49 protein-coding genes (2 of these 49 only partly in view) are annotated in these 57,671 nt (G+C 44.5%); 21 read left to right on the top strand and 28 right to left on the bottom strand.

Annotated features, from left to right (window positions below; all coding sequences use genetic code 11):
• The 7 genes from LU361_RS09230 to LU361_RS09200 all read right to left on the bottom strand — a co-directional run.
• Positions 1-354: the 5' end (the start) of a glycosyltransferase family 25 protein gene (locus LU361_RS09230; protein ID WP_233088561.1), read on the bottom strand. 438 nt of this gene lie to the left of the window's left edge; 354 of the gene's 792 nt are visible here — the first part of the coding sequence; the start codon lies at positions 352-354; its stop codon lies beyond the left edge, outside the window.
• Positions 355-502: 148 nt separating this feature from the next.
• Positions 503-1,597 (bottom strand): glycosyltransferase, encoded by a 1,095-nt coding sequence (locus LU361_RS09225; RefSeq protein WP_233088560.1) that lies wholly within the window; start codon positions 1,595-1,597, stop codon positions 503-505.
• A gap of 10 nt (positions 1,598-1,607) precedes the next feature.
• The gene (locus LU361_RS09220; RefSeq protein ID WP_233088559.1) at positions 1,608-2,831 is read right to left on the bottom strand and encodes an O-antigen ligase family protein; all 1,224 of its coding nucleotides are present in this window, start codon (positions 2,829-2,831) and stop codon (positions 1,608-1,610) included.
• A gap of 2 nt (positions 2,832-2,833) precedes the next feature.
• Entirely contained in the window at positions 2,834-3,871 is a 1,038-nt protein-coding gene (locus LU361_RS09215) for a glycosyltransferase (protein ID WP_233088558.1), read from the bottom strand.
• Positions 3,872-4,057: 186 nt separating this feature from the next.
• Positions 4,058-4,753, bottom strand: a complete 696-nt coding sequence (locus LU361_RS09210) for a YrbL family protein (protein WP_233088557.1) — start codon at positions 4,751-4,753, stop codon at positions 4,058-4,060.
• Positions 4,753-5,772 carry a glycosyltransferase family protein gene (locus LU361_RS09205; protein ID WP_233088556.1) on the bottom strand — a complete coding sequence of 340 codons (1,020 nt, stop codon included), beginning with the start codon at positions 5,770-5,772 and terminating at the stop codon, positions 4,753-4,755. Before LU361_RS09205 ends, LU361_RS09210 begins: the two co-directional genes overlap by 1 nt.
• A 150-nt stretch (positions 5,773-5,922) precedes the next feature.
• Positions 5,923-7,038: a glycosyltransferase family 4 protein gene (locus LU361_RS09200; protein ID WP_233088555.1), complete on the bottom strand. Its 1,116-nt coding sequence runs from the start codon at positions 7,036-7,038 to the stop codon at positions 5,923-5,925.
• Between the two features lie 308 nt (positions 7,039-7,346).
• Here LU361_RS09200 and LU361_RS09195 point away from each other — a divergent pair, with 308 nt between their 5' ends.
• The 6 genes from LU361_RS09195 (at position 7,347) to LU361_RS09170 (ending at position 13,543) form a co-directional block, all read left to right on the top strand.
• The gene (locus LU361_RS09195) at positions 7,347-7,742 is read left to right on the top strand and encodes an RNA-binding S4 domain-containing protein (protein ID WP_233088554.1); all 396 of its coding nucleotides are present in this window, start codon (positions 7,347-7,349) and stop codon (positions 7,740-7,742) included.
• Between the two features lie 228 nt (positions 7,743-7,970).
• Entirely contained in the window at positions 7,971-9,488 is a 1,518-nt protein-coding gene (locus tag LU361_RS09190; protein ID WP_233088553.1) for a S1C family serine protease, read from the top strand.
• A gap of 108 nt (positions 9,489-9,596) precedes the next feature.
• Positions 9,597-10,037 carry a DUF4124 domain-containing protein gene (locus LU361_RS09185; protein ID WP_233088552.1) on the top strand — a complete coding sequence of 147 codons (441 nt, stop codon included), beginning with the start codon at positions 9,597-9,599 and terminating at the stop codon, positions 10,035-10,037.
• Positions 10,038-10,194: 157 nt separating this feature from the next.
• Positions 10,195-11,076, top strand: a complete 882-nt coding sequence (gene hslO, locus LU361_RS09180) for an Hsp33 family molecular chaperone HslO (protein WP_233088551.1) — start codon at positions 10,195-10,197, stop codon at positions 11,074-11,076.
• Positions 11,077-11,281: 205 nt separating this feature from the next.
• On the top strand, positions 11,282-12,844 hold the full coding sequence (locus LU361_RS09175; RefSeq protein ID WP_233088550.1) for a phosphoenolpyruvate carboxykinase: 1,563 nt from the start codon (positions 11,282-11,284) through the stop codon (positions 12,842-12,844).
• 216 nt (positions 12,845-13,060) lie between these two features.
• On the top strand, positions 13,061-13,543 hold the full coding sequence (locus tag LU361_RS09170; protein WP_233088549.1) for a GNAT family N-acetyltransferase: 483 nt from the start codon (positions 13,061-13,063) through the stop codon (positions 13,541-13,543).
• 10 nt (positions 13,544-13,553) lie between these two features.
• On the opposite strand, the gene LU361_RS09165 is transcribed toward LU361_RS09170, so the two are convergent.
• Positions 13,554-14,402 carry an NAD-dependent protein deacetylase gene (locus tag LU361_RS09165; RefSeq protein WP_233088548.1) on the bottom strand — a complete coding sequence of 283 codons (849 nt, stop codon included), beginning with the start codon at positions 14,400-14,402 and terminating at the stop codon, positions 13,554-13,556.
• A gap of 143 nt (positions 14,403-14,545) precedes the next feature.
• Here LU361_RS09165 and LU361_RS09160 point away from each other — a divergent pair, with 143 nt between their 5' ends.
• Entirely contained in the window at positions 14,546-14,914 is a 369-nt protein-coding gene (locus LU361_RS09160; protein WP_233088547.1) for a hypothetical protein, read from the top strand.
• A gap of 632 nt (positions 14,915-15,546) precedes the next feature.
• Here LU361_RS09160 and LU361_RS09155 read toward each other — a convergent pair.
• Positions 15,547-16,509, bottom strand: a complete 963-nt coding sequence (locus LU361_RS09155; RefSeq protein WP_233088546.1) for a hypothetical protein — start codon at positions 16,507-16,509, stop codon at positions 15,547-15,549.
• A gap of 711 nt (positions 16,510-17,220) precedes the next feature.
• On the opposite strand from LU361_RS09155, the gene LU361_RS09150 reads away from it, so the two are divergent.
• Complete coding sequence (locus LU361_RS09150) at positions 17,221-19,536, top strand: Tex family protein (RefSeq protein ID WP_233088545.1); 2,316 nt, start codon at positions 17,221-17,223, stop codon at positions 19,534-19,536.
• Positions 19,537-19,599: 63 nt separating this feature from the next.
• Here the strand turns inward: LU361_RS09150 and LU361_RS09145 are convergent, their stop codons facing one another.
• On the bottom strand, positions 19,600-21,543 hold the full coding sequence (locus LU361_RS09145) for a hypothetical protein (RefSeq protein ID WP_233088544.1): 1,944 nt from the start codon (positions 21,541-21,543) through the stop codon (positions 19,600-19,602).
• Positions 21,544-21,970: 427 nt separating this feature from the next.
• Here LU361_RS09145 and LU361_RS09140 point away from each other — a divergent pair, with 427 nt between their 5' ends.
• Positions 21,971-23,044: a polysaccharide deacetylase family protein gene (locus LU361_RS09140; protein WP_233088543.1), complete on the top strand. Its 1,074-nt coding sequence runs from the start codon at positions 21,971-21,973 to the stop codon at positions 23,042-23,044.
• Positions 23,045-23,101: 57 nt separating this feature from the next.
• Here the strand turns inward: LU361_RS09140 and LU361_RS09135 are convergent, their stop codons facing one another.
• From LU361_RS09135 to LU361_RS09125, 3 genes are all read right to left on the bottom strand, one after another.
• Complete coding sequence (locus LU361_RS09135) at positions 23,102-24,703, bottom strand: general secretion pathway protein GspF (protein WP_233088542.1); 1,602 nt, start codon at positions 24,701-24,703, stop codon at positions 23,102-23,104.
• Positions 24,704-24,841: 138 nt separating this feature from the next.
• Positions 24,842-27,274: a LamG domain-containing protein gene (locus tag LU361_RS09130; protein WP_233088541.1), complete on the bottom strand. Its 2,433-nt coding sequence runs from the start codon at positions 27,272-27,274 to the stop codon at positions 24,842-24,844.
• An 11-nt stretch (positions 27,275-27,285) separates the two neighbouring features.
• Positions 27,286-28,506: a hypothetical protein gene (locus LU361_RS09125; RefSeq protein WP_434064663.1), complete on the bottom strand. Its 1,221-nt coding sequence runs from the start codon at positions 28,504-28,506 to the stop codon at positions 27,286-27,288.
• Positions 28,507-29,258: 752 nt separating this feature from the next.
• Between LU361_RS09125 and LU361_RS09120 the strand changes: the two genes are divergently transcribed.
• Genes LU361_RS09120 through LU361_RS09095 form a run of 6 tightly spaced genes read left to right on the top strand, consistent with a single transcriptional unit; the run spans position 29,259 to position 35,438 of the window.
• Positions 29,259-31,949 carry a hypothetical protein gene (locus LU361_RS09120; RefSeq protein ID WP_233088539.1) on the top strand — a complete coding sequence of 897 codons (2,691 nt, stop codon included), beginning with the start codon at positions 29,259-29,261 and terminating at the stop codon, positions 31,947-31,949.
• A 29-nt stretch (positions 31,950-31,978) separates the two neighbouring features.
• Positions 31,979-32,839: an SH3 domain-containing protein gene (locus LU361_RS09115; protein WP_233088538.1), complete on the top strand. Its 861-nt coding sequence runs from the start codon at positions 31,979-31,981 to the stop codon at positions 32,837-32,839.
• Positions 32,809-33,474, top strand: a complete 666-nt coding sequence (locus tag LU361_RS09110) for an outer membrane beta-barrel domain-containing protein (RefSeq protein WP_233088537.1) — start codon at positions 32,809-32,811, stop codon at positions 33,472-33,474. The genes LU361_RS09115 and LU361_RS09110 overlap by 31 nt, the downstream gene beginning before the upstream one ends.
• A 56-nt stretch (positions 33,475-33,530) precedes the next feature.
• Positions 33,531-34,034 (top strand): TlpA family protein disulfide reductase, encoded by a 504-nt coding sequence (locus tag LU361_RS09105; RefSeq protein ID WP_233088536.1) that lies wholly within the window; start codon positions 33,531-33,533, stop codon positions 34,032-34,034.
• Positions 34,031-34,255, top strand: coding sequence for a DUF4266 domain-containing protein (locus tag LU361_RS09100; protein WP_233088535.1), 225 nt, complete (start codon positions 34,031-34,033; stop codon positions 34,253-34,255). Before LU361_RS09105 ends, LU361_RS09100 begins: the two co-directional genes overlap by 4 nt.
• On the top strand, positions 34,242-35,438 hold the full coding sequence (locus tag LU361_RS09095) for a DUF3570 domain-containing protein (protein ID WP_350338011.1): 1,197 nt from the start codon (positions 34,242-34,244) through the stop codon (positions 35,436-35,438). The genes LU361_RS09100 and LU361_RS09095 overlap by 14 nt, the downstream gene beginning before the upstream one ends.
• Positions 35,439-35,508: 70 nt before the next feature.
• Here LU361_RS09095 and LU361_RS09090 read toward each other — a convergent pair whose 3' ends face one another.
• The 4 genes from LU361_RS09090 to LU361_RS09075 form a co-directional block, all read right to left on the bottom strand.
• Positions 35,509-36,186: a hypothetical protein gene (locus LU361_RS09090; RefSeq protein ID WP_233088534.1), complete on the bottom strand. Its 678-nt coding sequence runs from the start codon at positions 36,184-36,186 to the stop codon at positions 35,509-35,511.
• 218 nt (positions 36,187-36,404) lie between these two features.
• Positions 36,405-37,718: an OprD family outer membrane porin gene (locus LU361_RS09085; protein ID WP_233089518.1), complete on the bottom strand. Its 1,314-nt coding sequence runs from the start codon at positions 37,716-37,718 to the stop codon at positions 36,405-36,407.
• Positions 37,719-38,089: 371 nt separating this feature from the next.
• Positions 38,090-39,685, bottom strand: coding sequence for an isocitrate lyase (locus LU361_RS09080; protein ID WP_233088533.1), 1,596 nt, complete (start codon positions 39,683-39,685; stop codon positions 38,090-38,092).
• A gap of 47 nt (positions 39,686-39,732) precedes the next feature.
• Complete coding sequence (locus tag LU361_RS09075; protein ID WP_233088532.1) at positions 39,733-41,922, bottom strand: malate synthase G; 2,190 nt, start codon at positions 41,920-41,922, stop codon at positions 39,733-39,735.
• Between the two features lie 111 nt (positions 41,923-42,033).
• On the opposite strand from LU361_RS09075, the gene LU361_RS09070 reads away from it, so the two are divergent.
• Positions 42,034-43,557 carry a DUF3612 domain-containing protein gene (locus LU361_RS09070; RefSeq protein WP_286206466.1) on the top strand — a complete coding sequence of 508 codons (1,524 nt, stop codon included), beginning with the start codon at positions 42,034-42,036 and terminating at the stop codon, positions 43,555-43,557.
• Positions 43,558-43,819: 262 nt separating this feature from the next.
• On the opposite strand, the gene LU361_RS09065 is transcribed toward LU361_RS09070, so the two are convergent.
• Entirely contained in the window at positions 43,820-44,017 is a 198-nt protein-coding gene (locus tag LU361_RS09065; RefSeq protein WP_233088531.1) for a hypothetical protein, read from the bottom strand.
• Positions 44,018-44,473: 456 nt separating this feature from the next.
• Between LU361_RS09065 and LU361_RS09060 the strand changes: the two genes are divergently transcribed.
• The 3 genes from LU361_RS09060 (at position 44,474) to LU361_RS09050 (ending at position 46,906) form a co-directional block, all read left to right on the top strand.
• On the top strand, positions 44,474-44,785 hold the full coding sequence (locus LU361_RS09060; RefSeq protein ID WP_233088530.1) for a BolA family protein: 312 nt from the start codon (positions 44,474-44,476) through the stop codon (positions 44,783-44,785).
• A 186-nt stretch (positions 44,786-44,971) separates the two neighbouring features.
• Positions 44,972-45,925: an oxygen-dependent tRNA uridine(34) hydroxylase TrhO gene (trhO, locus tag LU361_RS09055; protein WP_233088529.1), complete on the top strand. Its 954-nt coding sequence runs from the start codon at positions 44,972-44,974 to the stop codon at positions 45,923-45,925.
• Between the two features lie 612 nt (positions 45,926-46,537).
• Positions 46,538-46,906: a hypothetical protein gene (locus LU361_RS09050; protein ID WP_233088528.1), complete on the top strand. Its 369-nt coding sequence runs from the start codon at positions 46,538-46,540 to the stop codon at positions 46,904-46,906.
• A 34-nt stretch (positions 46,907-46,940) separates the two neighbouring features.
• Here the strand turns inward: LU361_RS09050 and LU361_RS09045 are convergent, their stop codons facing one another.
• Both LU361_RS09045 and cobB read right to left on the bottom strand, forming a co-directional pair.
• Entirely contained in the window at positions 46,941-47,540 is a 600-nt protein-coding gene (locus LU361_RS09045; RefSeq protein WP_233088527.1) for a DUF4202 domain-containing protein, read from the bottom strand.
• 154 nt (positions 47,541-47,694) lie between these two features.
• Positions 47,695-48,426, bottom strand: a complete 732-nt coding sequence (gene cobB, locus LU361_RS09040) for a Sir2 family NAD+-dependent deacetylase (protein WP_233088526.1) — start codon at positions 48,424-48,426, stop codon at positions 47,695-47,697.
• A gap of 150 nt (positions 48,427-48,576) precedes the next feature.
• On the opposite strand from cobB, the gene LU361_RS20310 reads away from it, so the two are divergent.
• Complete coding sequence (locus LU361_RS20310) at positions 48,577-49,602, top strand: DUF484 family protein (protein WP_233088525.1); 1,026 nt, start codon at positions 48,577-48,579, stop codon at positions 49,600-49,602.
• Positions 49,603-49,607: 5 nt separating this feature from the next.
• Here the strand turns inward: LU361_RS20310 and LU361_RS09030 are convergent, their stop codons facing one another.
• The 7 genes from LU361_RS09030 to LU361_RS09000 form a co-directional block, all read right to left on the bottom strand.
• A complete protein-coding gene (locus LU361_RS09030) occupies positions 49,608-50,450 on the bottom strand; it encodes a glutaminyl-peptide cyclotransferase (RefSeq protein WP_233088524.1) in 843 nt (280 codons plus the stop codon).
• Positions 50,451-50,581: 131 nt separating this feature from the next.
• Entirely contained in the window at positions 50,582-50,986 is a 405-nt protein-coding gene (locus LU361_RS09025) for a late competence development ComFB family protein (protein WP_233088523.1), read from the bottom strand.
• Between the two features lie 92 nt (positions 50,987-51,078).
• Positions 51,079-53,199: an FAD-dependent 5-carboxymethylaminomethyl-2-thiouridine(34) oxidoreductase MnmC1 gene (gene mnmC1, locus LU361_RS20305; protein WP_233088522.1), complete on the bottom strand. Its 2,121-nt coding sequence runs from the start codon at positions 53,197-53,199 to the stop codon at positions 51,079-51,081.
• A 24-nt stretch (positions 53,200-53,223) separates the two neighbouring features.
• Entirely contained in the window at positions 53,224-53,751 is a 528-nt protein-coding gene (gene fldB / locus LU361_RS09015) for a flavodoxin FldB (RefSeq protein WP_350338010.1), read from the bottom strand.
• Positions 53,748-54,191 carry a flavodoxin domain-containing protein gene (locus LU361_RS09010; protein ID WP_233088521.1) on the bottom strand — a complete coding sequence of 148 codons (444 nt, stop codon included), beginning with the start codon at positions 54,189-54,191 and terminating at the stop codon, positions 53,748-53,750. Before LU361_RS09010 ends, fldB begins: the two co-directional genes overlap by 4 nt.
• A 40-nt stretch (positions 54,192-54,231) precedes the next feature.
• On the bottom strand, positions 54,232-54,696 hold the full coding sequence (trmL, locus tag LU361_RS09005) for a tRNA (uridine(34)/cytosine(34)/5-carboxymethylaminomethyluridine(34)-2'-O)-methyltransferase TrmL (RefSeq protein ID WP_233088520.1): 465 nt from the start codon (positions 54,694-54,696) through the stop codon (positions 54,232-54,234).
• A gap of 95 nt (positions 54,697-54,791) precedes the next feature.
• Positions 54,792-55,193 (bottom strand): DUF3224 domain-containing protein, encoded by a 402-nt coding sequence (locus LU361_RS09000; protein ID WP_233088519.1) that lies wholly within the window; start codon positions 55,191-55,193, stop codon positions 54,792-54,794.
• A gap of 628 nt (positions 55,194-55,821) precedes the next feature.
• Between LU361_RS09000 and LU361_RS08995 the strand changes: the two genes are divergently transcribed.
• Positions 55,822-56,670, top strand: coding sequence for an alpha/beta hydrolase (locus LU361_RS08995; protein ID WP_233088518.1), 849 nt, complete (start codon positions 55,822-55,824; stop codon positions 56,668-56,670).
• A gap of 405 nt (positions 56,671-57,075) precedes the next feature.
• Here LU361_RS08995 and LU361_RS08990 read toward each other — a convergent pair whose 3' ends face one another.
• Positions 57,076-57,671 carry the final stretch of a TonB-dependent receptor gene (locus LU361_RS08990; RefSeq protein ID WP_233088517.1) on the bottom strand. 1,435 nt of this gene lie beyond the right edge of the window, so only the last 596 of its 2,031 coding nucleotides appear in the window; its start codon lies off the right edge, out of view — the gene reads right to left on this strand; it ends in the stop codon at positions 57,076-57,078.

The raw sequence follows: 57,671 nt of genomic DNA, 5'->3' as shown, positions 1-57,671 counted from the left end.
GAATTCCGCTTTGACACCCAATGAGACCACTTCTTTTAACACATCACCGAAATTGGATTCCAAAACAACATCGTCTTCTAATATACAGACGTGATCATGGCCTTCATCGTAGGCTTTTTTAATGACTCGATAATGAGATAGATAACAGCCGATTTCGGTATTGGTCAGTGGGAAGCGACGATTTAACAAGGAACGTGTTTGAGACAGCCTTTCGCCTTTAACCAATGCAGGTGTACCGGCTCGGCCATCAACGGCATAGAATTCGTCAACGGAAAGAGTGTGTGATTTTATCGATTGGACTAAACGCTGAACAACTGAAGATTCTGGATTTAGAGTAATTACGACAAGTTTCACGATGTTAGTCCGATCTAGTATCTGCTTTTCGTTATAAAATCTAACACTAAAAACTAGGATATAAAATAACTTTCTGTCGAAACCATGCGCTGGAGCGCGTTAACACACAAATAGATAGTAAAATAGCGATATACAGGAGTTTAGGGGGTTAGCCAAGTAGCTCTTGGTAAAAAGACAATGTCTGATTGGCAACCAATTCAGGGGCTAATTCAGACAGATCGGGTTCAGAGACTGTCCGCCCCTTTAACCAAGTTAGGGCCTGATCAAGAGTTTCTGATGACAGAGGGCGCTCGTAAAGGAATACCCATTCATCACCAAACAATTTGTTGAGACTCACCAATGATCCCAATGCCGGTGCAATGATGGGGACACCAAAAGACAATGCCAAAATAGCCGTGCCTGAATTTAGGATATCTGTGTAGGGTAATATGACGGCATCAGCAGCAGCAAAATAGGCAGCAACGTCTTCATCGGCAATATGTTCAAAAACGGTGTGACATTGGGGGTCATGCTTTAGGGAATCAAAGGTTGAATTATCAACATGATATCCCCCCGTACTGCCAGCAATCATCAAATGCAGATTCGGATTACTGAGTGTATTTTTTGCCGCAAGTAAATCACTTAAGCCTTTGTGTGCACGAATCTTACCGAACATTAGTAGCAGGCAATCACTGTCTTGCAAACCTAGCTTCTGCCGATCAGTAGCGACCGCTTTAGCTTTATCGCAGTCACCATCATTCACCAACGGGTAGTAAGACTGATAGTGTGCGTGGGGAATGATACGAAAAGCGATATCTTCGAATTCAGGGTATAAGATGAGAAACTCGTTACGACTACTCTCAGTAAGAAAGATTAAACCGTCAATATTATCAATAAATCGACGCATCAACAGGTCGCTTAGTGACGGAAAATAAGCCTGATGCGGCTTAAGGTTATGAACCGTCCAAACAACTTTTCCACCTGATTTCTGTACTTTTTTGATGGCTTTTTGGAGACGTAAAAATCGCCATATAATTCGCCACCAACGCTTATTGCGCAGAATCATATCCGGCCAATGGATATGGAAAATAGCTTCGTCGCCAACCAGCATTTTGCGTGGATGGAATTCATTAACCGTTACGCCATCAGGCATCGCTCCGTATAAAATTTGGTTATACGGATTATTCTTGCAGTTTTTCTCTTTAGGCCAAGCTAGCACCTTAACGGTGTTTTTTGTGTTCAAGTGCTCTTCTTCTATACCCATCGTTTAACTGCTAATCAGTGGTCGTACGCACTGATTGTTTTGTGTCGCATACCTGAATGATCATTATCAACGGAATCCAATACAAAAACCACACATAACTTGGACGAATCAACGGTTGTTGTGCTTCAACAAGCGCAGTCCCCATACCACTCAACCACCATACGAGTAAGAACATCACAATAGGGTTAGCTATGTGCCGATATGCGTTAAGTAAACCTGTAATTATTTGCGATATTAAAAGACAGACAACAACGATCCCGCCAAAACGCATGGCATCGATAATAAAACTGTGTGCTTGACCGAAAGTGGTGCCATCAGCAACCAAACTGACTCGATAGTTTAACCCAGCACCGAAAAACCATTGGGAACCCAGTTCCTCTAAAGCCACGCTCCAGATCTCACCGCGAATAAAAAAGGAATATTGTCTTGAAAAGGTGTTTGTGCCAAACGCCAACCACAGCCCAATGGCAAGTAAAAGAGCAAATGCAATTAGCACCCACAACTTATTGCCTCTTTTTAGTGCAGAAAAAATAACAACAAAAACTGAGCACAGAATAACCGCTAAAGGGACTTTACTCTGCGCCAGTAACACACAAGCAACCAAGGGAACAACACTAACCGCCGCAAGCCATTTGTACATTTTGCTAGCGTTAAAAAATACAAATAAATTCGCTAAAAAGGCGGCGGTATAAAACGCAGCAACCCGATTGGTATCGCCGCCCCAAATTAACCCCTTAAAACGAGGAAACTTATTGGGTAATACTGAGTGATGCGTTATTAAATAATCAGCCAAGCTGGCAACGGCACTTACACCGCCAACAAAAGCCATCACATAAACCCAAGTGATAGGAAATTCAGGGTTCCTATCCAGTAACATTCGAACGGCCAAAAAAAGTAAAAGCAATAAAAGCACAAGCTTGAAAAAGAACACTGGTTCTCGATAAGCAGTTGCGATATTGGGATCAGCCCAAAAGCTTGATATCGCCAAATAAACAGGTGCCGATAAAAAAATAAATAACAGCTTTAAATTGACTTTGCTCGGCCGTATAACCGGCAGCAGTGCAAACATGGGTATGACAACTAAACTGTAATAGCTTGATTGGATACCGGAATTGCTTGGAAAGACCAAAAAACCAACGGTAATGCAGTAAAACCCAAGCAGTAACGCACCGAACCAAAAATCAATCCAGTGATTTTTAAAACTTTTACTCTGATAAAAACTAGCGACAGACACCTTTACGCAATCTCATTAAAAAATTCTAAGTAACGATCAATGACGATTTTCTCACTGTATTTCGTCTGATATTCTTTGGTGCCGTTGGCAATTAATGATTCAGCGAGTTGATTATCTTCCAATACTGTTTTCATATGCTGACTCATCACATCCACATCATCGATTTCGCACAACAAACCAGTTTCTCCGTGCGAAATCAATTCACTTGGTCCTTCAGACTTTGCCGACACCATCGGGCAACCGTTGTACCAAGCTTCCAATAAAATACTGCCAAGACCTTCGCTGCGCGATGAGCACACAAATAAATCCGCCGCTTTTAACAGTGAATTAACGTCCGTGCGCCAACCTAAAAAACGAACTCGGTCTAATATTCCAAGGCTTTCAGCTTGGGTAGTTAAATTCTCGCGTTCAGGCCCCTCTCCGGCAATCCACAAGGTGCCAGTAGCCAATTTTGCAAATGCAGGTAACAAGGTATCGAACGCTTTATTCACGTGAAGACGACCCAACCCGAGGATAATGGGTTGATCTGGTGGTGTTGAAAAACTGCTTCGGTCGATAGCCTCACAGTCAGATTCATCCACAAAATTAGGAATGTGAACAATATTTTTAGCAGGCATTCCGCCGCGAATTAAATGATCGCAAATACCCTTGGTAATGCCCACCCAATGATCACAATGGCGATAGTATTTATAGTCGTAGTAGTGCCCCAAACGACCAACAAGTTTGTAACGCTGGCTCGCCGGAGTCAGCTGTGTTGCCCGGTTCATAAATGTAATAACAACACTGGGGTCAAACTTTTTGAGTGCTTTTTGATAACGCAAATGATCTAAGAAATGCAATTTGCCACCGAATCGAAAAAACTCGGTATTCACATTGTACTTACTAAATTCAGCTTCTCTGAGTTCGTTTTTTCGAGTGAACACTCTGACATCGGCAGCATCACGCTGATGCAATCGGCAAGAAAATCGTGTGTAGAAAGTTTCAGCACCGCCCACATTGGCTCCGGCTAAAACTGACGCAATTTTTAAGTCATTCGGCATATCTATTCTCTAACTCTGTACACTCACTAATCACGATGACAGCAACCGGCTTTTTGATTTTTTAAAAGCGTTCATAAAAAGCGGCAATTTAATTTGCTCAGTCTTATTCTTCGAATCAAAAAACAAACTGACTATTTTTCACGATCGAATCTTATATTGACTCACAATAGTTATCTGAGCATCGATCTAATTAGGGGGAACCTCTCGCTTACTGTCGTCGAGCCAACCGTGATACCCCCAATCTTTCCCCAGCGTTTTCTTCTCGATAAGCTCATTGATCGATTCCGGCAAACGCCCTACTTTGCGTTTGGCTTTTTTACGAGCAATAGACGGTATCCAGTAAGCCAACGGAAATAAATCTGACCAACCCAAGCCATCAATAACCACCAGACGTTTAATGACGCCGCCGTCTTGTTGAACAACAATATTGTGAAGCAGTAAATTACGTGACGGCATGCCTAATTCGGACCAACGGCGTTTAAACCGATCAAGGGCAGAATTAAGCTCATCGGTTATGCCTTGAGTCCAAACGTATTGTTTTAGAGAAATCGATATCTTGTCGTCACTGTCAGTAATAATTTCACTGACTAGCCCACGACCGTAGTTGGTATCGACAAAACCAAAGCCGCGCGGAATAAGTTCAAACGCACTCTCACCAACGGACTTTTCAATCTGTTGATAGACCAAAAACTCTTCTCGATTATCGTCAAAATAACGCAAAGGTTTTAAATTTCTGGGAAAGCCTCGCTGTGCCCTTTTCGTTAATGGATCACGATCAGGTCGCAAAACTTTGATACAACGTTTTGAATCGCTAGGATCAAAAAAGCACAAACGATTACCTCCACGGGCAAACGCTTGCGATTCAGTGCCTAAATTAATCATTAAGGATTCTCAGCCCAAACGTAGGCATGGCTGAACGGTAAGCCCATCGCCGCCTCAACAATGTATTGGGCGTACAAAGTTGAATTGATTTCTCGGTGAAAAAACTCTCTGCCTCGTGACGCCCAGTAGCGCCGTTTAGCGTCGTCTTGGTGAAACTCCACAACTTTATTTTTAAGATCGTCGTAATCAGAAAAATACACCAATGATTCCGGCGGCAATAATTCATCAAATTGACCACCTTCGTGAGTAAAGGTCAACAAACCATTGCCCACCAGTTGTGCCATTCGAGCCGATGAATACCAGTGCAAACCTTCCTGACGGTTCAGATTTAATCCCATCTTACTTTGGGACAGTGCACGATCGTAATCGCGCCCCCAAACACCCGGCTGACCAAAACTGCCTGGTGTTTTAAAGTTAATTGCTTTCGGTAATTGCGTTTGTAAATCTTCCACCCAACGGCCTCGTTCGGTGTAGGAGGTTTCTTTGCTGCAAAAAATTAGATCGGTGGGCAAAGACGTACTTGCTGAGGCATCAAAGGTTTCGATCGACGTATCCACCGGATTGGGCATGTGCCAAAGTTTCGCTCTAGCGCCTTTAAACAGGCCGAGCTCCTTCACACCGGTCGAAACAAACATTGAATCCACAACTTGAACGCGAGTTTTTATTTTATCGACGTTCTCAGGAACAAATAGTGGATCATTATTGCAACCTGCAATAATTAAATTTGGATTAATGGCGCGAGCTGCTTCAAGGGTTTCATTAGCGATAATATCGCAGTGACCCACAATCATAAGATCGGGCTCAAAGGCTTCAACGGTTTGCAATAACCGCGCATTTGCCTTCTTTTTACCCAAATCTCGAATACCTAAGGGAGCCTCAAAAGCCGCGACATCTCGATCACTGAAACTTTGCACACAGTGGTTATTGCGGATCAAGCCAAAATAAAGTTTCTGCCCCCAGCTGACTCGATTATGTCCGTATTTGCGTAGCTGTTGATGAGCAACGTGAAGAATGCGCATAAATCTGAATTTCTTAAAAAATAATCTAAAGCAGTTTACGAATTTGCAATTGCATGAATCCGTCAATGAGTACTGCCATTAAAATCTGTTCAATATATAAGGTTCAAATCACCCAAGCAAACTGACTGATAAATGCCTATTCTCGGGCATTCAACTACGGCCATTGAGCACTTGACGATAAACATCAACCGTCGCTTCTGCTTGTGCTAGCAGGGTAAATTCATGAGGCAGCTGTATTGAATGAGAATGATCGGACGCTAACAATTTGGCAACGGTATTCGCCAGCCCAATATCATCCCCTTTCACCACCAAACCTTCGGGAAAACACGCTGACAAAGATTCGCCAGGTCCAGCCTCATCGTATGCGACTACTGGCACATTCATCGCCAAAGCTTCGGTGACGGTTCGACCAAAAGGTTCAGGCCTTTGCGAAAGATTGCAAACCACATCACTGATGGAATACAGCTGTTGAATATCACCGCGATGACCTAAAAAGGTAACATCAGCAGCTAAGCCTTTATCGACAACCAGCTGTTTGATTTCGGCTTCGTAATCTTCTTTTCCGGGAGTCGGCCCACCCACAACGACGCCGTGAGCTTGGACTCCCTGATGCTGTAGTCGACCCATTAAATCAATAAATTGATGATGTCCCTTCCAACGACTCAGGCGACCGGGCATCAAAATGAGCGGTTTATCTTTCAATTGTGGGTACTGAGAAAACAGCGTGTTACGCCAGTTATCGTCAGCGACAAATTCGGGGTTGAATCGATCTGTATCGACACCGCGGTGAATCACAGTGACTTTATCGAGATCGATACGCGGGTAATTGTTACCGATATAGTCTTTCACATAATGGGAAACAGCAATAACCCCGGCACCAGCGCCCATAATTTCACTGTAACGACTCACAGAATACAAACCATGAAACGTCGATACCAAACCTGGTTTGGGTGAATTCTTCCACGATTTTAAAGCAAACCAGGTTAACCAAGCGGGAATCCTGGAGCGTACATGAATGATATCGGGCTGAATCAATTCCAACTGACGTTGGAGAGGACGAATCTGGAAGAAGCTGGAAAGGCGCTTCTTGTGCACGGGCATCGTGTGATGAACACTGCCTTCGCTGGTGAGTTGAGACACCAATCGGCCACCGGCAGAAATCACGTGAGAATCGTGACCATTTTCAGTCAAATAGTGCGCAAACTCTACCGTTCCGCGCTCCACACCTCCGGAGTTTAACTCCGGTAAAATTTGTACTATTCGCAAAGCTTTCGCCGTCTCAATAACCATTTCAAAACGGCGAGCATTGTATAGACTTCACGATAGTTTCAGTAGCCTTATTGTTGAAACAAACCATTCACTGTCTATTTTTGAGCACTACCGTCAACTTTACGGACTCCGAAAAACGCGCCAATGCGGCACCGTTAGAATGCAACGGAACGTGAACAAAATTGAATTTCGTGACACTATTTCCAATCATACAGTTATCCCGCTACTAATCACTCAAGAAGAAGTACGCAATAAGTACGGATCACTCAAAAGAGACCAATCGCATTAATGGACAACCGACGTTGATGGAAAAAGTTCGAATAGATAAATGGCTGTGGGCTGCACGTTTCTTCAAGACCCGAAATCTGGCGAAACAAGCCATTGAGGGAGGCAAAGTGCATTGCGACGGCCACCGCGTAAAAGCCAGCAAAGAACTCACCGTAGGATTACACCTAACAATTCAGCAAGGTTGGGACAAAATGGAAATTGTCGTTCAAGCTCTGTCAGACAAGCGGCGAGGGGCACCAGAGGCACGGCTTTTGTATCAAGAGACAGAACACAGCATTAGCCAACGAGAAAACGCTCAGGCTCAACGCAAGGCTGGCGGAATCATGCAGATTCTTCACGAAAACCGGCCCAATAAAAAGCAGCGCCGACAGATCCATCGATTTAAGCGCAGAGAGCCGGATGCGCCTGAATAGAAAACCAGAACACCACCCTTATGAGGAATAATTCTTCTCGACGTCGATGAACAGAAGCCAGATGAATAAATGTTACAGTTTTGAAATAACTTGAGTTGCCACTTCCCAGGATTCTAGGGTCTAAAATGTCGTTATAGGAGACCCTGATTAATCTCAAGATCAATCAGTGGCTTCTTGATACCTTCAATAGACAGTCAAACAATAGACAATCAAACTAGAAATGGTCTTATGCAAATACTGAATCGATTGCTCATATGCCTACTCGCCTTGTATTGGATATCTTTCACCGTACAGGCTGATGAAGTTTCCAAAGATGTAAAAGCACTTCAACGTTTAAAACAAGCAGTCATCAAAATTCACACAACCCGTGCTGCACCGGACTATTTCACTCCGTGGCGATTATTAAACCTTGAGCAAACCAGTGGCTCTGGCGCGGTCATCAAAGGTAAGCGAATACTTACAAACGCCCATGTAGTAGCCGATGCCCGCTATCTGCAAGTGCAGAAGCACAACGACCCGAAAAAGTACCTAGCCAACGTTGAATTCGTTTCCCACGAAGCCGACCTCGCCATTTTGAGTGTTGAGGACGCCACATTTTTCGACGGTTTGAACCCTCTTAGAATCGGCAAGATGCCTGAGCCGCTCACAGAAGTCTCGGTTTTCGGATTCCCTTTTGGCGGACAAACCCTGAGCATCACACGAGGAATTCTATCGCGCGTGGAGCACCAACGTTACGCCCACGCAGGCAGCTTTCTGTTAGCAGGCCAAATTGATGCCGCGATAAACCCAGGCAACAGCGGCGGACCAGTTATCGTAGACAACCGCATTGTCGGTGTCGTCATGCAAGCAAATGCCGGTGGCCGTGCTGAGAACCTCGGTTATTTTGTGCCACCACCAGTGATCAATCACGTATTAAAAGACGCTGAGGACGGTCAATACCACGGTGTTCCAGCCCTCGGATTCAGAACCCAAGGCTTAGAAGGGCCTGCGAGTAAGCGTGCTCATGGTTTGTCGGAAGACGACAATGGTATTTTGGTCACCAAAGTGTTCGAAGACAGCGTGCTGTCCGGCGAGTTACTGGAGCAAGACATACTGTTGTCGATCAATGGTTACCAAATAGCAGACGATCAAACCATCAAACTGGATGAAGACCTCCGCTCCAACTTCAAATTCATTGTCGATAATATGCACCCCGGCGACGAACTGAATCTGGTGGTTTCACGCAACGGAGAGACCGTAAAGATACAATCAGCCGCAGAACTTAACAGTGCGAATCGAAGCTTGGTATTGGGTCCGCAATACGATCAGCGCCCACGCTATCTCGTCTATGGCGGCGTGGTATTTGTGCCTTTGAACATGAACCTAATCAAACGCTGGGGGCGTGATTGGCACAATCAAGCGCCAGTGGAATTCCTGTACTCTCGCGGTGTCTGGTCGACCCCACAGCGCCAGGAACTGATCGTAGCACTCAAAGTTTTGGCAGCTGATGTAAATTTGGGCTATCACAACTGGAGCAACTGGATTATTCATTCCATCAATGGTGAACCGGTTAAAAACTTCAATGATTTTGCGCAAACCCTACGCAATTTCTCAGGCGACTTTGTCCACATTGCTGACGATCAAGGCTATCAAATGATCATCGACCACGATGAAGCCTTGAAAACTGAAAGTGAAATTGAAGAGTTGTACGGACTGCCAGCGTCTTTTTCAGAAGGATTATTTGAGAACGTAGCGGTACAAGACTGAAGCCTAAGAAGATACACTTAGTGGACTGGACAAACGCCCTGGATCTGCTGAAATGATTGACGACGGTTGATTAATTCGTCGTCAATCAGGTAACCAAGTATATTGACTATGAAAACTTTCGCTCTGCTTATTGCCACTTTCTTCTTTGTTAATCCACTCATGCTTGCTCATGCGGAAATCTATCGCTGGGTCGATGAAAACGGCAACGTACGCTTCAGTGATCGCAAACCAGCGGAACGAGAGTCAGAAGACTTGACCGAACAACTCGGCACCGTCAATGTGACAGAAAGCCAAGGCACTGGCGATTACGGCGCATTCCTTCCCGAAACTCCACAAGAAAAAGCCGCAGACGCGCAAAAGAAACAAGAAAAGCAGCGCGAATTTGCTCGCCGTCAGAAAGACTGCGCACTTGCACGGGCCAATCTGAAGAAAATCCAAGGCCCAGTATACTTTGAACGCGCCGATGGAACGCAATACGACATCACCGAAGAAGAGCGCGTCCGCCGCGAAGAAAAGTTGAGGCAAGCGATCAAAAAATTCTGCAAATAAGCGTTACCTAAAACGCAATACCTTTTCCGCATTCCTCAATTGAAATCGCCATCTTTGCCTCCATATTGACCGACAAACCACTCGGTGAGTGATTCACTCATCGGGTTTACTCATTTTCTTATTAGATCGGCACACACAGATCAGTGCCAAGATTGCCATGACTGACCAACAAAAACGTTTTATTTTCGAACAAGCTGATATTAGAGGTGAAGTTGTTCAACTCGAGCAAGCCTACGAATTAGCGATTACAAATAGAAACTTTCCCGAGCCAATTGAACAATTATTGGGACAGTTTCTCGCAGCAGCAAGCTTGATGTCGTCGACCCTAAAGTTTGACGGTACGCTGTCACTGCAAGCGAAAGGCAGCGGCCCACTCAATTTAATTATGGCTGAAAGTTCTAATCAAAAATCTCTTCGCGCCGTTGCCCGGATGGATGAGTCTGTGGATTTTAATGCTATCGATACCTCGGACATTAGAACATTAATTGGTTCTGACGGTTATTTAGCAATAATTATTGAGCCTGATCAGGGCGAACGTTACCAAGGCATAGTACCGTTAGACAGCGATAATTTAGCCGGATGTTTAGAGCATTATTTTCATCAGTCTGAGCAAATAGAAACCCGATTCTGGTTTGCCCAATCAAAGCAGCGCTGCGCCGGTTTGCTTTTACAAGCACTCCCTAAACAAGTTATTGCCAATGCGCACGATAATGCCGAGTACTGGCAAACCGTAAATCATCTCGCTGAAACCGTTAAGCCAGAAGAATTATTGGACTTAGACCAAGATGTTTTAATTTATCGGTTATTTAATGAGTTTGAGGTTCGCGCCTTTGACAGTCGCCCGGTTAAATTCGAGTGCGGTTGCTCCAGAGAACGCTCAGCAAAAGCGCTTTTATCGCTGGGAGAAAATGAAGTAAATCAAATGATAAAAGAACTCGGCGTTATTACTATTGACTGTCAATTCTGTTTAAAACAATACAATTTTAATGACAGCGATATCACCGAATTATTTTTACAACAAAAGCCGACACTCCATTAAAAATTAATTATGTAAATTGAAGTATCAACTGACAAAATCGACTGCACAGAACTTCGCCTATGCTTCGCTTTTCTGTCATAATTATTCACCCCTCAAATTTAATTGATGGATGCTCGTAGTTGGCTATGTGGCCAGCTTTCTACGACGCTTATAAATCTAACAATCAAAAACAATGGCCACTCGATGCTCATAGGACGATTAAATAATGACACAGAATGAAGGGGCCTCGGCCACCGTGCACACTGATTTAGGTGCAGCGTTGCTCATTGAACAAGCACTGCTGCGCAAAGAAGGTTATCTATCTGCAACAGGTGCGTTTGTATCAGAAACTGGCGCGCGCACTGGGCGCTCACCTGCAGATCGTTTCATTGTTGAAGAACCTTCAACTTCTGAAGCAATTGATTGGGGTAAGGTTAACCGTCCTTTTCCTGCCGACAAATTCGACCTTCTTTGGGATCGTGTCCAAGAGTACATGCTAACAAAAGACAACTACGTGTCTAACTTGCATGTCGGTCAAGACAACGACTACTACATCCCTGTTGTTGCGACGACTGAAACCGCCTGGCACAACCTCTTCGCTCACAACATGTTCATCCGCACAGATAACTACAATCCCAAAGGTAAAGAAGAATGGAAAATTCTTCACGCAGCCAATTTTGAATGTGTACCTGAACGCGACGGTACCAATTCAGAAGGGATTGTTTGTATTAACTTTGCTCAACGCAAAGTATTGATTGCTGGTATGCGCTATGCCGGTGAAATGAAAAAATCCATGTTCTCAGTACAAAACTTTTTACTCCCTGAAAAAGATGTACTGCCAATGCATTGTTCAGCGAACGTTGGCAAAGATGGTGACACCTGTCTGTTCTTCGGTTTGTCTGGCACCGGTAAAACCACCCTTTCCGCCGATCCAGAACGCTACCTAATTGGCGATGACGAACACGGTTGGGCAAAAGGAACTGTTTTCAATATGGAAGGCGGTTGCTACGCAAAAACCATCGACCTAAGCCAAAAAAATGAACCTGTTATCTGGGATGCCATTCGCTTTGGTGCCATTGTCGAAAACGTAGTGCACACGTCGGATACTCGTGTTGCGGATTACTGCGATACCAGTCTGACCGAAAATGGTCGCTGCTCGTACCCGCTTGAGCACGTAGAATTACGCGTTGAAGAAAACCGTGCCGGTGAACCTAAAAACGTTATATTCCTGACCTGTGATGTATCCGGTGTACTACCGCCTGTTGCCATCTTAAGTAAAGAAGCTGCGGCCTATCACTTCTTGTCTGGCTATACAGCTCGTGTTGGCTCTACCGAACTTGGCGCAGAAGCGGGTATTCACCCGACATTCTCTGCCTGTTTTGGTGCTCCTTTTATGCCTCGTCCAGCTCGTGAATACGCCGAGTTACTGATGAAGCGCATTCAAGATTTCGGCGCAAACGTTTACCTTGTTAATACCGGCTGGACCGGCGGCGCAGGCGGTGCAAACGGTGAAGGCACTCGCTTCCCAATTCCTGTGACTCGTGCAGTTGTGGCAGCCATTCAGAGCGGTGCTCTTGAAGGCGCAGAAACTGAGCGTTTGGAATCTATGAATTTAGAGATCCCAACATCAATTCCAGGGGTTGAAGACAAATTCTTAAACCCACGCAACGCTTGGTCAGACGCTTCTGCGTATGACGAATCCGCTGCGAAGCTAGCAGGATTGTTCTCTGAAAACATTCAGAAATTCAATGTTAGCCCTGAAATTGAAGCGGCAGGTCCTAAAGCCTAAAATCCCGCGTCAAGAAATTGACACCCAAACCTCACTTGGCCCTCAAGTGAGGTTTATTTATCATTCCTAATCACTAGCCCGTCTCAGCTCACAGCCCAAATTTCACCTAAACTGATTACACAGTTTTAACATGACTGACTATAGTTACTGTTAAATCTATAGTTACTCTTAAACCTATAGTTACTGTTAAGTCGCTTTTGTAAGATGTCTGGTGTTATGCAGCCCAAAGTAAAATTCGATTATAAAATCCGTTTAGCTGACCCAAAAGATTCTAGAGTCCTGATCGACTTATGGCAGAAGCTGGATTATTCCCTGCCTCCCACACCATTTATTGCCAACCACAAATACAGAAAAGAATTTCATCAAGCACTGGCGCAACAGATAGGCAGTAACATTAATTCCGTTACGCTTATATCCTGCTTGGGTGACATGATTATTGGATGCGCCTGCGGATACTTGTATGAAAAACCGGAAGCGTTAAATTCACCGGTAGGATTGATTCACAATGTTTGGATTGAGCCGGAATTCAGGCGCAAAGGTATCGCTAAGCAACTGATTTCAGCGTTAGAACAGGAACTTGCTGAGCGAGGCGCAAAGAGCCATCAAGTCTCTTGGCGCGACGTTCCCACCGCTCAAGCTTTCTGGCGCTCAATGGGTTACGCACCCTATGAAACCGTAGCGGCAAAAAATCGAGCTTAATTAACCTTTGTTAGTTAGATTCTGTTTCGGTTATTTGAATCTTGGACAAGATCTGCTGACAATCTCCGGCTAATTTAAAAGACAAAATATCGTCTGCTCGAGTTCGGCCATCGTTGATAACAACAATCGGTTTATTCAGCTCGGCAGCACGCTTACAAAAGCGATATCCAGAATACACCATTAGAGAGCTGCCAATTACAACCACTGCATCACACTTTTCAACAGCCGCATAACTCGCCTGCACATCTTCGCGCGGAACATTACCACCAAAAAAAACCACATTGGGCTTTAACACGCCGCCACAGCTCATGCAGGAAGGCACTTCCATCAACGAATAATCCACAGCACCAAAAGTTGCGTCACCATCAGGGCCTGGCGTGGGTTCGAAATGATTGAAAGCATCGATAACATGGGGGTTTAGAGACTCCAACTCGCTCTGAATCTTTTCTCGATGATAAACCTCATCACAATTGAGACAAACAACTTGGTCTAAGCGGCCGTGCAACTCCAACAAGGAACGCGATCCCGCGCGCCGATGCAAGCAATCCACATTTTGTGTCACTAATAGCTCAATACGGCCTTTAGCCTCCCATTCAGCTAAGAGTTTGTGGGTAAGGTTAGGTTGCGCATTTCCGATGACCTTCCAACCAAATACGCTGCGGAACCAATAACGTTGGCGCACATGATGATGATCTAAAAATTCCTGATGCTGGATAGGATTTCCGCCCAACCAACTGCCTAGCTTATCTCTGTAAGCGGGTATTCCCGAGTCTGTACTGCATCCAGCACCTGTGAGTATAAAAAGTTTTCGGTTTTGGTCGATAAACCTCTGTAATTGAGCTATTGCCGATGTATCCACTCAGTCTCCTTACATTGTGATAGCACAATTGAACGTTGATTAGGGCATGACTTCATCAATCGAAAAGAGCACGCAAGATTGCGTAAAACACTATGAAAACCCGGAAAACCAGGATTCATACCTGCCAGCAATTACGGCGGCTAATGACAGCCATTCCACCGGAAGTCCAGGTTACCTTTACGGAAGATCAGCTAGAAAAGATCTCGGACAGCTTGCGCCTTCAGAATCGAGAACGTCATTGGTTCGATACCCGCCCGGTTATTCAAATACCGTTCATGCCTTGGAGTTTTTACCTCGTTATTCTGGCAGGGCGAAACCGGCGCTACATGTCCAAAAGAGAACAAAGAATTGCCTCACAGCTCTTAATTGTCTCACTATTATCTGGAATTATTATTCTATCAACAACAGGACTGGTTGTTTTGTACTTATTAAAGTCTGCTCTCGGGATTAATCTTTTTTCAGATTTTTCACTCGGGCTGTGGGACTGGTTTTTGAAAAAATGGCAGGGATAAAAAATAAATATTCAAAACCAATAAAATTCAAATTTACTGACCATTCAAATAAATTTAGTACATCCGTCTAAAGTTAAGATGTGCAAAATTCAAGGTAACAATTCAGAATAAATAAAGCATCAAAATCACAGATACAATTTAAAAACAATAGTTATTAATAATCGTTCCAAAAAAATAAAAACTAAAACCTTACAAATATTTATAGACCAATCCAGATTGCACAAATCAAATTACACAAATTGAAAACTCTTTCAGTTTGCTCACACCTTTGGCACAACGATTATTTGGCATCACTAGTTCCAAAATTAAGTTTTATGACTTTTTACTATCCATCCTCGTAAACAATAAAAACAAACGTATAAAACAAAATTAATGTTTAATTTTGTTTATAAAAATAGAAAACGTGTATGAATTTTAGAATTTTCTATACATCGATAATTAGTTTTCAACAAAAAAAGAATTTAGGGCATCGAGAGAAACTAATATTTAATTAACTAATTTTTTCTCAAAGGCTGTATAAAATATTTAGAAATTTGAGAAAGGAAAATAAGAAGTGAAGGAGATTTGAGGGGAAAAGATTAGCCCACATCCTTGTGGGCTCTATATCTATCCGTGATTGGCTGGAGCGTTTTTTAGCTCGCTGGGAATAAACGTTTTACTTTCATTCCTAAGCCGTCTAGAGAAGCCATGATATTGGCAGGAGCAAGCTCTTTATATTTAGTTTCACCAGTACCGAGTGAGAAAACAACCACGAAAGCAGCAACAATTGGCACGTGACCGATAAGCTCTTCGATGCCTAACAAAGAACCAGTAGTACCAAATACACACAACACCATGAATGCAATCAAGCGCGTGGCTAAGCCAAATATCAACAAAAAGCCCAGTGCAGTTTCTGCCATACCAATGCCGATAATGAAGTTAGCATCATCAAACATAGTCAAACCGATCATTGGGAAGAAGTTCCAAGGGTGCATTTCTAAGAACATCAAACCCATGTTTGGATTCAATAATTTATTGTGAATCGCCAACACAACCAATTGCAAACCAAGCAACACGCGCAAATATTTGGTAGCACGGGCAGGGTTAGAAGCACACGCTAAACCAACACCAAACGCGATCAATTCAGGAACGTAATCAATCCACGCAACGAATGGAGTGCTGATGATAAGTAGCGCGGTCAACAAGAAAATACTGAGCGTATAGCTAGCAATTCGGTGACCGATCAAAAGCAAAATACCCACAATCGCTTGGAAACCAACAAGGAAACCAACATTTCCGGTTGGAGATAAGTTTGGTGCAATAAATTCACCGTGGTAAAAAACAGAAAGTAACCAAACACCCAATACAACACCTAATAAACGGAATTGCATTTCACGTGGCCATGGTTTAAAAAAACCATTGTCTAAAAATGCTGGTCTAATTTTGGAAAGGAAACCGGCAACAACACACGCACCAATGGAAAGGGCCACAAGAATAAAATCTTGGAATCTCCAGGTGTAAGGTGAAATTTGTTCATCGGTTTCTACAAACCATCTAACGTGTGCGTCAGCACCACTGGCCAAAGCCAGTGCAGATAATAAAATTATCAATCTCATAATTTGGAAGCTCCGTTTCGAGATAGAAGTTTTAAATAAAAAATTAAAAAAATGTAATCCCGCAGCCGCATAATCCGCAGCCATTTAAAATAAAAAAGAGTTTCTTGTTTCGAGGCAGGATTCAGCTAGTTTTGAATTTACCTAACAAAATCCATGCTAAAGAAATACCAAGACAAAATTTTTATTAGTTTTTTTATTAGTTTTTTTGTTTCCTTCTAGCACAGCCTTATGATTCAGAACACATACATATTAATGACTGAGTCACAAAACTCGTACCAAAAGCAAAGGAATTAATTTTATAAAAAGTGAACTGAGTCGAACTCTATAAACTTTGACTATATACAGAATATTCAAACACTATAGTTAAGTTTGGTTAAATTCAGGTATTAGATCACGCTTTGTTTTTAGCCATAACCGTTAAATGTATTGAATATTCATCTAGATCAAATTTAGGCTAAAACCCACTCCCCATATGACTATTTGTATCAAACATACCACGCCTGTGGGCAGCTGCCATAATTTACATTCAAAAGTTTCAACAATTTATAACTTTTCTAGTGCGCGTATTTGGTATTTTTCTCACTTCAATTTTTAGATAATACCCCACTCATATGGAAACAATGTTTCAAAACCTTTCCAAATCGCCGATTTTTAATAGCTTAAATTCATTATCGAAATAAAATTTATCAACTAAAGAGCAAAATATTCTTAATGACAAACGCCATTTTCGAAAAAATCTCTCTCGAACTGGGAGTAAAAAACGAACAAATTGCTGCAACTGTAGCCTTGTTAGATGAAGGCGCTACCGTTCCGTTCATTGCAAGATACCGAAAAGAAGTTACGGGGGCATTAGACGACAACCAATTGCGCGCATTGGATGAACGATTGCACTATTTGAGGGAATTAGAGGACAGAAAATCGACGATTCTTAAGAGTATTGAAGAGCAGGGAAAGCTAACCGATGAATTAAAAACCCAGATAAACAGTGCGGAAACCAAGAACCGACTGGAAGATCTGTACCTTCCCTACAAGCCCAAACGCCGAACGAAAGGCCAAATTGCCATCGAGGCAGGATTGGAACCTTTGGCGGATAAATTAATAAATGACAAAAATTTAGACCCTGAGGCGACAGCCAGCGCTTATATTAACCCTGAAAAAAAAATAGTTTCTGCAAAAGATGCCTTAGATGGTGCAAAGTACATTTTGATGGAGCGCTTTGCAGAAAATGCCGATTTGATTGAGAAAGTACGTAACTATCTTCTTGATAATGCCAATATCAGCGCTCGCGTGATTGATGGGAAAGAAAAGGAAGGCGCTAAATTTCTTGATTATTTCGAGCACGATGAGCCACTAAAGTCTGTTCCTTCGCACAGAGCCCTAGCAATGCTCAGAGGTCGAAATGATGGCATCCTCACGCTATCACTGGTTATTGCAGATCAAGACACGTCGATCACAGCAACCCACCCCTGTGAGATTCTGGTTGCAGAACACTGGCAAATCGAAGATCAATCCCGAGCTGCGGATAAATGGCTCAAAGAAGTCGTGCGATGGACTTGGAAAATCAAACTACTCACACACATCGAAACCGACTTAGTCAGCCAAATGCGTGAGCGCTCTGAGCAGCAAGCAATCGATGTTTTCGCACAAAACCTCAAAGACCTGCTACTCGCAGCTCCTGCGGGCGCAAAAGCAACAATTGGTCTCGACCCTGGCCTTAGAACAGGAGTCAAAGTCGCGGTAGTCGATGCAACAGGCAAGGTTCTCGATCACGGCGCAATATTCCCTACCCCACCACAAAATAAAGTTATCGAAGCCGAAGCAACATTGGTGGCCTTGTGTAAAAAACACAATGTAGAGCTGATTGCCATCGGAAATGGCACTGCCAGCCGAGAAACCGATAAATTTGTCGGTGATATGCTTAAGGCAAATCCCGATATCAAAGCAAAAAAAGTGATGGTCAATGAGGCTGGAGCCTCCGTTTATTCCGCGAGCGAATTTGCCGCGAAAGAATTTCCAGATTTAGACGTAACAATCCGGGGAGCCATCTCGATTGCTCGCCGCCTCCAAGATCCCCTAGCTGAGCTGGTTAAAATTGAACCAAAATCCATCGGTGTCGGACAATATCAACACGATGTATCCCAACCGCAATTGGCAAAATCGTTAGATGCCGTCGTGGAAGATTGTGTAAACGCAGTAGGTGTGGAAGTCAACACAGCATCGGCGCCACTGCTTGCTCGCGTATCAGGATTAACGGCAAGCATCGCTAACAATATTGTTGCCTACCGAGATGAAAACGGTAAGTTTAAGAATCGTGATCAACTCAAAAAAGTATCACGATTTGGCGCAAAAACTTTCGAACAAGCTGCCGGCTTTTTAAGAATCATCGACGGTGATAATCCCCTAGATAAATCAGCTGTTCACCCAGAATCCTATACGGTTGTGGAATCTATTGCTGAGCAAAATGGTCGAGAAGTGACCAAAATTATCGGCGATTCGAGCTTTATTCGTTCAGTAAAAGCTGATCAATTTGTGAATGAAAAGGTGGGATTATTAACACTTAAAGATATTCTCTCCGAGCTCGATAAACCTGGCCGAGACCCTCGTCCAGAATTTAAAACCGCGCAATTTCAAGACGGTGTTGAAAAAATCTCCGACCTTGAACCAGGTATGGTGCTCGAAGGAACCATCACGAACGTAACAAACTTTGGTGCCTTTGTAGATATTGGTGTTCACCAAGACGGACTGGTTCATATATCTGCACTTTCAAATACCTTTGTGAAAGACCCTCGCGAAGTCGTCAAAGCTGGCGATATAGTCAAAGTCAAAGTCATGGAAATTGACGAACCTCGTAAGCGAATAGGCTTATCGATGAGAATGTCTGATGAACCTGGAGAGAAAATTACAGCAGGTGGAGCGTCTAAACCGAAAAATAAAGCACCTAGACAAACTAGAAATCAGAAAACTGAGAAGTCTTCAGGAATGGGAAGTATGGGAGCTTTATTGCAGCAGGCGATGAAGAAGAAGTGACCGTAGAGAATAAAAAGGCAGCCTAGGCTGCCTTTTTATTAATTATGAAGCAAAACAACACTACTAAGGTTCAGGAGAATCAAAAATAACCGGGATAATCGTAGTCCCAGATACCTGCCCATTGATAACATAATCAAGTTGGAGATTCAAAGTACCTGGAAGCGGTTCAATTGGATTACCAGAATCATCTAATGCCAGATCATCAAGTTGGTAAAATAAAGTAACAGATGGTGCAACTGAAAGAGGCCCGATACTCCCCTGTGAACTAAAATCCGGTTCAATATTGTAAGGATTAGCGGCGCCTGATAAAGCAGGGCTTATATTAATTGAAGTATTTTCTGATGGAGGATTACCTATAACTTGTGAATTCCCCTCTAAACTAATAACTATGTTCCCAGTTAACTGCCCATTCAAATCCACAACTCCTAATCGCTCACCGACGTCACTTTCAACTGGAGATGCAACAGTTTCTGATTCAGGGTCACTTAGAAGCACATAGCTTACTACGTCACCAGCCGTAGATATTGTGAGATTTGTAAAGATTAAAGCGGTATCATCACCAGTACAATCTGCAGAAGGAACTATACTTTCCAAACAAATTCCGTCCCACAAACCATTACCCATGTCGTACTGGTTAGTAACACCAGTCGTTCTGTCCATAAAACGCTCACCCAGCTGCCACTGACCATCCTCATTATTATCGACAAATGGCTCACCAAGATCATCCGCTACTAATCTGCCACTAGGCGTCATCACCGGATCAACATTAAAGGTATCAGAAGCTTCATATACCGAATTAGCATTCAGATCTACAAAAGACTCAACACCTTCTGTAAAAGCTAGTATTGAGCATCTTTGGTCAGCGATAGATTGACTTTGGGTATTACTCAACCAAGTAACGGTACAATTCCCTTCATCTGTAATCATACAGGATGGTTCAATAGTTCCACATTCAGCAAAGAAGTTGACTTGGGTACCTTCCGCCACAATATTACCAAATTGATCGGCCGCCAAAATGGTCACCATCACGCCTACATTATCCAGAGATGCTGATCTATTCGGATTTAATGAGCTGGCTGATAAAGAAAAAGAACGTTGGATAGGTAAACCTGAAGAGACAACAATGCTATCAGATTGTGCGTTTACTTGGGTCGCATCATGCGTCGCAATGACCCTGATGTTACCAGCATTCGTACCTGATTGTAGCACCGTGCTCACAGTACCGTCGGCGCTGGAAATATCAGTCTCCGTTCCAGGGGCAAGCTGTGCACCACCACTGTTTGGACCAAGGTTTTGCGAATCAACAGCAAAAGACACTGATTCCCCAACAATATTTGCGCCGAGTGCACCTTCTAATCGGAACGTTAAAATAGAAGTTTGATTACCCCCTACTCCCGCTAAGCTTAGGTTAGTACTCGTAGCACTAACGAACTCAATGGATAACACAGTATCTGGCTCAACGGTAATAGTTGCAGTAGCAAATGCAGTGGTACCGTCTGGCAAGATGGACGATGCTGTAATCAAGTCTTCACCATTACAGCCATCGGCAGTATAAGTTACCGTCCCGAAACCATTCATTGTGGTGTCTAAGTTATCAGTACTTAAAACGGAAAGCCCCATTGCTACACACTCAGAGCTAAACGTAACATTCTGGGACATATCAACTGGATCACCATCGCTATCAACGAAGTTAATAGTGAGAGTCGTAGATGCGCCAGCACCGAGAGTAAGATCATCAACACCAATAACGCTTTCCTGGAAGGTATCACCAGTACCGAATCCGAAACGAACGACATCGTCTACAACACCTTCACCGCCGTCACCACCACCAGTGGTTGGTCCACCATTACTGCCTGTAGAACCTTGATCTTCACCAATGGTCCCAGTGGAACCGCCACCGCCGCCGCCACAAGCGGTTAGCACAGAAACCGTTAACACCAACATGATAAATTTAATCATGTTGCGGATGGCTTCCTGTGAGCCAATCTGACCAACAAACAACTTCATTTAGTTTCTCCTGAGAGTCCATTTCTGCAGGCCAGTACCTAGTGGATGAGAACTGCGGGTTTAAATCTAAATAACTGGCTTGATATTTGTTAATTATTAGCTTTAACGATAACCAATAACACGCTGAATTTAAAGTATTAAACAGCTATTCAAAGATTGATTACGGCGACCTAATACCAAAGTTTACCGCGCTTTGATTGGCAATTTTAGTTAAGAATAATGGATGTTTAATTATCAGTGATAAGCGGTTGTCGATAAGTGAGTATCAATTCACATTACACATGAAGATTTAACCTAACTTTAGAAAGTAAATGGGTATTTTGGTAGCTTAGACAATGCGCGGAGTACTCGTTAGTGTTCCATCAAATTAACCCTGATGAACCGTAAAATTTCCGCTTTGATCAAATTTTGGCTCCAATAATTCCCTATGAAGTTTCTTTCTATTGCTTTTCTATTAATGGTATCACCGGTTTGTTTTGGCTTGGTGGTACTTCAATACCATCATGTCAGTGATAAAACCCCCAGCTCAACCAGCGTATCTCCTGACTTGTTCGAACAGCACATCCGCTATTTAGCGGAAAATAATTTTAACGTGTTAACCGCCGATGAGTTTGCAGATTCACTTACATTTGAAAAATCTTTAACGGACGACAAATCCGTATTAATTACTTTCGACGACGGTTATGACTCGGTATTAACTGAAGCGCACGAAGTCTTAAAAAAATACAATTTTCCATACGTTGTGTTCATTAACCCCAGTAAAGTGGGGTCGAAAGGCTACCTTTCACTAAAAGAGCTACAGCAGTTGGAAGGCGACGGAGCCACAATCGCTAACCATACTTGGAGTCATCCTCACCTTATCCGAGAAAAACCCTCAGAAACTAAAGCCGATTGGCGACTGCGAGTTACCGAAGAAATTACTAAAACCCAACAGTTTATCGAGGCCAATTTTGACTCGAAAATTAAACTGTTTGCCTACCCCTACGGCGAATTTAATCAAGCATTAGCACAATTGCTAGAACAACTCGGATTCATCGGGTTTTCTCAGCATTCTGGAGCGATAGGTCATTTCGACAACAGACAAGCCCTACCAAGATTTGCTTTCGGAGGGAATTATGGGGTGATGAGTGATTTCAGAATAAAAGTGAACAGCCTGCCCTTATCGGTTGCCCGTGTAGATATTCGAGACAAAAGCGGAAATTTACTCTATGAACCGCTCTTAACCGAAGGATCTTCAACGCCGAAAGTTACGATTCAGATACAAAATAACGGCAGTCACCCTAAAAACCTACAACTCTCCTGTTTTGCCAGTGGTATAGGCTCAATAGCAGTAAAGAAAATAGATTCTACAACCTTTGAAACACAATCCCCCAAACCATTGCCGGTGGGCAGAAGTCGTTACAACTGCACGGCAACATCAAAACTGGCGGGGCGTTTTTATTGGTTATCACTGCCGTTTTATAAAAAGAATGAGGACGGTAGCTGGTATCCCGAATACTAAAAAAGAGGCTCAAAAGAGCCTCTTTTTGCGATACCAATAACTTGGGCAATCACACAATTAAATAGGTGTAGATAAGCTTCCGTTAAAGATAGGCTCAAATGCGGTAAGCGCATCGCGACTGGCAACATTACCCAAACCATGATTAGGGAAGAGCGTCTCGAAATTACCCTGCAAATTATGAAGTGCTAGGTAATTTAAAATAACCGTTTCAACAAGTAAGTTGACATTATTAGCCGCAGGGCTTGAAGCGGTTTCAACGTCACCACTGGCACGCATAAAACCAAGCTGCTGATGAACGGCTTGCTGATCAGGAGAACCACCCATCAGCACGGCTCTCATACCTGGGTTATAGACTAGGAAGAATGAAGAAGCCGTCTGTTGGTTATCACCAGTCCAAACGCCTTTACCACGGCCTTCCTCAGACTCATCGGTATTACCGTTACTGAATACCGAGCCATCACTGAACACATACATCATCAACGGCCGTCCCAACTTAGCGGCATACTCCAAGCACGCCCCCATAGCACGGCCTGCGCGAATATCTCGCAATTCACCGGTAGCGCGGTCGCCAGTGTGATAATCGTAGCCACCCATCGTCACGGTGCCAGCGGCAGAGAATCCATTAACGACCAATTTAGCGATAGATGCGGTTTTCTCAAACTCGCGATCGCCCTCGAATTCTGCCAAGGTAAATACCCCATTTGGCCCCACTAAATCAGGATCTGCTAAGGGGTTCAAATCGTTCGGGTTGCCAAAGCGATCAGCAAGATCGGCAGCACCAATGTATCCGCAACGTACAAGATCTTTAACAACGTCATCTGCTGTGATGCGAGTATCCACAGAATTCAGCTTTTGATCACTGATACGATAAATCGACTCCATCACGGCAACGGTATCTTGCTGACTTAATAAACCCACCAAGTCGCCGGTATCAACTAACCCGGTGACATCACTGACACGATCAACCTTCGTTGGTCGAACTTCAGGATTAATCATGCTCAATGGCGCTTCTGAATTACCGCCAGAAATACTGGATCGAGAACCAATCAAGGTCACCAATTCGCCCTCGCCACCGGCCATATTAATGCCGTACATCGGATTGTGAGGATTGTTGCTAGTATCGTTTTCAGAGCGTGCAGCGATCACCGCGCCGTTGATACGCGTCGCCGTATCGGCACTAACCTTTTCTAAAATACCTCGTAAAAAACCACTGTCAGAGTGGAATGCTAAACCGAGATCCGTATTGACAAAGTCAGACGTGCCTGCCTGAACATTCGCCGCTTGCGGCACCATGTCACCAGGTAAACCCTGTTTAACGTAACCCGCTGTCGATAAGAAATCTAATTGTCCGCCGCGCTGACCAACCAGCACGTTAGAACCTGCTACATTGGCGCCACCGGCCAAGTCAAAACAGATAAATGGAATGCGATCAGAGGTACTGATACCACCGCAAGCATTATTGAGAACTTGCAACACATCATCAGACAATGTTGCGTGTGCTTTTTGCGGATTCGCAAATAAACCCAGCACACTGCCGCCAACGTAGCTCGATACACCGGTCGCTAGCCCCTGGGCAATAAACGATCGTCGAGTCATAGGTTTGTGATCATCAAACAGTAACGGCTCGTCGGGTTTGTGGAATTTTTTACGTGTGCTCATAAAACCAATCCGGGATTGTTTTGCTTCATTTTATTTCTGGGTACAGACCCAAATGAAAACTCTTTCTTTTTTAAAATGCAGAATCTAAACGTTTCTGTGCGAGTCCGAAGACATTTTCAAAACTCGCACAGACTGTTTTTACTGCACCAACATCAAGGCACTACCAGCGGCCGCAGCACAGGTGGCAATTGCCGCAGCGTCACTGCCTGAACTCGCAGAAATTCTGTCATAGAGAACTTCCAACTCTTCACGTACAGATCGCAGTGCACCTGGGGTCGCAAGGTCTGGGTCAGGTTGTGTTAACAACGCCACACCGCCCGTTACCGTCAACTGATTCGCCAACAAGCCATCGAGCATCTGATTAATCAGCGCATCTCGACCAGGCACTACCGCTAAACCACTGACCATCACGTTGCAGTATTCCACCGCCAACTGAGTGATACCGGTTTGATGTGAGGTCAAGAAACCAGAGATGTTCTCAACAGTAGGTAGCTGTTGTTGCAGTACGTTAAAGGACGCAGCAACATCCGGTTGAGTGATTGGAACACCCGTGACTTGAGATAAAGTGGCATTGATTTCAGCGAATGTTTTTACGCCGATATCAGACACAGGTTCCAAGTCTTGAGGCACAGCGGGAGACGGCGGCACAGGTACAGGGCGGTCGAAACTGCTGTTGCCAATTTCGTCAAAGTTCAAGAAGAACAAGTCACTGTCTGGGCCAAATTGCAGCGGGATTACAGTGCCAAGTGGCGACAACCGCTGACCGCTGACACGATCATAAGTAGCATCGGTTACATCAACACTTAGGTTTGAGAATGCCTGACCAACCGTGGCTTCCTGACCATTAACTCCAAGGTACATGCCTTCAATGTGAATATCACCGATGGACGCATTTGGATCTAAAGTAATAAAGAAAGGCTCGGAGAATAAATAGGCGAAGCTGTCAAACTGAGAAACCTCGAAAGCAATATAGGCTTCAGGAACGCTAACATGCTCTTCCACGTTAAATAAAAGGAAGAAACGCTCACCGACACCAACTTCGAAGTTATTAACAATATCTTCTTCAGACATGGATCGGTTGTGTATCGCTAGCAATCGGATGGTACCTTCCCAAGGATCGTTACCATCCACCTCTGCACCCAGAACCAGAGCAAAGCTGCTATTCCATGCATTGAGATTACCGCCAGGCGCTGCTTCATCCGCAACCAACTCACCGTTTACGTAGAGACGACGGCCATCGATCGGGTCAAAGGTCGCGACTACATGCTGCAAAGTAGCCTGCAAAATTTCATCGGCGTTATTCGTGCTCAGCGCGGGTTCACCATTGCCATCAGAGGTACTGCTTCGAGCTAAGAAGTCGTAGGCAAATTCGGTTTGTCCCAAGGTAAAGTTGCGCGTATCGGCCGAACCAGAATAACTCACAATGCGAGCCGGGCCGTCTTGAGTTACATTCGCCGGAACTACCCAAGCTTCGATGGTGTATTCACCAGTCGCCGTAATTGAATCGTAAAGTTTAACGCTTTGTGAAGTTAAACCCTGGGCACGACCACCTTCACCGATATCAATACCAAAACCACCGACCCACTCTACATCACCAGTAAGATTTAGGTTAATGGAAGGTTCAACACCACTGGTATCAAACGCCGTTCGTCCTTCACCTTCGGCAAATTCCCACAGCGCAATCAAATTGGTTTCAACTCGCCCGCCACTGCTGGCAACGATACCGTCGTCAGTCAAATTCACCGCACGGCTAATCACCAGTGCAGGGTCAATTTCTACCTCAGGAATCATCGCCGAAAGGTCAGCAATCGCTTGAGTCATAGTCGCCGCGTTGGAAGGACAGTCACTCCAACAGTTGTGAGATTCGTTTAATCGCAACACGAAACGAGAGTTAGAAGGCGTCGCCAAATCCAGACGTGACTGAGAAGCGTTGTAAGCGACAAGCACATCGCTACTGGCAATAAACGGCTGCTGTTGCGTCGGCGCATCTTCGGCGTGACATTGAGAGCAGAAATTATCCAACAACGGATACACAGTGTTTTCAAACGCGGTAGGATCCGGTGGGAAAACCTGGGAACCGCCGACATCACGCAATGCCGGAGCAGTCAAGGCAACAGTATTAGATACCGTACCCGATGCCTGAGCCCAAGCCTCAATAAAACCTTCAATTAAGCTCACACACACAGAAGTTACTGCCAACCAACAGTTATGACCTTCACCCACAAAAGTAGCGAGGCGCGAAGCGGATGGATTTTCTAGATCAACAAAAGGATTCACCTCAGCAAACGCCAAGTTGATATCGTCGCTTCGAACAAACGTGGGTGAGATTTCACCCGTGCCATGACACGCAGCACAGCGATCAGTACGCGCCAAATTATCCCAGACATTCAAGCGGAAATTCTGAACGTCATCGTTAATCGGATCTGGGCCGTTATAAACCACAATGATCGGTTCATCATTGCTGGTATCCTGATTAAATTCCGTTGGCGCACCGCTGCCGCCACCGCCGCCACAGGCGACAAGAGCAAGCGCAGAGGCTGTTAAAAACAATTTTGCGAATAGTTTTTTCATCGTCACTCTCCCTATTCGCCTTTACAGTAATCCGCAGTTTCTGCGAACACTTGCTTAATGTTGTAATTGGTATTGCGGAAACTGGTCACCATCGAACTCACCTGGTTACGATCAGCTGAATCAACCGGCGGACGCAGGCAGACGGTGTTAAACACTTTGGTAACCTGGCAACTTGCAAACGCATCGCTGTGAGCCAGCTCCATATTCATGCTTTTAGCACCAGAACCTGTACCAGGAAGGGATTCGTCCCAACCAATCACTTGGTTAACACCTTCACGCCAATAGTTATCCCAGTCGTCGTTTGGCGTTACAAAACCAAACGGGAACGTGTTGCCATTAATCAAATACTTTTCTTGCACACGAGTGCCGGTCACCGGATCAACTTCGCCCGGGCCGTGATAATCAATTTGGCCATCTTCGCCAGTGGGATCTGCGGCAATGTCAAAATCCCAAGAATAATAGGCGTAAGCCTGTGCAAGTGGGTCCATTCCGCTGTGACAGCTAACGCAGTTGTTAAGGAAAACACGGCTGTCGCCACCTGGACTGCGAGACACATCTTGACGGATTCGGTCAGGAGAACGGGCAGGATCTTGCATCTGCTCAAGGTCATTACACAGATGATTTAAGAGTGTGAATCGAAACATCGCTCGATTCGTTCCCGCGAAAAAGAAGGCGCGCGCGCCAGCTCGGCTGGTAATCACTCCGGAGGTTGCATCAGCGGGAAGCCCGGTGACCTCAGACTGACTGCGCAACTCAAGATTGTCGCGCAAGTTAATGCCGCGAGATTCGAGTTGCTCGTAGTGATTATTGTTGCTGTTGGAATAGGCTGTCACGCCAGAGGCAGAGCTGCCAACGTACAAAATGTTATCGTAGAGGATGCGACGAAAATCCAACTCATCACGAGTCACCCCGATAACCGTTGCGGTGTAATCGTTTAGTGGTCGGAATACGTCTTCATCGCGATTGGTCCAGGGCGTAACCCAGTTTTTTACGGTAACACTGTAGAAGCGCTCGTCGTCCATCGCGACGCGAGCTGCCTGCACACCGTTACCGGAGGCAATCAGTGTTGCCATCTGTTCCAAGACCGACTCAGTGGCAGGGGCACCTACCAACCGATCATGCATTCTCTTTGCTTGTTCGAACTCGCCAGCATGTGCATTGGAGAAACCCAGTGATGCAGCAGAGATCAACGCGCCCACTAACGCTCCTCGAGTTTTAGTGGCAAATGACAAGCAACGAACCTTTCGTTGCGTATGAGCGTGACTAATCATGGCGTCCTTAGTTATTTGGCTTTTGGTCGGTCATCAATCTTTTATCGGTTGTAACTTTTATAAGATGCAACAACCACTATAAAACTCGACTTCCACTGAGCAAGTAACGAAAGATAAAACCGAACATCTGAGGAGTTAGCGGCGAAAACGTCCATGTGTAAAATCATAGAAGCTTTCTATTATTTTCGAACTGCATCAATGCAACGACCAAAAAAATCATTTCACGGTGACACTATTATGCTAGTGATCACTTTCGTTCGCAGGACTTGGTAGCCCATCATTATGATAAGTCAGTCGCAATTTTATCCATTTCTACAGAATTCGTTTTAATTCCTTAAAAATATAATTACCTTTGCTGATAATTAATGAAAAAGAATAAAGAAATTGTTCTATTAATCGGCAACAAATCTTTCATCTCTTTGAAATAGTTAATTTTTTTAATAAATATTTAGAACAAACGATCAGCATCTAAACTAGGATACACCTTGAAAAGCTGTGACATTCGGCACGGACGTAAAATCAATATTTACTGACAATCCAACCACTTTAATTAAGCCTGAAAGCAAAAACTTTATAAAAGCGCCGCACTTATTTAGTAAGAAGAAATTTTTATTAATAAACCAGAAGCCAAACTGTGTTTTTCATCAGTTAGCCTTCCGATTAGAAGTTATGTGCAATAGCAGTAATGAAGTTAAACAAGAGATGAGACTGTAATGATCTTCAATCGACACCAACGTTGGATATTACCCGCTTTAGCCAGTGTCGCGTTATATGGTTGTGGTGGTGCCGGTGGCGGCAATAATGATGGTAACGGCGGCGGTGTCAGTTCAGGTGATGAGCCCGATGCCGTTGTCCAGGACATCCCTATTGCCTACGTCAGAAGATCAATACCTCTAGATGATGGTGGCGACATGATCGCCAACGATGTCCTCGATCCCAGCCAGTTTGTTCCAGGTGCAGCCCTATTTTTACGTGAACGCGCCGACGCCGACGCTAACGAAACCAATTTAACGGAAGGTGTTTTCCCCGAAGGCGAACTCTACGATGTTAAAGACTTAAGTGTTTCCAACGACGGCGAACGCATGGTGTTTGCCATGCGCGCCCCAGAAATTGAAGACGCCGATGACGACGAACAACCCACTTGGAATATTTGGGAATACAGTCGAGTAGACGGTATGTTACGTCGAATCATTCCCGATGATATTACCGCCGAAGCCGGACAAGACGTTAATCCACATTATTTACCGGATGGCAGAATTGTCTTCTCAACCACTCGCCAGGTGCGCAGCCGCGCCGTCTTGCTCGATGATGGCAAACCCCAATACGCCGCTCAAACCGAAGCCAACCAAGAAGACGGTTTCGTTTTGCATGTTATGGATGAGTTCGGTTTAAACATCGAACAATTAACCTACAACCAAAGCCACGATCTACAACCCGTGGTTATGCCAGACGGGCAAATTGTTTTTAATCGCTGGAATAACAAAGATCGCGCGAACATTTTTTCGCTCTTTAGCATTCGCCCCGACGGCCAAGACAATCAAGAACTTTACGGGTACGAAAGCCAAAACACCGGTACCGACGGTGCTGACGCTATCTTTTTTGCCCCACAAGCCATGGCTGACGGTCGCATACTCAGCCTACACCGCCCTCGTGAAGCCGAAAATTGGGGAGGCGATCTGATCGCCATTGACGCTGAAAATTTCAGCGATCGCAATCAAGACATCGCTCTACCAATTAACGTCGATGATCCCGGTGGCGAAGTTATGATGGGTGGGCAAGTATCTTTAGCATTTGGTGAAATCCCCGTCGACGACGACCCCAACACAATTTCTCTCAACGGCTATTTTGCGGCAGCGGCGGATCTATTCGATCAAACACCAAGACTCCTAGTCAGCTGGACCGACTGTCGCCTGGAAGATCCTGATGACGGTGCAATTATTCCGTGCTTGGAAGACAACCTCGCCATTGAAGGTATTCAGGAAGCGATTCCTCTATACGGGCTTTGGATTTACAACTTGGACGAGCTAACCCTCCAACCGTTGTTCCCGGCAACCCCCGGAGAAATGTACACCGATATTGTTTCCTTCGGCGCCCGCGCAGAAGATTTATTCTTGGCAGATCGCCAAGCTGGTGTCGATCTGCAACAGACTCTGGTCGATGAGAACCTGGCCGAACTGCATATTCGCAATGTTTACGAAGTTGCCGGTGAAGACGCCAGTGTCGGCATCGCAACCTTGGCCGATCCAGTGTTAACCACCGCCGACGAACGCCCTGCTCGCTTCTTAAAAATCGAAAAAGCCGTGAGTATTCCTGATGACGACGTGTTTGATTTCGAACGCTCTGCGTTTGGCTTCACCAATGTCATGCGTGAAATCATCGGTTACGTGCCCGTCGAACCCGACGGCTCAGTAAAAACAGTCATTCCGACCGACGTAGCACTCACAGTTTCTATTACCAATGCGCTCGGCCAACGAGTTAGCCGCACCAGTCCAAACTGGTTTACTGCGCGTGCAGGTGAAGAAATTGAATCCGCCGATTTAAGCGTTTCATTGCGAAGACTAGACGCTACTCAGCCATCGAGTAACCCCGGCGCCCCGGCTAACGGCTTTAACTTTCCCAATACTGAGCCGTTACTGATCGCCTTTTTAGGCGAAACCATGGCAGAAACCTTTGCCCGAATTAATGGCACCCGTGAACCCAGTGTTGATCTAGTTTTTAACGACGATTGGACCAACCCCGCAATTCGTCCGAAATTCGATAGCTTCGAATATCGGTACGCCGACTTATCCACAGAAGCTCCAGCCACCGAAGGCTGCCAACTGGATTGGGACGGCAGTTGTCGAGTGGAAATTCACTACCCAGACCATATTCAAGTACTGTGGGATTTAGACAGAACCGTTTCTGATGATATGGGAAATGTTATCAGTGATAACACCTGTACGGTGTGTCACAATACCCGCGATGCAATGGGCGAGCTACAGGTACCAGCGGGACAGCTTGAACTCACCCAAATGCCCTTGGATGGTAATCAACAGTTCCGCTCATTCCGAGAACTCGGCGCTAATGACAACGAAGACGCAATTGTTGACGGCGCCTTAGTAGAAAGAACGGAAGAGCAAATCGTCACCGACGGCAACGGCAACGTTGTTTTTCAAATGGATGACGATGGCAATTTAATTCTCGATGACGACGGCAATCCAATTCCGGAAACCATCTTAATCACATTCCCTGTTGCAAGAAGCCTAGCCCCCAACAATGCTCAAGGGAGCCGCTTCTTTGACCTGTTTGAAGCCGGCCAAAGCCATGAAGGCTTCTTAAGTCAGGCAGAACTAAAGTTAATTGGTGAGTGGCTAGACCTTGGCGGACAGTACTACAATGACCCATTTGATGCCCCAGAAGATTGACGCTTAAGCCAAACCACGGAACCCAATTTGTGTACTTGATTCAATTAGTATTATCTCGACACGCCCAAAATCATGAACAAAATTCTTGGCTTTGCGTGCAAGGGAACGCTCGAACAGAAACTCGAACTGCAAACAGTCGCACGCTAAAACATTCACCGGTTTTATCGGCACTGTTGGCATTCGCACTTATATTATTTACCAACGCAGCTGTCGCCAAAGACCCAACCTTGGTGGTCGTAGATACCGGTTACATTGACGTCCACACAGGTCCTGGGCGCGGCTATCCCGTGTTCCACGCTTTAGAAAAAGGCGAAACCATCGAGCTTCTCAAACAGAGAACCGATTGGGTCAAGGTAAAAACCAAACGCGGTAAAAAAGGTTGGGTTCACGTTCGCGACATCAACAAAACCATCGGCGCAAATGGCGAACAAGTTACCTTTTCAACGCCTGGGTTTGAGCAGTTTAAAAATCGTCGTTTCGAGTTAGGTTTTTCCGCAGGAACCTTCGAAGGCTCCGACTCCATTGACGCCTACGTAGGCTGGCGGTGGACCAAAAATATTTCCGTTGAAGCTCACGCCACTCAAATTGTCGGTGATTTCTCGGACAGCCAAATGTTTACCGCGAACATCGTACTGACGCCCTTTCCCGATTGGCGCATCACCCCATTTGTAACTTTAGGTACTGGCACCATTGATATCAGTCCAGACACAACACTGGTAAGTACAGAAGATCGCACCAACGACGTTTTACAATCAGGTATTGGATTCTACGGTTACGTAGGTCGACGCTTTGTCGCACGATTTCAATACAACAACAATAAACTAATTACGGATCGCAACGAGAATGAGGAGATTGATGAATGGCGACTCGGCATAACTGCATTTTTCTAGGCCGCGCCTTTCTGGGCTTGAGCCTCGTTGCTAGTACAGCGTTTAGCACCACGGCATTCGCTCAAGATCAAGACGTACTCGAAGATATTATTACTCCGGATCTCGAACGTCGCGAAATTAAAGAAAGCGATCTCGACACCGAAGATTTCGAAATTGGAATCTACGCCGGCATTATCAACATCGAAGATTTCGGCAGTAATGACGTAGTCGGTATTCGGTTGGCCTACCACGTCAGTGAAGATATTTTCCTCGAAACTTCTTTTGCTGAAACCACGTTGGGAGAAACCAGCTTCGAACGTTTGAGTGGTGACATCCAATTATTAAGTGACGATCAACGCGACGTTACCTACTACAATTTGTCGGTTGGCTATAATTTTCTTCCAGGTGAAGTCTTCCTTGGATCAAAAATCGCCCTGAATACCAACTTCTATATTATTGCCGGTATCGGAACGACAGAATTCGCTGACGAAGAGCAATTCACTTACAACTTTGGCGCAGGAATTAATATTTTTCCAACAGATTGGTTAAGCATACGCCTAGACTTCAGGGATCACGTGTTTGAGCACGATCTTTTTGGAGAAACTGTGACCACAAACAACCTAGAAGCCAATTTAGGATTTAACATTTATTTTTAAATGTTGTCCTATAGTCACTTTGTTAGAACTTGAATGACTAATACGAGGATAAGGACATGACTCCAAAGAGATTATTAACTCAGGCTGCTGCCATCGTTTTCGGATTGATGATTGCCAGCGCACACGCCGCTGTTGAGCTTGATCTAAAAGCACCTGACTTCACCTTAAAATCAAAAGACGGCAGTAACTTCCGCCTGTCCGAACATCGCGGTGAAGTAATTTTCATCAACTTTTGGGCATCGTGGTGTGGTCCGTGCCGTCAAGAAATGCCACTACTCGATAAGCTTCACGCTCGTTACGCCGATGCAGGCTTTAAAGTCGTGGGTATCAGCATCGATGAAGAACAGTCTGAAGCCGATGCCCTGTTGAAAAAAATCCCGGTTTCTTTCCCCGTTTTGTACGATTCCGAAAGCTCAGTCAGCCAATTGTTTGATGTTGACGCCATGCCAACCAGCGTTTTAGTTGACCGTAACGGCAACATGCGTTTTCTGCACCGCGGCTACAAGCCAGGCTACGAAGATGACTACCGCGCGCAAGTGAAGGAGCTTATCCGCGAATGAACCGTCTGATTCAACTCGCTCTTTTGTGGTGTTTGTTGATGCTTATGGGGTGTGCCGTAAAGCCTTGGGTAAAACCCTATGAGCGACAAAATCTTGCCGACCCCATTATGAGCTTTGAGCGCGACCCGGTTTCCGCAGCCTACATCAACCACGTCTACGACGCTCGTGAAGCGGCGCGTGGTGCTGAAGGCGGCTCCGGTGGTGGCTGTGGTTGTAACTAATCGTTTTAAATTACTCATGAAAAAATCTGCTGTACTCAATACCTGCTTCTCGATCACCGCAACGCTGATACTTTCGGTATCGTCCTTACTAGCGAACGCTGCGGTACTACCCGATGACCGTATCGATATTCTTTACCATTCCTACGATGGCGATGGCGTAAAGATTGATGGCCCATCAATTTTGGTGCGTAAAAACATCGCAGAAACCGTTTCTGTGTACGGCAACTACTACGTCGATGAAGTAACCGGTGCGTCTATTGATGTAATGTCATTCGGAAGTGCTTACGTCGAAGAGCGGGAAGAATTCAGCTTTGGTGCAGATTATTTGTACGATAAATCGGTCATGAGTTTCAGCTACACCAACAGCTCTGAAAATGATTTCGACGCCGAAAGCTACAGCCTTGGTATTACTCAAGATTTTTTTGGCGACTTATCCACATTGTCGCTAGGAATCAGCTACGGTGAAAATACCGTCGGCCGATCAGATGATCCAAACTTCGAAGAATTCTCTGATTCACGCCGTTTCCGAGCTGGCTTAACACAAATTCTAACCAAAAATTTGATCGTTAGCCTCAATGCAGAATCCGTAATCGACGAAGGCTTTCTAAATAACCCTTACCGTCAAGTACGATTTTTAACCGGCGAAAATGCAGCGTCAACGCGAAGCGAGCTTTATCCAAGCACTCGTAACAGCGATGCGTTTTCCATCAAAGGCTTGTACTATTTACCGTATCGCGCATCGGTTCGTGCAGATTACCGCACCTACTCAGACAGTTGGGGAATTGAGGCAGAAAACTACGAAGTTCGATACGTTCACCCCGTTAAAAGCGTTGAAGGGTTAACGCTGGAATTACGGTTGCGAACCAACGACCAAACCCAAGCCGATTTCTACTTTGATCTACTTCCGTTTGACGGAGCAACCAACTTCTTCGCCAGAGACAAAGAACTCAGCACCTTTACCAGCACCCAAGTTGGTTTTGGCGCAACTTACGAAGTCAAAGCAAAATGGTTATCCGGGTTTGATAAAACCACCATCAATTTGCAATACGATCGCATTGAATTTGATTACGACAACTTCCGAGATATTACCGCCAACCAAAACGGCGAATTTAATATTGGCGAAGAACCGCTATTCAGTTTTGAAGCCGATGTTATTCGGTTGTACATTTCTTTTTGGTATTGATCAAATACGCCTTGCCTTTATCTAAAAAGTAAGGCGTATAAAACTCTACTCCCGAAGCTAATCCCCGTTCTTAATTAACACTTCGAACAAATGGAGAGGAGTACTCTTTTTCTGATAACCCAGATTGCACAATCGGTTTATCATGCGCCTCAACTGGACATTTTTTAATAGCCAAACTTAACTCTTCTTTGCTAAGTGGCTTTAATTCCAATTGCCCCGGAAGCGTAAGCGCTAAACCAATCAAGTTTTTCCCCTGTCTGGTAGTTAATTTTATATGGTCAACAGTTGTAATCTTTTCTGCTTTTAAAGAAAAAGGAACAGTAAAGTAATCTTCTTTCCTCAAAGAATAACCGCTACCGCCACCAGCATAATTCCAATAGCTAGTCGTATAAAATTTGTATTCACCTTCTGGAAGAATTCGGCAAAAATAAATGCTTTTTTCATCCAACTCAGGCTTTACTTCGTCATAGACAGAATTGCCAGAAAAACCACCTTGAGTAGAAGCTAACCTATCCCAAATTCTATCGTTATCAGTACTCTTAAAAGAAACCGAAATAGAATTAAAGTGCTGAGCGCACTTCGTTTTGTTAGAATTACCTTTACATTGCGTCGAATATTTTCCTACTAAATACGCTCTTTCCGACTCATCCAAACTAGCTTCAATTGCCTGGCGTTTTTGTTCTAAAGTCGCACAGCCAGTTACAACAAATAAACAACCGACAATAGATAACTTAAAGTACCGATACATATAAACTCTCGTTAAAATTAAACCAAGATATTGTGCACAACATACATCCTAACAGTCACAAGAATGATAATTCATAATAATCTTAGCCAATAAAATTAGCCAGCCATTCAAAAGACTTTTAGCTAGAGAAAAGTTCTTCTAAAGCACTCTATTCCAGAGAAATATTAACTGCCCACAAACTCACTAAAAGCATAGCCAGTTAATACCTATAAAATTAATTAAAACCGATAGGTATAATCAACGTACAAACGAAAATCTTCTTGATCTGGTTTTACGCCATCAACTTGGCCAAATTCGTCTGAGGTATATTGGTGCCAAATTCCACGTACTTGAAGGTTTTTTATCTGAGGAACTTTGTAACGTACTTCTATTTCATTCCAATTTTCATCGGCTTGTCCTAACGATGAATCTTCAGAATTTTCCGCATCCCAACCGTAAGCCGCAGAGAATGTTGTGGTTAGTCCTGGAATTGTATTGTGCCAATCGTATTTATATTTTAGCCGAACAACATTTTCTCCAGAATTTGTTAAATCAGGACCAACACGGGCATCGGTAGGAAATGGATTGGGGCCGTGATAACCGGCAAAATTATCTTCCAACCATATTTCTTCAATTTTTGTGTACGCTAAAGACCATTCACTTGGGCCTTTCGACCATACGAAATCGACAAAGCCACCAAGGCCATCGTTACTGCTGGAAGTTTCTCCGACAACGCTGCCAATTGCGTCCTCGTCGTCAAGATCACCATTTTCTGCGCCGGTAACAAATAAATCACCATCGTCGGCGGAAGTAAAAATGCCACCAATAATTTTTAACTTTGAATGCTCAAACGGAATTAAATAAGAAGCACGCAATCCAAATTTAGTGAGGTATTCATCAGCCGTGAAATTTTCAAGCTCCACCGACAATTGGTTTGTTGCGTATTTAAGTCCCAACACACTCACATAATCAATAGATCCTTCTTCGGATTGATCTGTTGAAAACTCTTCGAAGGTACCTCGGGCACGCCGGGAAAATTCATCGTACACAGCACCATAAAACTGTAGATGATTTGTTGCTTGGTAATTAATATTAATTCCACGATAGGTGTTCGGTACAGCTCGACTGCCATTACTAATAAATAATAATGAATGGTGTTGTTGTCTACCGACTTTTATCGATAAATTCTTCAATGGCGTAACATTAATATAGGCTTCGCCAATTTGACTGAATCCCGAAAGATCACCATCGGACTCTCTCGTTAATATATCTTCGTTGTTACTGCCACTGTGATCCAATTCAGCCAAATAATAACCGGATAAATTAACACCAACGAGGTGACTAAACTGCGGACTTTGGTAATTTAGAATATAACCAATTGCCGATTGATCCCGATTCTGAGCACTGTTATCAAATTCGCGATCAAAATGAATAAAGCGCGTTTTAAATTCAAAATTATGTTTATTGTTTATCGCATCTGCCTGCACCATTGACGATGCAACTAACGACAATACACCAACACCCATAGTCATTTTTTGGGTTAACGTAAACATCACAAAGTTTCCTCCACAATTCTTACCAACCCGTCAACAATTACTTTTCCGTAAGACACGCAAAGACTCCTGGCAATCTAATATTCCATAAAATCCATTAAAAAATTTTCACCGAGATTATTGTCCGAAACAACCCAGTTTAAAAACCACTTTAATAAAAGGTTCAAATAACAACGTGGATTTTAAGAACTGCATTTTCAAGATAGGGAGACAAGATATCTAAATAGATGGGTTTAACTGTAGGAGCAAATCAAGGCGAGAAAGGCTGTACAAAAATGTAAGATGTATTTTTAACGTTATTTAAATTCAAACAAAAAAAGCCCGCATAAATGCGGGCTTGAAGCGCTCGGTTTAAATTGACAAAGCGTCAATTAGAACTGGTTCATGGTGTTGTCTTTACCACTTGCTTTCAGTGCAGCGTCACCAGAGAAGTATTCTTTGTGGTCATCACCAATGTTAGATCCAGCCATGTCTTGGTGTTTAACACAGTACAATCCTTCACGGATTTCTTTACGCTGTACGCCAGCAACGTAAGCCAACATACCTTCATCACCGAAGTAACCTTTTGCAAGATTGTCAGTAGACAATGCAGCAGTGTGGTAAGTCGGCAATGTGATCAAGTGGTGGAAGATACCCGCTTCACGAGCAGCGTCCGCTTGGAAAGATTGAATCTTCGAATCAGCTTCTTTCGCAAGGTCAGTCTCGTCGTAATCAACAGACATCAAGTTGCCACGATCGTATGCAGAAACGTCTTTGCCTTCTTCAGTCCAAGCATCAAATACTTGCTGACGGAAGTTTAGAGTCCAGTTGAATGAAGGCGAGTTGTTGTAAACAAGCTTCGCATCTGGCACAACTTCACGAATACGGTTAACCATTTCTGCAATTTGGCCAACGTGTGGTTTTTCAGTTTCGATCCAAAGAAGATCCGCACCATTTTGCAAAGAAGTAATACAGTCAAGAACAACACGGTCGATACCAGAGCCTTGTTTGAACTGGAACAAACCAGAAGCCAAACGCTTAGGCTTAAGCAACTTGCCGTTTGCCTTAACAACAACGTCACCGTTATCAATGTCGTCAGCACTTTCGATGTAATCACCGTCTAAGAATGCGTTGTACTTGTCGCCAAGGTCGCCTGGTTCGTTAGTAACCGCGATTTGCTTGGTCAAGCCAGCACCTAGAGAGTCAGTACGTGCAACGATAACACCGTCTTCAACACCTAGCTCCATGAACGCGTAACGAACGGCGTTGATTTTTGCCAAGAAGTCAGAGTGTGGAACAGTTACTTTACCGTCTTGGTGACCACATTGTTTCTCGTCAGATACTTGGTTTTCGATTTGGATACAGCAAGCACCCGCTTCGATCATTTTCTTCGCTAAAAGGTAAGTTGCTTCTTCGTTACCAAAACCTGCATCGATGTCCGCAATAATAGGTACAACGTGAGTTTGGAAGTTATCAACTTTAGCAATTGCTGCTTCTTCTGCTGCTTTGTCACCCGCTTCACGAGCGTCGTCAATTTCTTTGAAGATATGACGAAGTTCACGCGCATCTGCTTGCTTCAAGAAAGTGTATAGCTCTTCGATCAAGCTAGCTACAGACGTTTTCTCGTGCATAGATTGGTCTGGTAATGGACCAAAGTCAGAACGAAGTGCCGCAACCATCCAACCAGAAAGGTACAAGTAACGGCTTTTGGTTTGACCAAAATGCTTTTTAATTGCGATCAATTTTTGTTGACCGATAAAACCGTGCCAGCAACCCAAAGATTGAGTGTAGTTAGCTGGAGACTGGTCGTAAGCCGCCATGTCTTCACGCATGATTTTGGCAGTGTATCGAGCAATGTCCAAACCGGTTTTAAAACGGTTTTGTAGATCCATGCGCACCGCGTACTCAGCGTTGATTTCACGCCATGCATTACCGTTTTTATCAATAACGCCCGCTGCTGATTGGATTTTATCTGAATAACTGCTCATTTCTATCTCCTCGTGGTAATACTTTTTAAATCAAGCGTTGATATCAATTACTGTGCTTTCGCTTTCTGGCGGAAGGCATGTAATAGAGGTTCTGTGTATCCGTTTGGCTGGGTGGTGCCTTCGAATACCAGAGCTTCAGCGGCTTGGTAAGCAACACTTTGCTCAAAGTTTGGCGCCATATTGGTGTAACTTGGGTCGCCTGCGTTTTGTGAATCTACAACTTCGGCCATACGCTTCATTACTTCACGTACTTGCTCTTGTGTGCAGATTTCATGTTTTAACCAGTTTGCAATGTGCTGGCTGGAAATTCGTAAAGTTGCACGGTCTTCCATTAAGCCAACGCCATTGATGTCAGGTACTTTCGAACAACCAACACCTTGGTCAATCCAACGAACAACGTATCCCAAGATGCCTTGTGCGTTGTTTTCCAATTCGGCGTTAATAATTTTTGCCGTTGGTTGCATACCGTGTGGCAACAGTGGAATCGTTAAAATATCGGTTAACGAAGCACGGCCACGGCCTTTTAATTCTTCTTGCGTCGCAAATACATCTACTTGGTGGTAGTGCATTGCGTGTAACGTTGCAGCAGTTGGCGATGGCACCCAAGCAGTGTTAGCGCCGGATTTTGGATGACCAACTTTTTGTTCCATCATCGCTGCCATTTCGTCTGGCATTGCCCACATGCCTTTACCGATTTGTGCTTTACCGGTGAAGCCACACTCTAGGCCGATGTCTACGTTCCAATTTTCGTAAGCGCCAATCCAAGGTTGCGACTTGATTTGGCCTTTAGGAATAAATGCACCGGCTAACATGCTGGTGTGAATTTCATCGCCGGTACGATCTAAGAAACCGGTATTAATGAAGAACACACGCTCTTTTGCTTCGCGTATACATTCTTTAAGGTTAACCGTGGTACGGCGCTCCTCATCCATGATGCCTACTTTTAAGGTGTTCTTTTCAAGGCCAAGCAATTGCTCAACGCGAGTGAAAAGTTCACACGTGAATTTCACTTCTTCTGGGCCGTGCATTTTTGGCTTAACGATGTAAATGCTACCGGTGCGGCTGTTTTTGAATTTGCCTTTGCCATTCAAATCGATCATGGCAATTAAAGAAGTAACAACGCCATCAACGATACCTTCCGGAGCTTCTTCGCCAGCGGCAGTGGTCATCAACGACGTTGTCATCAAGTGACCAACGTTTCGAACCAACATCAATGAACGACCGTGTAGGTTGTAGTCTTTACCTAATGGCGTTAGGAAATGACGGTCTTCGGCAAGGCGACGAACCATCGTTTTTCCGCCTTTGTCGAAAGACTCTTCCAAGTCCCCTTTATTAAGACCTAACCAGTTTTTGTAAACTTCGATCTTGTCTTCTGGATCAACCGCGGCAACGGAGTCTTCGCAATCCATAATGGTGCTAAGCGCTGACTCAACTAAAATGTCGCTGATGATTGAATCGTGGTTACTGTCTTTTTGGTCGTTGCGAAGCAATTCCAAATCAACGTGTAAACCGTTATTTTTCAAAACAATAGACTCAGGATGGTTAGGATCACCGTCGTAAGCTACGAATTGTTTTGGGTACTCAAGACCAGAAGTCACGCCGCCTTCGAAGTAAGCCAATAAGTGGCTTGAGAAAACGGAGTACTGCAATACGTCTTTGTGCGAGCCTTTTGCTAATGGGAAGCTCTTATCTAAAAATTCTTGTGCGTAACCGATAACCGCTGCACCGCGTGCGTGGTTGTATTCTTTAGTCGGCGCTAATTCACCTTCTTTTGGAAAGATGTCAGAACCGTAAAGGGCATCGTATAAGCTGCCCCAGCGAGCGTTTGCTGCGTTAAGTGCAAAACGCGCGTTCTTAACAGGAACCACAAGTTGAGGGCCTGCTAAGGTTGCTATTTCTTCGTCGACATTGGCGGTTTCAATTTCGAAATCGTCACCTTCGGGTAAAAGGTAGCCAATGCTTTTTAGGAATTCTTGATATTCGGCTTGTTCGAAGCCTTCTTGACGCTCTGAATGCCATTGATCAATCTTCGCTTGCATTTCATCACGGGCAGCCAGCAATTGTTTATTGACCGGTGCCAAGTCTTCGATAAGCTGTTGGAAACCCGCCCAGAATTCTTCAGATTTGACATCGGTGAGCGGCAACACTTCTGATTGGATGAACGCATACAAATCCTGGTTGATCCGGGACATGTCGAGTTCTGTAGCTTGTCTCGGTGGCTGAATGGACTGGTTCATGAGAGTGTTTCCTTCTCTTTTTTTTGGTTAGTTGCTGAAACAGGTTTGTAGTGTAGTAATTTTTTAACTAAAATTTCACAATAAAAATTTCACAGTGTAAATTTCACAAAAATGAAAAGTTCAAATAATCTACTGCGTAAGTCTCATTTTCTTGGCACGAAAATCCGCAACCTCAGGAAGAGCAACCACTTGACGATGGAAGACGTCTCTTCGCGTTGTGTAAAAATCAACGCCGATCTCGCGCCATCCGTGTCTTATCTATCCATGATCGAGCGGGGCAAACGCGTCCCCAGTGAAGAAATGTTGGGCGTCATTGCCGAAGTCTTTCAAAAAGAGATTAGTTGGTTTTTGGACGATGCGTCAGCAGATAACGCGATAAGCCCAGTAAAAACCAATCGCGGAGGAATAAGCGGAATGGCGTTGGAGCCGAGTTTTCTGTTCTCCAACGAAATTTTACAGATCGCCCTGCCGGAAATGCTGGTGCAAACCGGAACCACAGGCCGTCAGTTTGCGCAGCTGTTGATTCGCGCCTATCAGGAATATCACCGCAATCATTTCCCCGATTTAGAACGCGCCGCCGAGGAAGTGGGCCAAAAGCGTATGCCGCTGGACGAGCATGACATGATCGCCATCGCCAGCCGACTGGGCTTGGAAGTTGTGTGGTTCGACAGTATGCCGACAGAAGTGGCCGACGAATTGGGGGTGAAATCAAACAGTTTAGTGCGCTCGTACTTTGAAGCACCGAATAAAATTTATTTGCACAACGTCTTGAAAAAAGAGCCAGCGCGCATGAAGTACGATTTAGCCGTGCACATTGGCCACTGCATTTTGCACAACAAAGACGGCGTAAAAAGTATTTTATTGGCCGGGCGAAGTCAGGGCATCACCTTACAGCAAGGGGAATTTGGCTTAGCGCATTCTTCAGAAGTTGACCCCAAAGACATACTGCAAGCCTGGCGAGATTTCGAATGCAGCTTTTTTGCAGGCGCATTACTGTGCCCGAAAGTGCCGTTTCGACAATTGCTCGACCGAACCGGTTACAGCGTTGAAGTCCACAAAACCATTGGCGTATCACCAGCGGTGGCGATGCGCAGAATGACGGCGGTTTCCCCCTATCCTCACTGGCACTATTTTGATGCCTACGCACCCGGAACGCTAAAAGCGGTGTATCGCGGCAATGGTATCCCACTGCCCTGGGGCAATATGCGTTTGGTAGAAGACCCTTGCCGTCATTGGGCTGTGTTCAGAATGATTTCAACACCCGAGGCCATCGACGGAACCTCTGCGCAAATCTCTGTACTAGACGCCGGAGACGGCCCGCGAATTTACTGTTGTGAATCCTTAAAAGGCCAAGACCTTGCAGGAAACAGTCACGTATTGTGCGCCGGTATCGATTTAAATCCCGCGCTCGATACCCAAATGCAAGACGCAAATGCCATTGCCCAAAGCTTGAAAGAAACCTGTGTGTCACAGGGAGGATCAGCCACGATTCCCGATGACATCAAACAGGAATTATCAAAAGTGGCGAGAATATTAAATATTTCTTGGATTAATCGCGGATTAGAGCGCCAAGCGCGGGTGATTTGTTCACGAGGGGCTGTGTGCCCAAGAAAACCCAGCTGCTACGCAAAATAATAAAAAATTGAAAGCGCTGCTGAGGTAAATAGTGTGCGAAAGAATAAAGAAATATCTAATCATGCCGCAAAATAAAATGAATCAGAAAATTCTAAATTCTTTCGCACAACTCGATCTCTCGAAGATTAGCATTGCCTAAAGAAACACTTAAACAATACGTAACCGAACCCTGAAATTTTAACTCAACCATCACATTCAGATGAGAGGAAAATTAGCTTATTGCTAACAACTACCGATTCCAAAACTATCCAATTTAACGATTTTATAAATCGTAAAAAGCGTTAACGTCGTCAACCAATGTTCGATTAGACGCGCGTCGATCGACCGTTTTACGGCGCTTTCGATGGTATAAGTCTACTGACATATCTCTGCATCGATCCTGCTCTAAACGACGATCTTCACCTTTTCGGCGATTCATAAATACCGCTTGATTATCTTGCAAACAACTTCTCGCTGGCATAATTAAAGCTCCTTCTCCTCTTCACTACGAAAGCGAAAAAATTATAGTCAAGCCTCAAACAAAGCGCCTGTTTTTGCTCATTAAATTTTTTTACTAAAACACGCCAGGCTTTTAATAAAAAGAAATATTCAAAATATAAAACATCAATTTATCATTCAAAAATACAAAAAATAAATTAGCACCAGCTAATTTTCCGCAACTTTTTTTGTATTTTTTCTGAAACGATATTTTCTGAAACAATAAATCCGTTAAAGCAGGCGTCGCTAATATTATCTCGAACTTAAATCGGATTTATTTGCACGGGCAAAATGACGTATTTAAGCATCGATTTTTCATTGCTTGATTTACCGCATTCAATCAGTAATCGTTTGATTCGTAACGGATTTGCAAACGTAGTAGTATTCAGTAGATTGCACGCTAAAGCATGTTTGTCATTTGTTGAACAGAGATAAAATCATGACACAGGTTATTGAAAACAGCATTGTCGAGAAGTTAACAACGGGCTTAACACCCAGCCACCTGAGTGTGGAAAACGAAAGCTACATGCACAATGTACCGCCCGGTTCCGAATCCCATTTCAAAGTCGTGGTTGTTTCAGAGCAATTCGAGAGCAAACGCCTCGTACAGCGCCACCAGCTGGTGTACAAATGCGTTCAAGAAGAACTCGCCAACGGTGTGCACGCCCTGGCAATACACGCGTACACGCCACAAGAATGGCAAAAGCAAGGCATCGCCCCTGACTCCCCCAAATGCATGGGAAAATCTTAGTCTCCCGTCTATTAAACTTGTCTACTCAATCTGTCTACATGCGCCCGTGTAGGCAGGTTTTTAGTAACTGACGCACAAGTTCTCGTCAATTCATTGCATTTACGTATACAATAGCCGCCCTTTTTTACGGCCGTTCCCTGATTACGCCAGGGCGGATGACGATGTTGTAATAAGTTAGGTGAATCTATGAGTTATGTTGTTGCGGCAATGTACCGGTTTGTTCGCCTCGAAGATTTCGAGGAAATTAAACCGAAATTGTTGGCGTTTTGTAATGAACAAGGCATCAAAGGAACCTTGTTGTTGGCCAACGAAGGAATCAACGGAACCGTATCCGGTTCACGAGAGAGCATTGACGCGCTCTTGTCCTACCTGAAAAGTGATCCACGCTTAGAGGCTTTGGAGCACAAAGAATCGTTTTATGACGATCAGCCCTTCTATCGAATGAAGGTTAAACTCAAAAAAGAAATTGTAACCATGGGCGTTGAGGGCATCGACCCGAACAAGGTCGTTGGTACTTACGTCAAGCCGAAAGATTGGAATGCGCTAATTTCCGATCCAGATGTTATCGTGGTCGATACCCGCAACGACTACGAATACGCCATCGGCACCTTCCAAAATGCGGTCAATCCAAATACGACAACGTTCCGAGAATTCCCCGATTACGTTAAAAATAATCTGAATCCCGAAAAACACAAAAAAGTCGCGATGTTTTGCACCGGCGGAATCCGCTGCGAAAAATCCACTGCTTACCTCAAAGAGCAAGGTTTTGATGAGGTCTATCACCTTCAAGGTGGCATTTTAAAATATTTTGAAGACGTTGAAGAAAACGAAAGCCTGTGGGACGGAGAATGCTTTGTTTTCGATAACCGCGTGTCGGTCAATCAAAGTCTTGAGAAAGGTATTTACGATCAGTGCCACGGTTGCAGACACCCAATCACCGAAGACGATAAATTGTCGCCGAAATTCCAAGCCGGTGTTTCCTGCCCTCGCTGTTACGATAAATTAACGGATGAACAAAAACACCGTTTTCAGGAACGACAAAAACAAATTGAAATCGCTGCCAGCCGTCAACAAGTTCACATTGGCGCACCGCCACCTGCACGACAACTGAAAAATAAAAAACCAACAGCCCAGTCATAAGCGATTACGCCACCGATAAAAACAACGTTACGTTCGTGTTACTGTAAACAATGTTGATGTAACCAAAAATTCGGTGGCACTCTCGACAATCCATTTAAAAAAGCGGTTTCCAATTCTCAAGTAAATCGCTTACGGTCCTTCCGTTCCAGCCAAAAAATTCAGTAAGTCTAAAAAATCTAACACGGTGCCACAGGTCGTTATCCCTTCTGGGTTAATTGTTTTTATGCTTAATTAACACAATTTAACGAACCTTTAAAAACCCAGATTTCTTTAAATAAGTCAGAAATAATTTTAGGCACAACTGAATCATTAAGATAAAAACCGATTGCGCCTGGAACGATCTTCAGAAATCCAGTGCTTGTCTCAGTAAATTAATTTGCCTGTGGTAGTCTGCGCCGGGTTCGCGCTGAGTACCTCTACTTTGCAAAATTATTAACCTAAATTTTCTTATTTACACAACGCCAAATACATTACAAGCCTGTACAGAAAAACATAATTTTTGGTTATAAAAATACCAAGGCACCCACGTAAACTTATGTAAAGTGTGTCCTCGTACAACAATTTGGCGTTTAAAATCACATTATAATTCGTTAAATTTTTTGGGGTGTTCAAGTGAGTATCGATTTTGAAGACTGGGATGTCGATTTAAAAAAACTTTCAGCCACTCACTCATGCGGATTTACCCTTACCATCGAAGGCTCGGTTAGAAATCCATCAGTAGTGCATCCAGGCCCTTTTCCAAAGCACCTTTCGGCGTTGGATCAAGTCAGACTCTTACGCCACGGAGTTGAGGCGATATCAAAGGCAGGCAGAGAAGACTCCAGCTTTCGTGACGCGCCATCTAATCGTCGATATGACCGCAGCAACTCGTCACCCAAAGTTGTGAAGAAGCCATCAACGACCATTAAATCCAATCGCGCCAAAAAACCTATCTTGTCTCTGAAAAAGAAATCTTCAGAAAAACAACCAGCCGAAGAATAAACTGGTTGGTTAACGTCTAAAACATATGAATAAATTAAGACAGAGCTTCTGTGACCAGTTCACCCAGCTCTGGTTTTAGAGTAACTTTCAAAGCTTGTTCATGACCTTGCTCTGACATTTTATTCCACGTTTTTTGAATGATGCCAATCAATTTTTCGTGTGTGTGCTTTTCAGCGAAGGGCTCTAAATAATATTCGATAAATACCAAACAAATAACGTCTTCCAACGTTTGAGTTTCGGCGTCGCGCTTAAGGTTTTTCTTTAATAATAAATCTTTAACACGCTGTTGTTGCTGTTCGTCATAACCGTGACTTGCCATGATTTCCGCGGTGGTTTCTCCGTGAAACGCACCTAACTCTAAACGCCAACGTTTGTACCCAGAACGATCCATTGGGTAGTCGCTGCGTGGGATTTTCCAGCGCTGTATGTGTTGTGCGTGAGCAGCGATTTTCAGTAAATCACTCGCCTCGGGCGCAAACGTGTCGATGCATTGGCTCATACGCTGACTGTACAAAACTTCTTTGGCAATCAGTTTTCCTTCGAACTCTTCTTGATTGGGGTCTTGACCATTTAACCGATCAATTTCTGCAAGCGTTGCGGTTAAATCACCTACGTTACTGGTTGAATCTGACATGGGCTAATCTCGGAAAGTCACGGAATTACAGTTAAAATCAGTTGGATACCAAGGCATCAACTGACAATATTATTTTCCATAGTTTACACCCAGTCTTCGATATTTACCGCATTTCCCCTCTTTTCCCATTGGTAACCGCGATAACCACTGGAACCTATCCGTTGGGTAATTCCAATAACTGATCAAAGAAACGGGTAACTACTTCTGTGGCAGGGCCGTGATGATGCTCATCAAATCTATCTGCGCCGTTGGAAGCCTCTAAATTGAGTTCAACGGTGTGCGCCCCTGCTTGTTGTGCCACCTGTTGAAAGCCTGCCGCTGGATAAACGTTGCCGGAAGTGCCGATAGAAACAAACAAATCGCAGTCATCAAGGGCTTGATAAATTTCTTCCATAAATAAGGGAAATTCACCAAACCAAACAATGTGTGGCCGAAGCTTTCCGGGCAAGCCACAGCACGGGCACAACTCTTCATAAAACAACGGCTCATTTCGCTCGTATACTTGATGGGTTTTCGAACACCGAACCTTGCGCAGCTCACCGTGCATATGCAACAGCTTGTCGCTACCGGCACGCTCATGAAGATCATCAACATTTTGTGTGACCAGCAAAAATTCACCCTCAAAACGCGACTCAAATTGCGCCAACGCTTGATGCGCTTTATTAGGCTCAGCTTCTTCAACCAGTTGCGATCGGCGCGCGTTGTAAAACCGTTGCACTAACCCAGGATTCGCACTAAAGGCTTCTGGCGTGGCAACTTCTTCGACGCGGTGATTTTCCCACAGGCCATTATTATCTCGAAAGGTTTTAAGGCCAGACTCGGCTGAAACTCCCGCCCCGGTGAGAACCACAATGCGTTTTGGTTGTTGATTAGAAAATGGCGACATACAAAATCCTTTACTTACATTCGCAAACAGTCAAATACAAAAACGGGTCAGAATAGAAATTTTTTGAATTTCTGGGCCCGGCGGCCGATACCCCATTAGCGAAAATAAATTCGTGTATATAAAATTCACAGTCAAATAGGATGTAGTGTCGTGGAAATCAGTATCGCTAATGAAAACCGGCGCCTTCGAGAAATTGTTCAACAATTGTTGGATCGAATCGATGACAATCAGCGTATCCAAAGACATTTTCACAATTTCGAACTCTCATTACTCAACTCAACTGACCTTCACTCAACCATCAGTCTGCTGCTCGATGAAGCTTGCCGACATTTCCGGCTCGCCTCAAGCAGTTTGATTCTGTTGGATACCGAAGGCAGTTTGGAAGAGCTTTTTGACGCCACGCAGGTGAATTATCACCAAAGCCGATTGCAGCTTCGTCGTGGCAGTGAATTTTACGACAAAATCTACCCAGACACGCCTCGGGTGCTGCTTCAAGAAGTCGATGTGTTAACCGCCACGCGCTTGTTTCCCGGCACCCCCAAAGTCGGCTCGGCGGCGTTTTTACCACTGCAACATCAAACGCAAATCTTTGGCAGTTTGCATTTTGCCTCCAGTGACAGCGCCCGCTTTGTCGCCAGCAAAGGTACAGATCTTCTCGATCACTTGGCGGCGGTCACCAGCCAGAGCTTGCGCCACACAATTGCCATTGAACGAGAAAATTTAAAGTCACTGCTCGATCCGATTCTTGAGATTGGCAACGCGCGCTATTTCAATCGCACGCTGAGTCGCGAGCTGGATCGCGCTCGCCGAGAAGCCTCTCACTTATCGTGCATGTTATTGATAGTAAACGCTCACAATGAACAGCTCACACCAGTACTGAAATCACTGGTAAAAGAACTCAAAGAAAACATTCGTCGCGTCGATGTCTGCTCTGTGATTGACGAAAACTGCATTGCCGTTTTGCTGCCGGGGTCAGACTCCAGACAAAGCCAAACCTTGGCCGACAGAATCCGTCGCTCTACGATGAAGTTGGGTTTTGGCGATCAGGTAGCGATTGGTGTGCACTCGTGGAAAGCGCGCAAAACGAAAAATGGGCTCAGTGAAGACGCGTTAGAAAAGGCCGGTGTCGAGCTGGTTTCTCAAGCCAAAGAAAAAGTCATTCCGCTAAATTCATAGCTTAATCACAAGTTATCCACAGCCTCAGATGCTACCAGGGATGGTATCTGAGGTTTGATCAAATACCGCTTATTCCAGTATTTTCCCGTCACCCAAAACGCCTGTCGCTCTGAACTCCAAGCGATACCATTGGCAACCTTGTCGCTGCTATACCAACCCTGTTGGTGCTTTTTGCTCAACGCGGAAAGATCAATCACACCCAGCACACGGCCCGATTGCGGATCAATCGCCACGATTTCACTGGTTTGCCATCGATTCGCCCAGACAATTCCGTCGGTGTATTCAAGTTCGTTCAGCTGATCCCAAGTACGACCAGCGCCAGTCACACGAATACTTGAGAGCACTTCAAAAGTGTCAGCATCGCGAAATTGCAGTGTGTCAGAGCCGTCGCTCATGATCAGTCGTTCACCGTCGTGCGTTAGACCCCAACCCTCGCCTTGATAACTGAAGGTTTTCTTCACGCTCCAGTACTCATCCAACACAAACGCCTTACCCGCACGCCAGGTCAGTAAGTAAAAATGATTGTTAAAATGCGCCAGACCTTCGGCAAAAATGGTTCTCGATAACGGCTGAGTGACAAGCTGGCTGCTGTCGGATTCTTTGTAGCGAGCTAATTTTGATTGGCCGTAGCGGCCGCTGGATTCATAGATCCAACCGTCGAGCACCAACATTCCCTGGGTGAACAAACCGGCATCGTGGTTTTGCTGTTCGATCAATTGGTAGGGAATGTCAGCAATGGTGGGTTCAATTGGCTTATCGGCGCGAAGTGAGGCCGAAAACATCGACCAGAATCCAACAATAAGCACAGCGGTAATTCGACCAATCACTCGTAAGAATCCAGTATTCATTCTAAAAACACCAGTTTAACGGCGATCCAATATGAACACTAATTCTATTTAATCGTTACGAGCAAAAATCGAATCGATTACCAACAATAGGTTAGACAGCAAATGAACGTCGTAATCGTGAAGCGTGCTTTCTAACCTTCTCCCTGGGAAATGTTCTCCACTTCGCCGTCGGCATTGCGTTCGCGCAAGCTCACATAACTGATGGCCTCGGTCACCGCCAACTTCACTTTATCGATCATCTCTCGCTGTTCCTGGGGCGATAAAAAAAACGTCATGTCAACGTCGTAACGAATGTAACGCGGTGGCAGGTGATTAAGACTCACGCAAGCGACATCGGCCAAATAGTCTTCGTCATTGCGCGAACGACTGCTTTGGTGACGAATCTCTTCCAACACCAAGCGTTCGTAATAATTATGAATGGTATCCAAACCCTGAGGGGCGACAGCACGGCTTTTATGCTGCAAGAGCATGGCGGAATCCTCACTGTGTAGCGTCACTTTATGATGAGAAAATTCAGATTGGCTCTGAATTTTCATTAGCCAGCGCTTGTTTTATCAACACAAACACTAACCATCAGTGTAGCTGCTATCACGACAGCCGATAGCCAACACGCCAATTTCTATTGAGATTAACGTTTATTGCGGGCGATATCTCGAATCAAAAATCGTGCAGGATGCAGAGCCCGAGCTAACTCGAAACCAATGGGATTGGGTTCGTGGTTCATGTGCGCGACCAACAACTGCGTTGCCAACGGCAAATAAGCCAACGCCCGAGAACCGTAACCCACGCTGGTGTACAAACCGGGGTAATAACTGCCCGCACACGGAATGTGCTGACGAGCATTTTTTCTCAGCCGATCAAAGCGTTCGTCAAAGCGCTTTGGAATGGGCAACGGCCCCACGATCGGTAAATAATCCGGGGTTGTGCATCGAATAGCGGCTCGACCTCGGATATCGGAGATTGCCTTGGGCGCTAAATCTTGGCCAAGCTCGTGCGAGAACTGGTCAATATGAGCGAAATTCGCCAGATGGTCGTGCTCAAATACCGTGAGATCTTCGCTTTTTGGATTGAAAGTGGCGCCCAAGCAATGATGGCCGCTGGCATCGGCCGGGGCGAGATAACCTTCGGAACACACCACCATATTTAACTGCGAACTCATTGCAGTCGAAGGCACAAAACTGACCTGACCACGCACAGAGCGCAACGGCAGATGTTGGCTTTGTTTTAACGCTAACGCATCTTTGGCATTGGCGACAACCACGTGACTAAACTGCCCGAGCGGGGTTTTCCTGTCGTCAAAAAGCGTCCATAAACCGTGCTCAAATTTGATTTTGGTGACCGTGCAACTCGCCTGTACAGGAATATCTTTTTGAGCAAGCAATGTGCGGCAAAGATTACGCGGATGAACCCAGCCGCAATCGGGAAAATACAGTCCACCGTGATTGAGCGATACTCCGGCGAGTTCTGAAGCCGCTGTGGAATCTAACGTACTGAATAAATCTTGATGACCAAAGCGCGCGCTGATTTGATCCTGCAACGCTTGTTGCTTGTCATTAAACGCTAATTGCAACACACCGCAGCGCTTACCAATGCTCGGATAATCCGACCAAAAAGGCGCGTAAAAACGCTCTGCGGCTTGCAATGCCTGCAAATTAAAATTCGGTAAAGATCCCGTCTCGGGTGACATCCGTGCGTACACCACACCTTGAGGATTACCAGAGGCCGCTTGAGCAATATCGTCTTGCGACTCAAAAATTTGAACATCAAACCCTCTCTGACTTAACGCGTACGCGGAAATACAACCCGCTAAACCGCCGCCAATCACCGCAACGGTTTTTTCTTGCCAACGATGGGATTGGTATTTTTCGGGCGTCTCCCCCATCACCTGCCAGGGAGTTTCTTGGCAGCGAACCACAATCGGTTTTCGAGGTTCTGCTGTTTGCTCTAGAGGCTCTGGTTTAACCAGTTCGGGCTCACTCGCCTCAATCAACGCGGGATCAAATACGCCGCGAATCATTTCACGCTTATTGCCGTAGCCTTTTTCTTTCACAACCGAAAAACCAACAGCCGCCAAACCGCGCCGAACCAATCCGGCGCTGGTAAACGTAGCAAAGGTGGTTTGTGGTTTGCTCAACCGAGCAATAATTTCGAATAAATCCTGCGACCACATCTGCGGATTTTTTGACGGCGCAAAACCATCTAAAAACCAAGCATCCATTGAACTGCCAGCAAAGCCGCCGGAATAATCTGGATGGAAGCTGGCCTGTAATTCTTTAAAACCCGGCACCGCATCACCGATGATCAACGTCAATGACACGTTGGCAAATTCCAGCCGATGAACACCTTCCACCAAACATTTTGGGTATTGATGAATTAACTGGTCACTGAGTGGTTTTAATTGCGGCCAAAGTTCGAGGGATTTTTCTAGGCTTTCTAACGACAGCGGATAGCGCTCCACCGAAACAAAATGCAATTGCCCAGAAGCCGGTGCGGTTTGCAACCAAGTATTCCAGGCACACAGAAAATTTAAACCAGTGCCAAAACCGGTTTCACCAATAACAAAGGATTCGTTTTCTGATAACGCCTGCCAGCGTTGCGCCAGTTGATTGTGATGGAGGAAAACGTACTCGGTTTCCCCCAGGCCGTCGGTTTTAGAAAAATAAACATCGCCGAATACGGAAGAAATCGGCTGGCCTTGCTCATCCCAATTGAGTTGAGCGTATGAAAAAGTTGGGGGTGAATCTGTCACGAAAGCGTTAGCTCAGAATAAAAATTACGGGTCCAAATGAAAATGCGGTTTTATGCTGTCACACCAAATCGCAATGCGCTGATCGGATTGGTCAAATTCATTTTCTTCATCAAGCGCCAAACCCACAAATTGCTCGCCATCAGTGGTCAGTGCTTTTGATTGTTCAAACTCGTAACCTTCGGCGGGCCAATAACCGACAAGAGTTGCGCCATTGGCTTTTAATTTTGCGTGCAAGTAACCCAGCGCATCCAAAAACCACTCAGGGTAGCCCACTTGGTCGCCCAGGCCGAATAAGGCAACAGTTTTACCTGAGAAATCAATGGTATCGATTTCGTCCCAAATTTCTTCCCAGTCTTCTTGTAATTCGCCGTAATCCCAAGTTGGAATTCCCATGATCACATTGCGATAAAATCCGGCGTTAACGATGGGTTCGTCAGCAATGTTGAATACATCGACTTGATCTTCACCCAAGTATTTTGCGATTTTTTCTGCGGCCATTTCGGTGTAGCAGGTAGAACTGCCATAAAAAAGAGCGATAGCTTTGTGTGTCACAACAATTGAATCCAATCTGCTAACCAAGTTTCTGCAACACTGTTAGGATCTTCGCCGCTGAGTGCGTCGATCACCAACATGTCGCCAATGCGATTTGCGCCCAAATCTTGGAACGCTTCATCCATATGATTTCCGGCCTGGGCAAAGGTTGGGTAAGAGCTGTCACCCAGATTGACGATGCCGTAGCGGCGCGTCGAAACATTAGGAAAATCGTTGCGTAAATGAAGGTACAAAGGAACGATATTAACGGGCAAATCTCCGGCACCCGTGTTGGAGGTACAAATCAGAAGAATTTCGTCGTCTTCGGACAAATCTCCTTTTCGAAAGGCATCATTCACTCTGGTGGTGTGCCCTGCCGCTTGCAGCTTTTCGGACAGTGTTTTGGCAACCGACGCTGCCGTTCCCATCACACTGCCGACAATCAGTTGTATCTTAGCCATACCCTTCTCCCTACGTTACTTAGCCAACATTTTACCCGAGTTAAAGTCCACCTGGGAAACCCATTTGCCGCCAAGCCTCATAGACGATTACGGAGGCAGCGTTGGATAGGTTCATACTTCGGCTGTTGGGTAACATAGGAATTCGAATTTTTTGATCTTGATTCAACGTATCGAGTACATTCGCTGGTAGACCCCGGCTCTCAGGACCGAACACCAGATAATCTCCCGATTTGAATTCGACTTCGTGATGGAAGCGCTGACCTTTTGTGGTGATGGCATAGAGCGCTTGGGGGTTTTCTTGTGCGAGGAAGTCCTGCCAGTTTTTGTGGACTTTAATGTCTTGCCACTCACCGTAATCGAGGCCCGCACGACGCAAGCGTTTGTCGTCTAAGACGAACCCCAAAGGCTCAATCAACTGCAATTTGCAGCCGGTATTTGCCCCTAAACGAATGATATTGCCGGTATTTGGCGGGATTTCTGGTTCAAAAAGAACAACATTCAACATGATTACTGCACTTAAGCGAAATTAAGTGCGGGATTATAAAACACGAGCTTGGCCAACAGGAACCTCTGATTCACATCGCAATAACAACAACGCCGTTACAGCTCAAACTCAAAGGTATAAAAGTGCTTTCCGTCCTCAGCAATTTCGATTTTCATGGAACCGGAAAGTGACATTAACTCTCCCGTACCAGAATCGGGAACCACTTCCAAAATTAGAGTTTGATCGCCTCGATTCATTGATCCGAAATGTTGAAGTACGAAGCTGCCCTGACGCCCCACAAGAGTGCCTTCGACTTGCTCGCGGGCGATGTAACCGGCAGAACCTTTCTGTTGGGTTAACGTGGTAAACATTTCCCCGACACTGGACGCTTGCAACTGGCCAGAATACGTCTTGTGAATGTGCATTTTGCCAAACGTAATACCGTGCTTACCTTCTAAGCTTGACTGTTGCGATGTTAAAGCAACATCGAAACTTCCTTCAATGATGGTCAATGCCATTAACTGTCATCCTCGTTCATGCACACCAGTTATAGTTACGAATCAAGCCAGCGTAAACGAAACCAAAGCACGATTCTAGGGGTAATATCATGAACCTGATAACGCCGCCATAAGCCACAAAGAATGGCCAAGAGGGCTGAATAATTAGCTTAAATATTAGTAATAATTACTTTAATAAAATTAAATACCAGAAATACGATTAAGCCAAACCTTAAAATGCTCATCAATATACACGTCAAAATCGACAACACTCTATATCATCAACACCCACAAAATAAAAACTACCAACACTAATCAGTTAAATTAATTACACATTTGCCAACGGCTAAACTCAGCTTTTTTAAGACTCTCTCCAAATAGCCATTCAAATCAAAAAAAGCAAACACCATTAATACTGTTTACTTTCTTCCGTCATTTTGTATCCACATCGCGCAGTTTTGTGCACTGAAAGCCCATTTGCTACTTGTTAATATTTCATCCCATCAGCTACCCAAGAAATGTTTGTTTTTAGTTTGGTATTTTAGGTTTTTAAATTAAAAAGAGTGTGAATTCATGACTGTTAAAAAAGTAACCTTTAAATCATTCGGTGTAGATTTGGTGGGCAACCTTTATCTTCCAGAAAATTTCGATGAAAGCAAAAAAATACAAAGCAATTGTTGGAGCAAGTCCGTTCCCACAAGTTAAAGAACAAGTGCTGGCAACTTACGGCCCAGAAATGGCCAAAAGAGGATTTGTATTTTTAGGGTTTGATTATTTAGGCATGGGAGACTCACCATCATTACCCGGAGAGTTTAAACAGTCTAGATACATGTTTAGATTGCTCGAAAATACCTGGGATGCAGTTTCTTATTTGGGAACTCTTCCTTACGTAGAGGAAATTCTAGGACTTGGCATTTGCCAGGGCGGTTCTATTATTTCCTCAGCGGCAGTAACAGACCACAGAATTAAGAAAATTGCCACCGTCTCAGGAATGATGGCGGCAGACGCTTTCCAGTGGACCGACAAAAATATCGTCAATCAAATGATTGCTACCGCCAATGCTTCAACGCAAAAAATTTATGAAACTGGCGAACCTGATTTTACCGCACCATTTGGATTGAACGATGAGCAATCGAAAGAAGAATACACTGCACTAAGCCCTTTCCCGGAAGCGGGTGACTCCTACGATTACTACGGCAGAGACGGTGTTAAAGGACCTAAAGCGGTAGCAAACTTTACCAACTTGCATATAGGCGACCAGGCCATGCAATCACTTTTTTCTCTGTGCGAGCATTACGCCGACAAAATTGTTCAACCCACCTTAGTCATTTACGGAACTAACGCATCGACAGCAATTTGCTCAACCGCATTCATTGACAAATTGACTAACGATCCCACGGTTTCGGGGCTACCTGAATTTGGCCATGTCGATTTTTATTACAAACCCGAGGCAGTAAAAGTATCAGCAGATGCTGTAGCTGAATTTTTTAATCAATAACTGATAAAAGGATACAAACATGGGACTCAGAGTTTTAATCACAGGGGCTACAGGTTTTTTAGGCGGCGGCGTATTAAGAGAATGCCTCGACGATGACAATGTTAGTTCCATTGTGAGTATCAGCAGAAGTTCAACCAATATTACTTCTTCAAAGCGATAATTCACACAGCTCTCTCTGGGTTCAATAAAGAGATAGTGGGATGCAAAGAAATTAATGCAATGATCAGATAAAAATAGAAAGGTTACGAAAGTAGGGATTTGACAAAAGTAGCGTCCATCCTTGACGCTACTGTGGTTAACAAAGCTATTGAAATTAAAAGTTCCAAAATTAAAAGACCTTAAATTAATAGAGCCTTTAAGAATTAAGAAAGATCTTCAAACTTACCCAGTGAAACATTCTTCATATTACCAACGAAAATCAACGCTGGCATAAACACTTCGTGGTCGTCCTGGGAAATAACGTTCGTCAGTAAAGGTCGTGAAATCAGCACGCTCTGCGTATCTTCTGTCGGTTAAATTCTCAACTCTTAATGACAATTGAACAGAGTCACTAACATCCCAACGGCCTCTCAAATGAAGAAGGTCATGTCCTTCGTATTTATTGAGGTTTTCTGGCTCTAAGTAATAACTACCAACGTACAACCACTCCAACTCAAATCCTAAAGCGTCAGAAGGACTGTAGGAAAGTCTTGTACTGCTAAATCCTCTCGGCGCAGTATCGATATCGTTACCGCGAATATTGATATCACCAATAAATTGGTCGTGTTCGTATTGGTGACGAGCGTAAGACAGTGCTGTTGCGATATTCCATTGGTTGTTGATTGAATAAGAAGATTCAACTTCTACACCAACGTGTTCGGTTTCACCATCATCTACGTTAAAAAACGAACTGTCTCTGAAAATAAAATTGTCTTTTTCGAGATAATACGCAGAAACATCAAACGATAATCTATTAACTCGCCCTTTTACGCCCAACTCAAAAGAATTTACTTCTTCGGAAT

Origin of the sequence: Sessilibacter corallicola (assembly GCF_021290925.1) — a bacterium.
GTDB lineage: Bacteria > Pseudomonadota > Gammaproteobacteria > Pseudomonadales > Cellvibrionaceae > Sessilibacter > Sessilibacter corallicola.
Note: the sequence above shows the minus strand (reverse complement) of the source record. Positions and strands in the feature narration are given on the sequence as shown.

Excerpts from the sequence above, each read along its gene's own strand:
- LU361_RS09225 (WP_233088560.1), bottom strand. The coding sequence starts at position 1,597 with ATGGGTATAGAAGAAGAGCACTTGAACACAAAAAACACCGTTAAGGTG.
- LU361_RS09110 (WP_233088537.1), top strand. The coding sequence starts at position 32,809 with ATGGCGACTCGGCATAACTGCATTTTTCTAGGCCGCGCCTTTCTGGGC.
- LU361_RS09100 (WP_233088535.1), top strand. The coding sequence starts at position 34,031 with ATGAACCGTCTGATTCAACTCGCTCTTTTGTGGTGTTTGTTGATGCTT.
- LU361_RS09075 (WP_233088532.1), bottom strand. The coding sequence starts at position 41,922 with ATGAACCAGTCCATTCAGCCACCGAGACAAGCTACAGAACTCGACATG.
- LU361_RS09145 (WP_233088544.1), bottom strand. The coding sequence starts at position 21,543 with ATGAAGTTGTTTGTTGGTCAGATTGGCTCACAGGAAGCCATCCGCAAC.
- LU361_RS09185 (WP_233088552.1), top strand. The coding sequence starts at position 9,597 with ATGAAAACTTTCGCTCTGCTTATTGCCACTTTCTTCTTTGTTAATCCA.
- LU361_RS09080 (WP_233088533.1), bottom strand. The coding sequence starts at position 39,685 with ATGAGCAGTTATTCAGATAAAATCCAATCAGCAGCGGGCGTTATTGAT.
- LU361_RS09175 (WP_233088550.1), top strand. The coding sequence starts at position 11,282 with ATGACACAGAATGAAGGGGCCTCGGCCACCGTGCACACTGATTTAGGT.
- LU361_RS09135 (WP_233088542.1), bottom strand. The coding sequence starts at position 24,703 with ATGAGCACACGTAAAAAATTCCACAAACCCGACGAGCCGTTACTGTTT.
- LU361_RS09140 (WP_233088543.1), top strand. The coding sequence starts at position 21,971 with ATGAAGTTTCTTTCTATTGCTTTTCTATTAATGGTATCACCGGTTTGT.
- trmL (WP_233088520.1), bottom strand. The coding sequence starts at position 54,696 with ATGTTGAATGTTGTTCTTTTTGAACCAGAAATCCCGCCAAATACCGGC.
- LU361_RS09060 (WP_233088530.1), top strand. The coding sequence starts at position 44,474 with ATGACACAGGTTATTGAAAACAGCATTGTCGAGAAGTTAACAACGGGC.
- LU361_RS09195 (WP_233088554.1), top strand. The coding sequence starts at position 7,347 with ATGGAAAAAGTTCGAATAGATAAATGGCTGTGGGCTGCACGTTTCTTC.
- LU361_RS09215 (WP_233088558.1), bottom strand. The coding sequence starts at position 3,871 with ATGCCGAATGACTTAAAAATTGCGTCAGTTTTAGCCGGAGCCAATGTG.
- LU361_RS09120 (WP_233088539.1), top strand. The coding sequence starts at position 29,259 with ATGATCTTCAATCGACACCAACGTTGGATATTACCCGCTTTAGCCAGT.
- LU361_RS09170 (WP_233088549.1), top strand. The coding sequence starts at position 13,061 with ATGCAGCCCAAAGTAAAATTCGATTATAAAATCCGTTTAGCTGACCCA.
- LU361_RS09045 (WP_233088527.1), bottom strand. The coding sequence starts at position 47,540 with ATGTCAGATTCAACCAGTAACGTAGGTGATTTAACCGCAACGCTTGCA.
- LU361_RS09085 (WP_233089518.1), bottom strand. The coding sequence starts at position 37,718 with ATGTTTACGTTAACCCAAAAAATGACTATGGGTGTTGGTGTATTGTCG.
- LU361_RS09025 (WP_233088523.1), bottom strand. The coding sequence starts at position 50,986 with ATGAAAATTCAGAGCCAATCTGAATTTTCTCATCATAAAGTGACGCTA.
- LU361_RS09205 (WP_233088556.1), bottom strand. The coding sequence starts at position 5,772 with ATGCGCATTCTTCACGTTGCTCATCAACAGCTACGCAAATACGGACAT.
- LU361_RS09070 (WP_286206466.1), top strand. The coding sequence starts at position 42,034 with ATGAAAAGTTCAAATAATCTACTGCGTAAGTCTCATTTTCTTGGCACG.
- LU361_RS09155 (WP_233088546.1), bottom strand. The coding sequence starts at position 16,509 with ATGAGATTGATAATTTTATTATCTGCACTGGCTTTGGCCAGTGGTGCT.
- LU361_RS09190 (WP_233088553.1), top strand. The coding sequence starts at position 7,971 with ATGCAAATACTGAATCGATTGCTCATATGCCTACTCGCCTTGTATTGG.
- LU361_RS09000 (WP_233088519.1), bottom strand. The coding sequence starts at position 55,193 with ATGGCATTGACCATCATTGAAGGAAGTTTCGATGTTGCTTTAACATCG.
- LU361_RS09010 (WP_233088521.1), bottom strand. The coding sequence starts at position 54,191 with ATGGCTAAGATACAACTGATTGTCGGCAGTGTGATGGGAACGGCAGCG.
- LU361_RS09090 (WP_233088534.1), bottom strand. The coding sequence starts at position 36,186 with ATGTATCGGTACTTTAAGTTATCTATTGTCGGTTGTTTATTTGTTGTA.
- LU361_RS09130 (WP_233088541.1), bottom strand. The coding sequence starts at position 27,274 with ATGAAAAAACTATTCGCAAAATTGTTTTTAACAGCCTCTGCGCTTGCT.
- hslO (WP_233088551.1), top strand. The coding sequence starts at position 10,195 with ATGACTGACCAACAAAAACGTTTTATTTTCGAACAAGCTGATATTAGA.
- LU361_RS08995 (WP_233088518.1), top strand. The coding sequence starts at position 55,822 with ATGAAAGCAAAAAAATACAAAGCAATTGTTGGAGCAAGTCCGTTCCCA.
- trhO (WP_233088529.1), top strand. The coding sequence starts at position 44,972 with ATGAGTTATGTTGTTGCGGCAATGTACCGGTTTGTTCGCCTCGAAGAT.
- LU361_RS09150 (WP_233088545.1), top strand. The coding sequence starts at position 17,221 with ATGACAAACGCCATTTTCGAAAAAATCTCTCTCGAACTGGGAGTAAAA.
- LU361_RS09160 (WP_233088547.1), top strand. The coding sequence starts at position 14,546 with ATGACAGCCATTCCACCGGAAGTCCAGGTTACCTTTACGGAAGATCAG.
- LU361_RS09105 (WP_233088536.1), top strand. The coding sequence starts at position 33,531 with ATGACTCCAAAGAGATTATTAACTCAGGCTGCTGCCATCGTTTTCGGA.
- LU361_RS09030 (WP_233088524.1), bottom strand. The coding sequence starts at position 50,450 with ATGAATACTGGATTCTTACGAGTGATTGGTCGAATTACCGCTGTGCTT.
- LU361_RS09210 (WP_233088557.1), bottom strand. The coding sequence starts at position 4,753 with ATGATTAATTTAGGCACTGAATCGCAAGCGTTTGCCCGTGGAGGTAAT.
- LU361_RS09065 (WP_233088531.1), bottom strand. The coding sequence starts at position 44,017 with ATGCCAGCGAGAAGTTGTTTGCAAGATAATCAAGCGGTATTTATGAAT.
- cobB (WP_233088526.1), bottom strand. The coding sequence starts at position 48,426 with ATGTCGCCATTTTCTAATCAACAACCAAAACGCATTGTGGTTCTCACC.